At 40.3% G+C, this 57,671-nt stretch carries 59 protein-coding genes and 1 pseudogene (1 of these 60 running past the window's edge); 50 read left to right on the top strand and 10 right to left on the bottom strand.

All coding sequences use genetic code 11. From position 1 onward, the window contains the following. The 21 genes from A33I_RS07170 to A33I_RS07080 form a co-directional block, all read left to right on the top strand. Nucleotides 1-638, top strand: the 3' portion of a protein-coding gene (locus A33I_RS07170) for a GNAT family N-acetyltransferase (RefSeq protein ID WP_022627814.1). Its footprint begins 151 nt before the window's first position; 638 of the gene's 789 nt are visible here — the last part of the coding sequence; its start codon lies off the left edge, out of view; it ends in the stop codon at nt 636-638. Between the two features lie 23 nt (nt 639-661). Further along, on the top strand, nt 662-811 hold the full coding sequence (locus tag A33I_RS21270) for an N-acetyltransferase (RefSeq protein WP_022627813.1): 150 nt from the start codon (nt 662-664) through the stop codon (nt 809-811). Nucleotides 812-823: 12 nt separating this feature from the next. Then, the gene (locus A33I_RS07165) at nt 824-1,033 is read left to right on the top strand and encodes a hypothetical protein (RefSeq protein WP_022627812.1); all 210 of its coding nucleotides are present in this window, start codon (nt 824-826) and stop codon (nt 1,031-1,033) included. 19 nt (nt 1,034-1,052) lie between these two features. After that, nucleotides 1,053-1,808, top strand: coding sequence for an aminoglycoside phosphotransferase family protein (locus tag A33I_RS07160; RefSeq protein ID WP_022627811.1), 756 nt, complete (start codon nt 1,053-1,055; stop codon nt 1,806-1,808). A 186-nt stretch (nt 1,809-1,994) separates the two neighbouring features. Further along, on the top strand, nt 1,995-2,672 hold the full coding sequence (locus A33I_RS07155; protein ID WP_022627810.1) for a VOC family protein: 678 nt from the start codon (nt 1,995-1,997) through the stop codon (nt 2,670-2,672). Nucleotides 2,673-2,709: 37 nt separating this feature from the next. Further along, on the top strand, nt 2,710-3,363 hold the full coding sequence (locus tag A33I_RS07150; protein WP_022627809.1) for a hypothetical protein: 654 nt from the start codon (nt 2,710-2,712) through the stop codon (nt 3,361-3,363). Between the two features lie 46 nt (nt 3,364-3,409). Then, the gene (locus A33I_RS07145; RefSeq protein WP_022627808.1) at nt 3,410-4,117 is read left to right on the top strand and encodes an HAD family hydrolase; all 708 of its coding nucleotides are present in this window, start codon (nt 3,410-3,412) and stop codon (nt 4,115-4,117) included. After that, on the top strand, nt 4,098-4,799 hold the full coding sequence (locus A33I_RS07140; RefSeq protein ID WP_022627807.1) for an HAD family hydrolase: 702 nt from the start codon (nt 4,098-4,100) through the stop codon (nt 4,797-4,799). Before A33I_RS07145 ends, A33I_RS07140 begins: the two co-directional genes overlap by 20 nt. Before the next feature lie 34 nt (nt 4,800-4,833). Continuing rightward, nucleotides 4,834-6,036, top strand: a complete 1,203-nt coding sequence (locus A33I_RS07135; protein WP_022627806.1) for an erythromycin esterase family protein — start codon at nt 4,834-4,836, stop codon at nt 6,034-6,036. A gap of 63 nt (nt 6,037-6,099) precedes the next feature. Beyond that, the gene (locus A33I_RS07130; RefSeq protein WP_022627805.1) at nt 6,100-6,288 is read left to right on the top strand and encodes a PspC domain-containing protein; all 189 of its coding nucleotides are present in this window, start codon (nt 6,100-6,102) and stop codon (nt 6,286-6,288) included. A gap of 201 nt (nt 6,289-6,489) precedes the next feature. Continuing rightward, nucleotides 6,490-7,017, top strand: coding sequence for a GNAT family N-acetyltransferase (locus A33I_RS07125; protein WP_022627804.1), 528 nt, complete (start codon nt 6,490-6,492; stop codon nt 7,015-7,017). Then, nucleotides 7,014-7,505, top strand: coding sequence for a GNAT family N-acetyltransferase (locus A33I_RS07120; protein ID WP_022627803.1), 492 nt, complete (start codon nt 7,014-7,016; stop codon nt 7,503-7,505). The genes A33I_RS07125 and A33I_RS07120 overlap by 4 nt, the downstream gene beginning before the upstream one ends. 37 nt (nt 7,506-7,542) lie before the next feature. Next, the gene (locus A33I_RS07115; RefSeq protein WP_022627802.1) at nt 7,543-8,076 is read left to right on the top strand and encodes a GNAT family N-acetyltransferase; all 534 of its coding nucleotides are present in this window, start codon (nt 7,543-7,545) and stop codon (nt 8,074-8,076) included. 15 nt (nt 8,077-8,091) lie between these two features. Beyond that, the gene (locus A33I_RS21080) at nt 8,092-8,250 is read left to right on the top strand and encodes a hypothetical protein (protein ID WP_022627801.1); all 159 of its coding nucleotides are present in this window, start codon (nt 8,092-8,094) and stop codon (nt 8,248-8,250) included. A 22-nt stretch (nt 8,251-8,272) separates the two neighbouring features. Continuing rightward, entirely contained in the window at nt 8,273-9,139 is an 867-nt protein-coding gene (locus tag A33I_RS07110) for a LysR family transcriptional regulator (RefSeq protein WP_022627800.1), read from the top strand. A gap of 104 nt (nt 9,140-9,243) precedes the next feature. Beyond that, nucleotides 9,244-10,176, top strand: coding sequence for an AEC family transporter (locus tag A33I_RS07105; protein ID WP_022627799.1), 933 nt, complete (start codon nt 9,244-9,246; stop codon nt 10,174-10,176). A 101-nt stretch (nt 10,177-10,277) separates the two neighbouring features. Then, nucleotides 10,278-11,627 carry an amidohydrolase family protein gene (locus A33I_RS07100; RefSeq protein WP_022627798.1) on the top strand — a complete coding sequence of 450 codons (1,350 nt, stop codon included), beginning with the start codon at nt 10,278-10,280 and terminating at the stop codon, nt 11,625-11,627. A gap of 89 nt (nt 11,628-11,716) precedes the next feature. Beyond that, on the top strand, nt 11,717-12,001 hold the full coding sequence (locus tag A33I_RS07095) for a hypothetical protein (RefSeq protein WP_022627797.1): 285 nt from the start codon (nt 11,717-11,719) through the stop codon (nt 11,999-12,001). 39 nt (nt 12,002-12,040) lie between these two features. Continuing rightward, complete coding sequence (locus A33I_RS07090; protein ID WP_022627796.1) at nt 12,041-12,511, top strand: DinB family protein; 471 nt, start codon at nt 12,041-12,043, stop codon at nt 12,509-12,511. Then, a complete protein-coding gene (locus A33I_RS07085) occupies nt 12,498-13,013 on the top strand; it encodes a GNAT family N-acetyltransferase (RefSeq protein WP_022627795.1) in 516 nt (171 codons plus the stop codon). The genes A33I_RS07090 and A33I_RS07085 overlap by 14 nt, the downstream gene beginning before the upstream one ends. Nucleotides 13,014-13,051: 38 nt before the next feature. Then, nucleotides 13,052-13,507, top strand: coding sequence for a GNAT family N-acetyltransferase (locus tag A33I_RS07080; protein ID WP_022627794.1), 456 nt, complete (start codon nt 13,052-13,054; stop codon nt 13,505-13,507). A 61-nt stretch (nt 13,508-13,568) separates the two neighbouring features. Here the strand turns inward: A33I_RS07080 and A33I_RS07075 are convergent, their stop codons facing one another. Further along, nucleotides 13,569-13,943, bottom strand: coding sequence for a hypothetical protein (locus A33I_RS07075; protein WP_022627793.1), 375 nt, complete (start codon nt 13,941-13,943; stop codon nt 13,569-13,571). 87 nt (nt 13,944-14,030) lie between these two features. Next, nucleotides 14,031-14,351, bottom strand: a complete 321-nt coding sequence (locus A33I_RS07070) for a YolD-like family protein (protein WP_022627792.1) — start codon at nt 14,349-14,351, stop codon at nt 14,031-14,033. 491 nt (nt 14,352-14,842) lie between these two features. Between A33I_RS07070 and A33I_RS07065 the strand changes: the two genes are divergently transcribed. The 7 genes from A33I_RS07065 to A33I_RS07035 all read left to right on the top strand — a co-directional run bounded on the left by A33I_RS07065 (nt 14,843) and on the right by A33I_RS07035 (nt 23,525). Continuing rightward, complete coding sequence (locus tag A33I_RS07065) at nt 14,843-16,303, top strand: SulP family inorganic anion transporter (RefSeq protein ID WP_022627791.1); 1,461 nt, start codon at nt 14,843-14,845, stop codon at nt 16,301-16,303. A gap of 71 nt (nt 16,304-16,374) precedes the next feature. Beyond that, a complete protein-coding gene (locus tag A33I_RS07060) occupies nt 16,375-16,791 on the top strand; it encodes a universal stress protein (protein ID WP_022627790.1) in 417 nt (138 codons plus the stop codon). Nucleotides 16,792-17,116: 325 nt separating this feature from the next. Beyond that, entirely contained in the window at nt 17,117-18,394 is a 1,278-nt protein-coding gene (locus A33I_RS07055; protein ID WP_022627789.1) for a Y-family DNA polymerase, read from the top strand. Nucleotides 18,395-18,542: 148 nt separating this feature from the next. After that, nucleotides 18,543-20,141, top strand: coding sequence for a DcuS/MalK family sensor histidine kinase (gene dcuS / locus A33I_RS07050; protein ID WP_022627788.1), 1,599 nt, complete (start codon nt 18,543-18,545; stop codon nt 20,139-20,141). Continuing rightward, on the top strand, nt 20,134-20,841 hold the full coding sequence (locus tag A33I_RS07045; protein ID WP_022627787.1) for a response regulator: 708 nt from the start codon (nt 20,134-20,136) through the stop codon (nt 20,839-20,841). Before dcuS ends, A33I_RS07045 begins: the two co-directional genes overlap by 8 nt. Before the next feature lie 130 nt (nt 20,842-20,971). Then, nucleotides 20,972-22,162: an NAD(P)-dependent malic enzyme gene (locus A33I_RS07040; protein ID WP_022627786.1), complete on the top strand. Its 1,191-nt coding sequence runs from the start codon at nt 20,972-20,974 to the stop codon at nt 22,160-22,162. Nucleotides 22,163-22,193: 31 nt separating this feature from the next. Beyond that, the gene (locus A33I_RS07035) at nt 22,194-23,525 is read left to right on the top strand and encodes a 2-hydroxycarboxylate transporter family protein (RefSeq protein WP_022627785.1); all 1,332 of its coding nucleotides are present in this window, start codon (nt 22,194-22,196) and stop codon (nt 23,523-23,525) included. Nucleotides 23,526-23,595: 70 nt separating this feature from the next. On the opposite strand, the gene A33I_RS07030 is transcribed toward A33I_RS07035, so the two are convergent. Further along, a complete protein-coding gene (locus A33I_RS07030; RefSeq protein ID WP_022627784.1) occupies nt 23,596-24,543 on the bottom strand; it encodes an arsenic resistance protein in 948 nt (315 codons plus the stop codon). Between the two features lie 177 nt (nt 24,544-24,720). Here A33I_RS07030 and A33I_RS07025 point away from each other — a divergent pair, with 177 nt between their 5' ends. Continuing rightward, entirely contained in the window at nt 24,721-25,473 is a 753-nt protein-coding gene (locus A33I_RS07025; protein WP_022627783.1) for an SDR family NAD(P)-dependent oxidoreductase, read from the top strand. A 326-nt stretch (nt 25,474-25,799) separates the two neighbouring features. Continuing rightward, the gene (locus A33I_RS07020; protein WP_022627782.1) at nt 25,800-27,302 is read left to right on the top strand and encodes a glycine betaine uptake BCCT transporter; all 1,503 of its coding nucleotides are present in this window, start codon (nt 25,800-25,802) and stop codon (nt 27,300-27,302) included. Nucleotides 27,303-27,353: 51 nt separating this feature from the next. On the opposite strand, the gene A33I_RS07015 is transcribed toward A33I_RS07020, so the two are convergent. The 6 genes from A33I_RS07015 to A33I_RS06990 all read right to left on the bottom strand — a co-directional run bounded on the left by A33I_RS07015 (nt 27,354) and on the right by A33I_RS06990 (nt 35,185). Further along, a complete protein-coding gene (locus A33I_RS07015) occupies nt 27,354-29,120 on the bottom strand; it encodes an ATP-binding protein (protein ID WP_022627781.1) in 1,767 nt (588 codons plus the stop codon). Nucleotides 29,121-29,443: 323 nt separating this feature from the next. After that, complete coding sequence (locus A33I_RS07010; RefSeq protein ID WP_022627780.1) at nt 29,444-31,201, bottom strand: ATP-binding protein; 1,758 nt, start codon at nt 31,199-31,201, stop codon at nt 29,444-29,446. Between the two features lie 147 nt (nt 31,202-31,348). Further along, nucleotides 31,349-32,356 (bottom strand): FecCD family ABC transporter permease, encoded by a 1,008-nt coding sequence (locus A33I_RS07005; protein WP_022627779.1) that lies wholly within the window; start codon nt 32,354-32,356, stop codon nt 31,349-31,351. Further along, nucleotides 32,353-33,363, bottom strand: a complete 1,011-nt coding sequence (locus A33I_RS07000) for a FecCD family ABC transporter permease (RefSeq protein WP_022627778.1) — start codon at nt 33,361-33,363, stop codon at nt 32,353-32,355. The genes A33I_RS07005 and A33I_RS07000 overlap by 4 nt, the downstream gene beginning before the upstream one ends. Nucleotides 33,364-33,453: 90 nt before the next feature. Continuing rightward, entirely contained in the window at nt 33,454-34,389 is a 936-nt protein-coding gene (locus A33I_RS06995) for an iron-hydroxamate ABC transporter substrate-binding protein (protein ID WP_022627777.1), read from the bottom strand. Further along, nucleotides 34,337-35,185: an ABC transporter ATP-binding protein gene (locus A33I_RS06990; protein ID WP_022627776.1), complete on the bottom strand. Its 849-nt coding sequence runs from the start codon at nt 35,183-35,185 to the stop codon at nt 34,337-34,339. Before A33I_RS06990 ends, A33I_RS06995 begins: the two co-directional genes overlap by 53 nt. Nucleotides 35,186-35,403: 218 nt before the next feature. Between A33I_RS06990 and A33I_RS06985 the strand changes: the two genes are divergently transcribed. From A33I_RS06985 to A33I_RS06925, 15 genes and pseudogenes are all read left to right on the top strand, one after another. Further along, a complete protein-coding gene (locus A33I_RS06985; protein ID WP_012959014.1) occupies nt 35,404-35,682 on the top strand; it encodes a metal-sensitive transcriptional regulator in 279 nt (92 codons plus the stop codon). 127 nt (nt 35,683-35,809) lie between these two features. Further along, the gene (copZ, locus tag A33I_RS06980; protein WP_022627775.1) at nt 35,810-36,016 is read left to right on the top strand and encodes a copper chaperone CopZ; all 207 of its coding nucleotides are present in this window, start codon (nt 35,810-35,812) and stop codon (nt 36,014-36,016) included. Nucleotides 36,017-36,153: 137 nt separating this feature from the next. Continuing rightward, complete coding sequence (locus A33I_RS06975; protein WP_051320821.1) at nt 36,154-38,535, top strand: heavy metal translocating P-type ATPase; 2,382 nt, start codon at nt 36,154-36,156, stop codon at nt 38,533-38,535. Nucleotides 38,536-38,550: 15 nt separating this feature from the next. After that, complete coding sequence (locus tag A33I_RS20815; RefSeq protein WP_012959011.1) at nt 38,551-38,709, top strand: hypothetical protein; 159 nt, start codon at nt 38,551-38,553, stop codon at nt 38,707-38,709. A 344-nt stretch (nt 38,710-39,053) separates the two neighbouring features. Next, nucleotides 39,054-39,773, top strand: a complete 720-nt coding sequence (locus A33I_RS06970; protein WP_022627773.1) for a FadR/GntR family transcriptional regulator — start codon at nt 39,054-39,056, stop codon at nt 39,771-39,773. 170 nt (nt 39,774-39,943) lie between these two features. Further along, the gene (locus tag A33I_RS06965) at nt 39,944-40,957 is read left to right on the top strand and encodes a mannonate dehydratase (protein ID WP_022627772.1); all 1,014 of its coding nucleotides are present in this window, start codon (nt 39,944-39,946) and stop codon (nt 40,955-40,957) included. A gap of 28 nt (nt 40,958-40,985) precedes the next feature. Beyond that, nucleotides 40,986-41,486, top strand: a complete 501-nt coding sequence (locus A33I_RS06960; protein ID WP_022627771.1) for a tripartite tricarboxylate transporter TctB family protein — start codon at nt 40,986-40,988, stop codon at nt 41,484-41,486. 27 nt (nt 41,487-41,513) lie between these two features. Then, complete coding sequence (locus tag A33I_RS06955; RefSeq protein ID WP_420796754.1) at nt 41,514-43,010, top strand: tripartite tricarboxylate transporter permease; 1,497 nt, start codon at nt 41,514-41,516, stop codon at nt 43,008-43,010. Nucleotides 43,011-43,067: 57 nt separating this feature from the next. Then, complete coding sequence (locus tag A33I_RS06950; protein WP_235806174.1) at nt 43,068-44,096, top strand: tripartite tricarboxylate transporter substrate binding protein; 1,029 nt, start codon at nt 43,068-43,070, stop codon at nt 44,094-44,096. A gap of 91 nt (nt 44,097-44,187) precedes the next feature. Continuing rightward, nucleotides 44,188-45,126: a 5-dehydro-4-deoxyglucarate dehydratase gene (gene kdgD / locus A33I_RS06945; protein ID WP_022627768.1), complete on the top strand. Its 939-nt coding sequence runs from the start codon at nt 44,188-44,190 to the stop codon at nt 45,124-45,126. Nucleotides 45,127-45,158: 32 nt separating this feature from the next. Beyond that, nucleotides 45,159-46,622 (top strand): alpha-ketoglutaric semialdehyde dehydrogenase GucD, encoded by a 1,464-nt coding sequence (gene gucD / locus A33I_RS06940; protein WP_022627767.1) that lies wholly within the window; start codon nt 45,159-45,161, stop codon nt 46,620-46,622. A 91-nt stretch (nt 46,623-46,713) separates the two neighbouring features. Next, nucleotides 46,714-48,077 (top strand): annotated as a pseudogene (gudD, locus tag A33I_RS06935) (glucarate dehydratase). Between the two features lie 83 nt (nt 48,078-48,160). Then, nucleotides 48,161-48,313, top strand: coding sequence for a hypothetical protein (locus A33I_RS20810; protein WP_161808676.1), 153 nt, complete (start codon nt 48,161-48,163; stop codon nt 48,311-48,313). Between the two features lie 32 nt (nt 48,314-48,345). Then, nucleotides 48,346-49,872: a galactarate dehydratase gene (garD, locus tag A33I_RS06930; RefSeq protein WP_022627766.1), complete on the top strand. Its 1,527-nt coding sequence runs from the start codon at nt 48,346-48,348 to the stop codon at nt 49,870-49,872. Nucleotides 49,873-49,998: 126 nt separating this feature from the next. Then, complete coding sequence (locus tag A33I_RS06925; RefSeq protein WP_152976451.1) at nt 49,999-51,243, top strand: hypothetical protein; 1,245 nt, start codon at nt 49,999-50,001, stop codon at nt 51,241-51,243. A gap of 62 nt (nt 51,244-51,305) precedes the next feature. On the opposite strand, the gene A33I_RS21505 is transcribed toward A33I_RS06925, so the two are convergent. Next, complete coding sequence (locus tag A33I_RS21505; RefSeq protein WP_152976454.1) at nt 51,306-51,434, bottom strand: hypothetical protein; 129 nt, start codon at nt 51,432-51,434, stop codon at nt 51,306-51,308. Between the two features lie 196 nt (nt 51,435-51,630). Between A33I_RS21505 and A33I_RS06920 the strand changes: the two genes are divergently transcribed. From A33I_RS06920 to A33I_RS06900, 5 genes are all read left to right on the top strand, one after another. After that, on the top strand, nt 51,631-52,311 hold the full coding sequence (locus A33I_RS06920; RefSeq protein WP_022627764.1) for an AIM24 family protein: 681 nt from the start codon (nt 51,631-51,633) through the stop codon (nt 52,309-52,311). A 348-nt stretch (nt 52,312-52,659) separates the two neighbouring features. Next, nucleotides 52,660-54,003: a GH1 family beta-glucosidase gene (locus tag A33I_RS06915; protein ID WP_022627763.1), complete on the top strand. Its 1,344-nt coding sequence runs from the start codon at nt 52,660-52,662 to the stop codon at nt 54,001-54,003. 180 nt (nt 54,004-54,183) lie between these two features. Then, complete coding sequence (locus A33I_RS06910) at nt 54,184-55,500, top strand: ABC transporter substrate-binding protein (RefSeq protein ID WP_022627762.1); 1,317 nt, start codon at nt 54,184-54,186, stop codon at nt 55,498-55,500. Nucleotides 55,501-55,720: 220 nt separating this feature from the next. Beyond that, the gene (locus A33I_RS06905) at nt 55,721-56,638 is read left to right on the top strand and encodes a carbohydrate ABC transporter permease (protein WP_022627761.1); all 918 of its coding nucleotides are present in this window, start codon (nt 55,721-55,723) and stop codon (nt 56,636-56,638) included. A gap of 11 nt (nt 56,639-56,649) precedes the next feature. Next, entirely contained in the window at nt 56,650-57,501 is an 852-nt protein-coding gene (locus A33I_RS06900; protein ID WP_022627760.1) for a carbohydrate ABC transporter permease, read from the top strand. Nucleotides 57,502-57,671 lie beyond the last annotated feature (170 nt).

The raw sequence follows: 57,671 nt of genomic DNA, 5'->3' as shown, positions 1-57,671 counted from the left end.
CTGTTTTAGGCTACATAAGTAACTTCCCATTCCCTGCTTTTTCATTTTACTGTGTTAATGTAAACGAAGTCTATGTACCAGAACTGATGACTTTTACTAGAGAGGTCACAGAGTTAGATCATAAGATAATCTGTGGAACCATCCTTGGTACAAAGGAACTTGAACTCTTTGAAGCTCATAATCTCCTTAAAAATCCACCACAGACTTTTCTGTCAATGAAACATGTAGACGAGTCTAACCTATTGGACTCTACTATAAGTAAACGTGTGATTGAAGAGGAATTCCAAAATATAACTAGGTTTTTACATGAGGGAGGAATGAAATTCTTTATGAGCGAGGAATTAATTCGCTGTCCTTTTTATGGTGTGAAAGAAGAAAATCAATTTATTGCAGCCGGGGGATTTCATTTCTATGACCGATCATATGTCGAGCTCGGAAATATTTATACGCATCCAGAGTACAGAGGCAGAGGTCTAGGCAAGAAGCTGACAAGTGAGTTAACGCATCTAGGTATAGAGTTAACCTCTGATATTTATCTAGGTGTGTTGGGAGATAATCTTCCAGCTATCCGGTTATATAAAGATTTAGGCTATGAGACGGCTGCACAGGTATCCATTGTTGATTTTAGCTTAGCTTAATATGTTTAAGAGGATGACACTAATTGCTCGAATCTAAAAGATGTATCATACGAGCTTTTCAATTCCGAGGCTCGGGCTATGGTACATCATTATTAGAAGAAATAGAGACCATAGCTGTTGAAAAAAATTGTGACTTTATTAAGGTTGAAAAAAGATTTGAAGAAGCAGCGTAAGGAGTAGATAAAGTGAAGACTAGTTACTTTCGTCCTCTGATCTTGTTCTCATTACTTATTAGTGCGATGACCATGGCACTTTATGCATTTAGAAACTACAGTAATCAAGAATTAGCTTTTGCTGTATTCTTTGTCGTGCTAGCCTTATTCTTCTTAACCCTAGTGATCCTCGGGGTGTTACTTAACCGTAAGAATTCGGGCATGGAAAGAAGGAATCGTTGAGAAATAGAGGAGGATTTAAGTGATATTAGGTACACCGATTGCAAGTGGTAATACAGCAAAGATCTATCTGATAGATGGAAGGATCATAAAGATTTTCAAGGATTACTTGCCTCCTACAGAAGCAGGTTATGAAGCAAATAAGCAAAGGCATGCTTACGAGGCGGGGCTCTTTGTACCTGAAGTGTTTGATGTTACCCGGATTAATGAGAAGCAAGCCATTGTGATGGAGTATATAAAAGGTAAAACAATGGGTGAGCTGCTAATGGAGAATATAGAGCATGCAGAAGACTATATCAACCTTTCGATAGATGTCCAACAGAGGATACATAGTGTGAATACGGTTACTCTTGAGTCAATGAAAGCGAAATTAACTAGGCAAATAAAAGCAGCGAATCAATTACATCAGAAAAAAAGATCTTATCTGCTTCAAAAACTATTAATGGTGAAATATGAAGAGAAACTATGTCACGGAGATTTTCATTTATTTAACTTAATAGTCACAGAGGATGATCGTGTTTCAATCATTGATTGGGTAGATGCAAGTTCTGGAGACATTTTGGCTGACGTTTGCAGAACCTACTTATTATACCAACCTCTCTATGAAGGATTAGCGGAATTGTACCTGCAGCTGTATTGTCAAAAAAGCGGGTTTGCTAAGGAGGATATATTAAGATGGATTCCGATTCTTGCCGCTGCAAGGCTGTCTGAAAATGTCTCAGCTGCAGAAGCTGAATGGCTAATAAAGTGCATTGAATATCATATTAATCTAGAGTAAAGCGCTGTTTTAAAGTGGAAACAACGCTTTAGTTCACCTTACGCAGTAAACTTTCTACATCTAAAGTTGTAGAGAATTTACAACCTTCCGACGTGTTTAGTCACCACAAAAGAATATATGCTGTAACAAGAGGGCTTAATTAAAAAAAATAGCCAAACTTTATACAATGCAATGGAGGCAGACTAAATGAAATTCACTAATCTTACATTAATGACAAACAATCTAGGGGAGTTAAAACAATTCTACTCAGAAGTACTTGAACTTCCATTACTAAATGAAGATCGAACTAGCTTTGTTATACAAATAGGCACTAGTGCAGTTACGTTTAAGCAAGCTGATCCTAAGGAAAACCCTGTTTATCACTTTGCTGTAAATATTCCCTCAAACACATTTCAAGAAGCAAAGTCTTGGCTGAAATCAAAAGTAGAATTAAATTACGAGAATGGAGCCGATGAGGTGTTTTTTGAGAGCTGGAATGCTCAAGCACTCTATTTCGAAGATCCATCGGGTAACATTGTAGAATTCATTGCCAGGCATGATTTAGAAAATGAAGTGGATCATCCCTTCTCGATTGAGGACTTTCTTTATGTCAGTGAGATCGGAATTGTTGTTGATGAGGTTGTACCGTTTGTAAGGAAGCTGAATGAAATTGGTATCCCGAATTGGAAAGAGGACAGCGAGGCTTTAACACCAACAGGGGATGAGCACGGCCTGTTTATTATCGTTAAAGAAGGCAGGCGCTGGTTTTTCACCGATAAAGAAGCACATTTCTTTCCCTTGGAAGTGAGTGTAGAAGGGATGGGCAGGTTCTTTTTTAGAAAAGAACAAGGTAAAGTTATGATTGAGAACGAAGAGGAAGAGTAATTCAACTTTCTTACACTAGTAATAAGGGGGAATGGACTTGCAAAATAGGATTGAAGTCTTTGAGCGGCAGTCTCGTGAATTTAACCCTTCTTTTCATTTTGAATTACGAATTAAAGAGATGGAGAAGACATCCAGTTACGGTATGCAGCTTGCTTCTAAATGGAGAGAGTTATTAAATAGATCAAAGTTGAACGAGGTATATCCGGTTGTTCATCCGATTGGCAAGGAAACATTTTCTCTCTATGCAGACTATCCATCAGGTATTTTTGAGTATGCTTTAGATATTGACCTGGCGACTTCCTTAATTAAAGAAAAAGGCATGTCGCCAATAAAAGTCTCGCCGAAAAATATAATTGATGCTGTTGATCCAGGTAATATCAATAGAGATCCAGCTAAAATAAAACCAAATCATAAAAATCCAGTAATGATCATTCAAAGTTATTATCTCACTAACAATAAGTATTATTGTATCAATGGAAACCACCGGATCTTTGAAGCGTATCGTAATGGTGAAAGAGAAATAGAGGTTTATCTATTTAAAGACTTGGAGTTCCTTCCGTTCTTTTATGATGAGCTCAGCAAAGCCACTTATTTTTTAGAAATGGATGCTGCCCGTGTCCTCAACAACCAACAACATATACAGCAAAGTGAATTAGAACAATATCCTTCTAATTTCAACTTCTCTCGATAGTAAATAATGGTAAGATATAGGTGTGAATTTTAAATAGGAGGTACCTATGAATCCGTATAAAATTGTTTTATTCGATTTAGATGGCACACTGTCAGACCCTAAAGCAGGAATTACTAAATCCGTTCAGTATGCTTTAGAGAAAATGAATAAAGCTGTTCCCGATGAAGAAGAGCTTAAACCTTTTATTGGTCCCCCTCTACATGTTTCATTTTCGGAATATTGCGGTTTTAACGAGTGGCAAACTCAAATGGCAATTGATTATTACAGGGAACGATTTAAGAGAGCGGGGATGTATGAGAATGAGTTGTATGCAGATGTTCCTCACTTATTACATACTTTAAATGATCAGCGGATTAAATTGATAGTGGCCACTTCTAAGCCAACCGTTTTTGCAGAAAAGATCCTTAAATATTTTGCAATTGATCACTATTTTGAACTCATTGTAGGAAGTCAATTAGATGGTTCAAGATCTTCAAAAGCAGAAATTATTCAGTTTATACTGAATTGCTATCCTGATTGTGAGCTAGACGACTTTGTGATGATTGGTGATAGGGAGCATGATTTGATTGGAGCAAATCAAATCGGTATTGACTCGATTGCTGTGACATATGGCTATGGATCCTTTGAAGAGTTAACGGCGTGTCATCCTATGTATCTAGCGGAAAGTGTTGAGGAGGTTAAAGAAATTCTAGTGGGAAGGCCACTTAAGCAAAAGCGAAAGGGGGATATGCTAGATGAAAGCTGTCCTTTTTGATTTAGATGGAACCTTATTAAATAGAGATGCCTCTGTGCATGCATTTATAGAAAATCAATATGATAGGCTTAATAACGGCCTTAAACATATCCCGAAAGAGACGTATTGTTCTAGGTTTATTGAATTAGATAAGCGGGGGTATGTTTGGAAAGACAAGGTCTATCAGCAGCTTCTCACTGAATTTGATTTGTCAACTTTACAGTGGGAGAACATGCTAGAAGATTATATCAGTGAATTTAAACATCACTGCGTTCCTTTCAATGGGTTGAAAGAAATGCTTAAAGAGCTGAAATCTATGAAGCTTCTAGTAGGAATGATCACGAATGGTTACGGACAGTTCCAAATGGATAACATTGAAGCTCTAGGTATAAAAGAGTTCTTTGATGTTATTTTAGTGTCTGAATGGGAAGGGATGAAGAAGCCGAATCAGGAGATCTTTCACCGTGCACTAGAGAGACTGAATGTAGCTTCTGCTGAAAGTATTTTTGTAGGCGATCATCCGGATAATGATGTCTATGCAGCGCAGCAAGCTGGAATGAAAGCGATTTGGAAAGTAGACAGTGGGTGGGACCAAGTTGATGCGGACTTTATTGTGGAGAACCTATTAGAAATTCCAACAATCATTGAATTGTTAAGAAAAGATACTGCCCCCGCACAAAGCATTGTTCCAAACAAATGGTAGAATGATTAAAGGGTCTTGCAAAGGGGGAATATAGATGAGTTTTATCAGTCAACGAACGAGAAACAGCTGGCGCGAACAAGTGAAGAAAGCTGCTTTTGAAATCAATTCTAGCGATGACTTTTCTTGTATTGATCGCTTTATAAAAGATAAACGAATCATCCTCCTTGGTGAAAATTTGCACGGAATAGGAAATTATTTTACCACAAAAACAGAGTTAATCCGTTACCTGCATCAACATCACGGGTTTAACGTTGTCGTACTTGAAAGCGGACTTCTTGAAGCCACTCTTTGCAAGGAATTCTTAACAAATCTCTCCCCTGATAAGCAAATCCAGGAAAGCTTATTAGATATTTACCATAATGAAGAGATGAAGCCATTGTTTCAAGACGAATGGGCTCAGTCACTCATTCTCAGCGGAATGGATCCCCAGCCTACGTACCCTTTAGTCTCAGAATACATGGTTGAATGGGTGAAATGTCATGTAGATGATGAATTATATCAATCAATGAAAATCGCTGAAGAACAATACTTTGAATTTCAAGACGAACTTTTATTTAAGGTCACCAGGTCGTTAAAAGGGAAGATGAAAGAAAGCATTCAAGGTTATGAAGACATACTAAATTTACTAGCGATCAAACAAACTAGAGAAACAACTCCTGAAATACAAAAGATGCTTTTACTTATTGAGCGGGGAATACAGAATAGGCTGCAGTGGTTACAAGTGAACTTAAAAGGGTATTTTGCCTCCGGTGTGCAAAGAGGGTTACATATGTTTCAAAATCTAGAGTGGCTGATGAATCATTATTATAAAGGGGAGAAGATGATTGTTTGGGCTCATAATTTTCATATAAGAAAAAAACGCCCAATGATCGCAAAAGCATTAGGAATTAAATCAGTCGGGTATTGGCTGCAAAAGAAGTACCCTGAAGATATATATACTGTTGGGTTGTATGCAGGGAGCGGAACCTTTGCCACACAATTGCGGGTAAATTTAAACATACATATGAAGAAAAAACAGTATCATTTAGAATCGCTTCTTTATGAGGCCTCAGAGAATGATGTATTTCTCCCTCTAAGTGAAAACGATGATCAACTATGGTTGAGGAAAAGATGGCGATTATTAGAGTTAGGATTTTCAGGACTATCTCCTATGATTGTTCAACCGCCAAAGCATTATGATGCTATTATGTTTATCCGAGAAGCATCTCCTCCTGCTTATTTAAAACGGAGTGAATGAACTTGAGGTATGAAAAAGTATTTTGTAAGTCAGGATGATTATAATAAATCGAGGAGGATGAAGATGGGTAAAAAAACACTGATGAAATCAACATATGATCGAGCAATATCAGGAGTATGCGGAGGTATTGCAGAATATCTAGGGATCTCTTCTTTTGTTGTAAGAGTTATATTCATCTTCTTGCCTGCTAATTTGCTAGTTTACATTATTCTCGCAATTGCTTTGCCCGAGGCACCTGAATCTTTGTATTAAGTAAAGCATTTTGTGATGGGACCCTATTTATGCAATAAGTGTTTGATGGTGATAGCAAGATTAGAGTTTTCCGGTTCATCTAATAGTGAAGAATGAGGCGGCTTGCTGACCTTATGCTTCACTTTTTGCTTCATCTTGTACTAAATATAAAGGGAGAATATGGTATGCTTTTTAAGGCGGCAATGATAGGGGGGAGTAAAAGTGCTCACACTTGAAACAGAAAGACTTACAATAAGGCCTTTCACTAAAGAAGATATTCCGGCTCTCCATACGATCTTCTCTGATCCTGAAACAATGCAGCATTACCCAGCACCATTCAGTTATGAAAAAACGAAAAGCTGGGTGGAGAAAAATCTTCAACGTTATCAAAAGGACGGTCATGGCTTATGGGCAGTATGCTTTAGGGAAACGGGTGAAGTCATCGGTGATTGCGGATTGGTTACCCAACAAGTCGAGGGAAAAAAGGAAATAGAGCTTGGCTATCATATCAACAAAAAGCATTGGTCAAAAGGGTATGCTACTGAAGCGGCCGTCGCATGCAGAGATTATGGGTTTCAGCAATTAAAGGTTGATCGACTAATCAGCTTGATTGTTCCTAAAAACAAGCCGTCTATTCGAGTGGCAGAGAAAATAGGTTTTGGGAGAGAAAAAGAAGTATTAATTTTTTATAAATATCACTACATTTATGCGGGTTTTAGACAACATGAATCGAAAGGTGATACGTCATGATCATAGATAAAATGAATCCGGACGATTGGACCGAAGTTAAAGGTATATATTGTGAGGGGATTGCTGATGGAAATGCCACCTTTCAAACTGAGGCGCCATCGTGGGTGGAGTGGGATAGAAGTCATGACAATGAATGCCGGTTAGTGGCAAGAATAGACGGCGAGCTTAAAGGTTGGGCTGCACTAAGCCCGGTATCGAACCGCCGTGTCTACGCAGGTGTGGCAGAAGTTAGTGTGTATGTTAGTCACAAGTGGAGCGGAAAAGGTCTTGGAAGCTTATTACTTAGCGCATTAGTGAACCTTAGTGAAAATAGAGATATCTGGACCCTTCAATCAGGCATTTTTCCTGAGAATACAGCAAGCCTTTTCATACATAAGAAGTGTGGGTTTAGAGAAGTTGGCAAACGCGAGCGGATTGGTAAGATGAACGGTGTGTGGCGGGATACCATTTTGTTAGAGAGAAGAAGTCAGCTTGTTGGAATTGATTAAAAACTCAGCGCTATAAGTGATAAGAGGAGGTGTATATATGAAAGGAGATTTAATTTGTCTTAGAAGACTTGGAAAGCGAGATCTTCATAGCTTTTACCAGGCGATAGAAAATAAGGAAATTAGATATATGACAGGGACCAAAAAGCAATTTACATATGAAGATGTCGTTCAATTCTATGAGAAAGCGGCAGATGACTCTACGAGACATGATTTTGCGATCTGCCTTCTTAATAATCAGTGTATCGGGGATTTAGCCATTTTGGAAATAGATGAAGGTAATAAAAAGGCCGCCTTCAGGATTGCACTTCATGACCCGAAGCACTTTAATAAAGGATACGGGACGGAGGCGGTTCAATTAGCGTTAGACTATGCCTTTCATAAGCTGAACTTAAACCGTCTACAACTAGAAGTATATTCCCATAATAAAAGAGGACTGAAAGCATACGAAAAAGCAGGGTTCAAAGTAGAAGGGATTCTGCGTGACGCCCTGTTTATAGACGGAAAATACTCAGATGAAATCATTATGGGAGTTCTGAAAAGAGAGTACATAAAGAAAACTAAAGATAAATAGAGGGATGTTAGAAAGATGAATCATTGGTGGTATAGTTTTTATTTTATTGTATTAGGGGTCGTTGCTTTTTTCACGGGGGAAATTGTGACGTTCGTTATGCTTGGCTTTATTCTGCTGAGCTTAAACAACATCAATAACACGTTAAAGAAGATTTACCATAGTAAAAAAGAGTAGTTTACTGCACGGAGGAATACATATGGATGAACGGGACTGGCTCATTTTAAAAGAACTTTTTGCAAAGAAAAATATTACAAGAACTGCTCAAAATCTCTATATTTCGCAACCAACCTTAACGAAGAGAATTCAACAAATGGAAAAAGAATATGATGTTTCTATTATTAATCGAGGGGCAAGAGGAGTGGAATTCACGCCACAAGGTGAGTACTTGGCAAAATGTGCAGAAGAGATGATCGCTCGTTTTCAAAGCATTAAAGAAACAGTCTTAAATATGGAAGACGAGGTAATCGGGACACTGCGATTAGCGGTTTCTAATTATATTGCGACACATAAACTTCCTCACATGTTAAAGCTATTTCAAGAACATTTTCCAAACGTAAACTATAAGGTTACGACGGGATGGAGCCAAGAAGTGTTTAATCAAGTGTATCACCGGGATGTCCAGATTGGGATCGTCCGCGGTGAGTATGAGTGGCCGGAATCCAAGCTTCTACTATTTGAAGAAAACATTTGCATTGTCTCAAAAGAGGAAATAAATCTTGAGAATTTGCCGTCATATCCAAGAATTGATTATGAAACGGATACTCTTCTTTTGCAGATAATCGATAACTGGTGGAGCAGGTCGTATTCGCATCCTCCGCTCATTGGAATGGAAGTTGACAAAGGAGTCACATGCAAGGAAATGGTGATTAATGGCTTAGGGTACGGAATTCTTCCTAGCACGTTAATAGAAGAGGAAGAAGATTTGTTCCGTGTGAATTTAACGGATAAAAACGGCGCGCCTATCGTGCGGAAGACGTGGATGTTGTTTCATGAAGAGACTTTAAAACTTAAATCAGTCGCCGAATTCGTCCGTTTTATGAAACGAATTGATTTTAATGAATAAGTATTCCTGCATGTCATTCCTTTTTTGAATACCTCTCAATAGATAAATTGAATTTTACACTCCCTCCTTTCAGCTATAAGCTAGCTTAAGAGGAGGGGTGTGTAATGGATGTTTTTTTCGCCATACTTATTCAGGTAATGGTGCCGATCTTTTCATTAATAGCGATCGGTGCGTACCTGCATCGGAAATTCACTTTAGATATGAAGACGTTATCTAAATTAAATACGTACCTGCTCATTCCGGCGGTTTGCTTTGTGAATGTATATAAAAGTGAAATGGGTGGCGAGGCGCTTTCTCTTATTCTTCTGTTTCTCGTCATTCAAAATAGCATTCTCATTATTATAAGTGCAGCCGTTGCAAAAGCAGCAGGTTTCGATCATCGCTTAACGTCTACCTTTAAAAACAGTGTAGTGTTGAGCAATAATGGGAATTTTGGCCTTCCGATCAGTCAGGTCGTTTTTGCGCAGCACCCAATCGGCGTAACCGTTCAAGTAATCGTCTTGCTATTTCAGAATATCCTTACGTTTACCTATGGATTATTCAATGCTGTGTCAGCTGAGAAAAAAGGGCTTCAATCTCTTAGTTTTCTTCTAAAGAACCCCGTCATCTATGCTTTATTGCTCGCTGTATGTTTAAAAGTATTTTCTATTGCGATACCTAGCTTTCTCTTCACACCCATTGAAAATATAGCTGATGCTTTTCTCGCGATGGCACTTGTTACCCTTGGAGCACAAAGTGCTTTTATTAAATTGTACAGATTCCAAAAACCATTACTCATGAGTTTAGCAGGCCGGCTTCTCTTATCACCATGTATTGGACTTCTCGTTATTTTTCTTCTAAATCTTGATGGAATCATTGCTCAAGCATTGTTTATCGCAAGTGCGTTTCCAACGTCTAGAAACAGCTCGATCTTTGCGCTGGAGTACAATAATTACCCTGAGTACGCAGCCCAAACTGTACTTATCTCGACAATATTCAGTATGGTCACAGTTACAATCGTCGTTTATACGGCTAGGATTTTATTTCCTCTTTATTAGTTCCCTTATAATTGAGCGAATGATTAGATTATTCCGATTTGTGAATGCTAGAATAGAAGAGTTGAGAGAGATTTCCACTTTAGCAGAAAGGGTGAAGATCGATGAGAAAGCTATTTAAGGGCGGAATGGTACTGACGTTAGATAAGAAAATAGGAAACTTTGAGGCGGCTGATGTTCTCGTTGAAGGATCTACTATTGTTGAGGTAAGACCTAATATAGAAGCAGGAGACTGTGAAGTAATTGATGCATCGGACATGATCGTGATGCCAGGGTTGGTGGATTCACACCGGCACACATGGGAGTCGCTTATCCGTAATATAGGAGCAGATTGGTCGTTGCAAACGTATTTGAGTAAAATTTATTACGGCGGCCTTGGATCCATGCGCAGACCTGAAGATGATTATATAGCAAACCGGCTTGGTGCTCTTGAAGCATTAGAAGCAGGGGTCACCACCTTGCTTGATTGGACGATGATCATCTCACCTGACCATACAGAAGAAATGATTAGAGGATTGAAAGACTCTGGAATTAGAGCGGTCTTTGCTCATGGCAGCCCGGGGGAGACGGAATATTGGAATGCTGACAGTACCATTGATAATGCGGAGGATGCTCGCAGGATAAAGGCACGCCATTTCTCTTCACGGGATCAGCTGTTAACAATGGGTCTCGCGATTCGCGGCCCTGAGTTTAGTTCTTGGGAAACTAGTGTAAAAGAAATTCAATTAGCAAGAGAGCTGGATGCCGTATGCAGCATGCATCTTGGTTTCGGTACATGGGGATCAACAGCTCGCTCAATTGAAAAGTTAAATGAGGAGAACTTATTAGGAAAAGATTTAAACTTTGTCCATGCTAATGCGATCAGCCCTGAAGAGGTGAAGCTATTAGCAGAAAAAGGCGGCAGCATTTCCGTAACACCTGAAATTGAGATGATGATGGGACATGGGTATCCCGCTGTAGGGTTATCGCTAGAAAATGGTGTAAAACCAGCACTCGGAGTCGATGTCGTCACCTCAACAGGCGGGGATATGTTTGCACAAATGAAGTTTGCCCTTCAAGCAGAGCGAGCGAGATATAATCAAATTCAACTAGAAAAAAGGATTATGCCAGGTCCCGAGCTGAATCTATCAGCAGAAACGATCTTAGAATGTGCGACCATTGAAGGTGCTAAAGCTCTTATGCTAGAAGATAAAATCGGCACCTTAGCTCCAGGCAAACAAGCGGACCTAATCATGATTCGTACGAGTGACTTAAATATCTACCCTGTGAATGATCCTGTCGGCACTGTCGTACAAACGGCAAATACAGCCAATGTCGATTCTGTCTATGTGGCAGGAGAAGCTGTTAAGAAAGACGGGAAACTATTGAATGTTGATCTAGCCAGCTTGAAAAAACAAGCGGTTGAAGCAAGAGATTATATGTTAGAGGAATACCGCGAGCAGGTGAATCAGTAAATATAACTGAAGCTTGCTTTCTAGAGCTGCTTAAATGCAGCTCTTTTTTAAAGGATAAAAGCAGCTAGGGTAAAGGAGAGTGCCGCCCTATGAAAACAACGATAAGTTTTAATAAATGGATACCTCTTACTCTATTAATGATTAATCTTTTTTTATTTCTATTGTTAATGGAAGAATTAATTGATGCAACAGAACCAAATTACGGATCATGGTCATTTTTGATGCCTGTATTTGGCTGGATTTCTTTTTATTACATCAGAATAACGAGCAAAGGGAAGGCTCATGTTTCATTGAAAATCATGCAGGGCTTAAATTTATTTTTTATCATCTTTCCATTGATCATTGTTGTGTGGATCATCATATTAATGGTTTAACAGTGGGTAAAGACGAGCAATAATGGATGAGGTGAAGTGATGCGATCTTTTTTTGAGTACAACTGGCAGGTGAGAGACGATTGGCTCGAATGGTGTGAACAGATTTCAACGAAAGAGCTGCTAAAGCCGCGCACTGGCGGACCAGGCAGTATACTATATACACTGTTTCATGTTATTGAGGTAGAATACAGCTGGATTAAAGCCATTAGAGGCAAAGAGGATGAAGTTATTCCTTTTGAACAATACGATACGCTGGAACAATTGAAAAAGCTTTCTAATGACTGTCGTGCTGAAATTATGAAGTTTATAGAAAAAGGATTATTTGGAAACAAAAATGAGAGTGTATATGTATCCTGGGAAAATCAATCTTATACTAAAGATGAGATCCTTCACCACCTCATTGCTCATGAAATTCACCATATAGGACAATTATCAGTCTGGGCAAGGGAACTTGAATTTAAGCCTGTTTCAGCTCATTTTATAGGGAGAACTGAACATGGAAGATCATAATATTTATATTCGAAAAATGACTCAAGAGGATTTCTCAATCATGGCAAAGTGGCTAAGTACGAATGAGGTTTTAGAATACTATGGTGATGTCAATGCTCCTTTTTCATTTGAGCAAGTAAAGCAAAAGTACGAACCGCGTGTGCAGGGAGAAGTGAATGTACCTCCTTTTATCGTCGAGTGGCAAGGCACGCCGATTGGCTTTATGCAGTATTACAAGCTTGCTGAAGAAAAATATAATGAATTTGGATACGGCCATAGCCTCAAGGTATATGGCATGGATCAATTTATTGGCGAGCCTGCTTTGTTTAATAAAGGGATAGGCACTATAATGGTTTCCTCTTTTGTCAGGAAGATAGTAAAGGATACGGGAGCGGACACGGTGATTGTCGATCCAGCGATATCGAATGTTAGAGCGGTAAAGTGTTATGAAAAATGTGGGTATAGGAAAGTGAAGCAGATCAATGAGGGAAGAGAGTGGTTGATGGAAGTGAAATGTAATTAGTAACTTCCTATTGATTTAGTTGAGGAGGGAGGATTGAAATGGACATTTATTTTAGACTAGCAAAAGAAGATGATTTGGATTCGATTGTTTATATGCTTGCTGACGATGTATTGGGCAGCAAACGAGAAAAGTATGAACAACCACTCCTAGAAAATTACATAAAAGCCTTCCATTCAATCAACACTGATCCAAATAATGAGTTAATCGTAGCCTGCAAAGAGGAGACTGTCGTAGGTGTGCAACAACTAACGTTTACACCTTATTTAACGCATCAAGGAGGATGGAGGGCAACGGTAGAAGGTGTGAGAACAGCCGCATCCGTACGGGGGAAAGGGGTTGGCAGCGAGCTAATTAAATGGGCAATCGATCGAGCAAAACAACGAGGCTGTCATGTGATACAACTGACAACAGATAAAAAAAGACCTGATGCCCTGCGCTTTTATGAACGGTTAGGATTTAAAGCCACGCATGAGGGATTAAAATTGGAACTGTAATGTTTATAAAAAAGTGCGATTCCCTGGATCCAGAATCGCACTTTTTTATGTCAGTGTACGTTTAATTCACATTTTCGAGAACAAAACTGTCTGTCTGGCCGTCCCATTCAATCGTAAATTCAATGCGGTCATCACGGGTGGTTACCGCACAGCCGCTGCAACTGTTCCCATCGCTTGATAGAGAGCCATTTTCGTTTAATTCCCACCCGTTACCTGAGATACTACCTATCTCAAAATCTACTGGAGTCACAGGAGGATCTTCACCTAAATATCGAATACTAAATTCAGTCTGTTCACTATTCTCCTCATAAATATGAGCCGTGTAGGTTGCCTCCCACTGATCGCTTTGCCCGTTAAACTTCACCGTATCCTGACCGCAAGCAGTGAGAACAAGAAATAGCATAAATAATATACCAATTCCAATAGCCTTTTTCATCCGCATCCCCCACAATAAATGGTATTTTATATGATATAGGTTCATTTTAGCATAATATTCCAGTTCTCAGTTAGGCTTTAAATATAATTACTCGATTTTAAGGATGTTTATTTTTTCTACCCGTTTCCTACCTCCACCAGCTTCGATTATTTCAATTACTTTCCTAGACGAAGTAGGCTTCTTCACAAACCCCTCAACCACATGCGCTTCATGCTGCTGCCAATAAGTAACTTTTGCTGGCTGCTGCAGGGCGATTTTTTCTTCTATTATGTACATCAGTTCTTCCATTGCTTGCGGATCAAGTTCTGGTTTTTGCGGGAGATTGCGTTTTTCCCGTTCTGTGCGGATCATCTCCATATGTTCTGGTATCGCCAGCTGTGTCCATTTAATCATACCTCGATATTGCATAATGCATCACTTCCTTCTTTTGTGAGAATGTATGTTCGTATTTTGTGTTTAGTATACCCGGAAAGTGACGCAATGAAAAGAGGAGTGAGTACAATTCATGATACTAGAGACGCAATAATTCCTTGAATAGGTGCAATAAAAGCCAACTGACGCAATAGCAGCTTGAACCCACGCAATAATGCCAAACACCCGCGCAATCAGCTATTCAATAAGCACAATTAAGTAGAAGACTGACGCAATTGAATGACTGTTACCCCGCATATACCTGAGAGTCATCATAAGTTATTATTTCGCTTCGATATTTCAAATTAGAGAAATGAGGCGTAAATACGTGTAATTCGAAGAAAATACCTACTTTTACCCGCTTACACTGCGTTTCAGGTTTATGTAACTTTGTGGTATGATTCTTTCTGTTGAAAACGGACCTTGGCTTTCGTGAGAGTCGAAAGTCGCAAAAACAGTTTAACAATTTAATAGAAAGAGGTGCTAAATTGAATATCGAATCAATTAAGCAAGAATGGTTTAGTAATGTACGGGGAGATGTGCTCGCAGGACTCGTTGTCGCTCTAGCATTAATCCCAGAGGCAATTGCCTTTTCTATCATTGCCGGTGTTGACCCAATGGTAGGGCTTTATGCATCTTTTTGTATTGCTGTAGTGATCGCTTTTGTAGGTGGACGACCTGGCATGATCTCAGCTGCAACAGGGGCTATGGCGCTTGTTATGGTTACTCTTGTTGCAGATCACGGGCTGCAATATTTGCTAGCTGCTACCATCTTAACGGGGATCATTCAAATTATTTTTGGAGTATTCAAGCTTGCTAGATTTATGCGTTTTGTGCCTAGATCGGTCATGGTTGGTTTCGTAAACGCTCTAGCAATTCTCATTTTTATGGCTCAGCTTGACCAATTTGTAGACGCGACATGGGTAATGTATGCCTTAGTTGCTGCAACACTTGCGATTATTTATTTACTGCCGCGTGTAACAAAGGCTGTGCCATCAGCTTTAGCAGCGATTGTAGCGATTACTGCTATTGTTATTTTTATGAACATCGATGTTCGTACAGTAGGAGATATGGGTGCGCTTCAGCAAGCACTGCCAATGTTTTTGATTCCGCAAATTCCGTTGAATCTTGAAACATTAATGATTATCCTTCCATATTCATTAGCATTAGCGATTGTTGGTCTCCTTGAATCATTACTGACTGCTAATATTGTTGATGATATGACAGACACAGATAGTGATAAAAATAAGGAAAGCCGTGGACAAGGAATTGCGAACATCGTGTCTGGTTTCTTCGGCGGTATGGCTGGTTGTGCCATGATCGGTCAATCGGTTATCAACGTAAAATCAGGCGGACGAGGGCGTTTATCGGCCCTTGTTGCGGGTGTAGTCCTTATGTTCTTGATCTTAGTATTAGGTGGTCTTGTTGTTCAAATTCCGATGGCTGCATTAGTCGGGGTTATGTTTATGGTATCAATCAGTACATTTGACTGGGGCTCAATCCGTCACATTAATAAACTGCCACGAACAGATGCGGTTGTTATGGTTGTTACGGTGGCAACAGTTGTTATTACGCATAACTTAGCAATTGGTGTATTTGCAGGTGTCCTGTTAAGTGCGATTTTCTTTGCTGCAAAAATTTCAAAAGTAGATGTCGAAGGAATTAGAGGACAGACGAGTGCTAAGAAGATCTACCGAATAAGAGGACAAATTTTCTTCGCTTCTGTAACAGATTTAATTAATAAATTTGATTACAAAGAAGATATAAAGGAAGTTGTTCTTGACTTGTCAGAAGCTCATTTATGGGATGATTCAGCAATTGGGGCGTTTGACAAGATTGAATCAAAATTTGAACAAAATGGTATTAAAGTAAGCTACGCTGGCCTTAACAGCGAAAGCGAACAGTTAAAAGAACGTATCGGAGGCTTATCTAAAGCATCTGGACATTAATCATCTACAAAGAGAGGTTGATTGTAAGAGATTGCAATCAACCTTTTAATAAATAAAAAAGGGGAATGAACATGTATCGCCATATACTATTAGCTGCAGACGGTTCAGAGCACTCATTTAGAGCTGCGAAAGAGGCAAGAACATTAGTAGATCCGAAAAAGGGAAAAGTTGACATTGTCTATGTTGTAAGCGGTTCATCTTCTAGACAAGACGTGTTGCATCATGCGAGTAAAGAAGAAATGGACTATGCAAGGAAAGAGAAAGTTAGAGGAATTGCAGAGCTTTTTGAAGACGAAGGCATCTCGTGCACGATCCACGTTTTACGCGGAGAGCCCGGCCCGACAATCGTTGATTTTGCCAATAAAGGTGAATATGGGTGCTTAGTCATTGGCAGCCGTGGGTTAAATAACCTTCAGACGATGGTGCTTGGAAGCGTCAGCCATAAAGTGGCGAAGCGAGTAGAATGTCCGGTCATGATTGTGAAGTAAATAAGTGTGAGAAAGGCTGGTACTAAGTGTAGTATCAGTTTTTTTGGTGTGGAGCTCATTATGTGAAGCTCGATAAAGGGAACTGACGCAATTAAGCCTGACATTGACGCAATTGGCAGCTGCATCCTTACAATTATTCTTCCAACCGACGCAATTAATGCTCCGACAGAGGCAATTAATCCCAACATCCGCGAAATCAGCCGCCGGATCCACGCTATTCCCGTTCACACTGACGCAATCGCCCCCCTCCTGCCAATATTTTTATGTTTATAAGAACGTTTGTTCGTGTATAATAAGCTTAAATAGAGAAAAAGGGGGAAGTAGGATGTTCAATTATGAAGCATTCCCTAAGCAGTCTTATTTATGCTGTGACCTAAAGAGTTTTTATGCGAGTGTGTCGGCTGTGAAGCTTGGTCTGCACCCGTTTGTAACAAAGCTTGCTGTCGTTGGAGATACAAAACGTAACGGAAGTGTGGTGCTTGCGGCGACACCTAAATTAAAAGAAATGGGCATTAAAACTGGTTCGAGGCTGTTTGAGATTCCAAAAGATCCTGATATCGTCGTTGTGAACGCGGAAATGGAAGAGTTTTTAAAAATTTCGACCGAGATTACATTACATATGGAGCAATATGTTCCGCCAGAGGACATCTTTGTGTATTCGATTGATGAGGCGTTTATTAAACTTACCTCAAAGCGTCATCAAGGAAAGGAGAATCAGCGGGAGTTTGCACGTAGGCTGCAGCAGTCGATTAAATCATGTTTCGGATTAACGCTTGCTGTCGGCTCCTCTTCCTGCAATATGCTTTTATCTAAAGTTGCTTTAGACATCGAGGCTAAAAAGCAGGAGGATCATTTTGCCCACTGGGACTATGAGGACGTGCAAATGAAGCTGTGGAAGATTCAACCTGTATCAGATATGTGGGGAATTGGGCGCCGTTATGAGAAAACATTAATGAATATGGGGGTCCGCTCGGTCGCACAGCTTGCGAATTCCTCTCTTAAACGGCTTGAATTTAAATTCGGCAAAGTAATGGGGCAGCAGCTGTATCAGCATGCGTGGGGAATTGATGTCAGTGATATTCATAAGCCCGCAAAAATTAAATCGAAAAGCTATTCCGTCGGCCAAATTTTACTTAGAGATTATGTTGGCACAGAAGAAATTAAAACGGTTATTCTTGAAATGTGTGAGGAGGTCGTACGCCGTGCAAGAAAGAAGAGAGCGGCAGGGCGAACGATCAGCCTTGGTCTAGGTTATAGTAAAAACGAAGGTGGGGGAGGGTTTTCCCGGCAGCTGACAGTTGACGAACCAACAAACAGCACGCTCGATATTTATAACGCCTGTTTAAAGCTCATGAACAAACATTATCACGGGGAGACGGTCAGGCAGGTGTATGTCGCCCTTTCAAAAGTTCAGCCAGATACCGAACGCCAGCTATCACTTTTTGTTGACGAAGAAGAAGTGACTCGAAAACGGGAGCTTGGTTATGTGATGGATTCCATTCGAGAAAAGTACGGGGCAACTGCTATCCTTCGTGCAAGCTCGTATACAAAAGGCGGGACAACGAGACATAGGAGCGGCTTGATCGCCGGGCATAAGAAGTAAGTGAGAAACTCTCGGGATCTTCTGTTATCCGGGAGTTTTTTAGCTTAAATTACTTTAACGAGTTAGAAACTTTCTCAAGTTGAATCTTTCTAAAAAAAGAAACAACCGTTACAATATCAACTAATGATGTTTTGAGAGAAGGGTTTGTATGTTGATGAGAAAAGTAAAGCTTCGTACCGTGATTCTGCTGCTTGTATGTATGGTCGTTTTATTATCTTTGTTTATCACAGACCTCTTAGTCTCAAGGTCGATTAATGAGAACAGCATGAGTTATGAAGAAGAGAAGGCTCTTACGACAGCTAGGATTGTTGCTGATTCAGATATTGTGATAAGCGGGTTAGAAAACCAAGAAGCAGATGCCATACAAGTATATGCCAATCGTGTACGAAGCTCTGCTGAGGTGCTGTTTGTGGTCGTGTTAGATATGAGCGGTATCCGTTATTCCCATCCAAATGAGGAAATGGTCGGCCAACCGTTTGAAGGCGGTGATGAGAAAGAGGTCTTTTTAAATCAAGAGTATAGTTCAATCTCTGAAGGAACTCTAACTACTTCACTTCGGTCCTTTACACCCGTTTTGAATAATGATGGGGAACAAATTGGGGCTGTAGTCGTTGGGATCTCGCTTGAGTATATTAAACAGATGATCAACCAGAACCACAGGAATATTCTGCTAGGATCGCTGTTTGGCTTGCTGGCTGGGGTTCTCGGGGCTTTTTTTATGGCGAGATACATAAAGAAAACATTATACGGCCTTGAACCTAAACAGATTGCAAGCATTTTAGGAGAGCGGAATGCGATGCTTGAATCCGTCCATGAAGGGATTATTGCAGTAGATGAAGAGGGGAAAATAACGCTCGTTAATAAATCTGCTCGTAAGTTGTTAAAGCGTGCCGGACTAACTGAAGATCCGATCGGAGTTGATATTGCTTCATTCCTGCCTATGACAGGACTAGAACGAGTACTCAAGACAGGCAGGGCAGAGCTAGGAGATGAGCTTGTTATTAATGAAATGTCCTTCATTGTAAATCGTTCGCCGCTTATCGTCGATGATAAAGTGATTGGAGCGATCTCGACATTACGCGATAAAACAGAAGTCAAAGAGCTCGCGCAGCAATTAACTGGTGTAAAGCAGTATGTCGAAGCTCTTCGCTCACAATCCCATGAGGTGAAAAATAACCTGCATGTGATCCTAGGAATGCTTCGGATTGGGGCGTATGATCAATTAAAGGAGTTTATCCTGAAATTAGTCGATCACAAAAGTCATGAAATCAGCCAAGTGCAACACGTGCGAGACCCAGTCTTATCAGGTTTTCTATTAGGTAAATTAAGCTATGCGAAAGAATGCGGTGTAACCCTGACCATAAAAAGTCAGACACCTATTCATAAATCACCTGATCAAGAAATGGTGCATGAGATGATTACAATCCTCGGAAATGTGATCAATAATGCGATTGAAGCTGTTGCTGAATCACCGTTTAAAAAAGTAGAAATGACTCTTGCTGTAAAAAGGGGCAAATTGCACATAGAGGTAAAGGATACAGGTCCGGGCATTAAGACTGAACAATTGAAAGAAATATTTACTAAAGGCTACTCTACAAAAGGAGAAGGGCGCGGATACGGTTTAGCAAATGTGAAAGAGAGCATTGATCAGCTTTCTGGCCATTTGACAATCGATACAGTGGTAGATGCAGGAACGACGATAATGATTGATATACCATATGATGCAGAGGAGAATGACCGTGATTAACGTACTTATTTTAGATGATGATCCAATGGTTGCATCGTTTAATAAACAATATGTAGAAGAAATAAAAGGGTTTCAACTGGCAGGTTTGGCAAAATCCTTCGATGAGGCAAAGCATCTGTTAGAGGAAAACGATGTACAATTGCTCTTACTAGACATTTATATGCCTGGTAAAAATGGCCTTGAATTGCTGCAATATATTCGTAAAGAGACGGCTTATAATGTGGATGTAATTCTAGTCACAGCTGCTGACGATGTAGACAGCATTCAAACGGCGCTCAGGTACGGGGCAGTTGATTACATTATTAAGCCGTTTGAATTTGAACGGTTTAATAAAGCATTAACAACCTATCGTGAAAAGCACAGTCTGCTCACGGCCCAGCAGTCATTAAAGCAAGAAGAATTAGATGCAAGCATTCTTCACCAACATGAGAAAAAGAATATGACGCTGCCAAAAGGCCTTACTCCGAATACGCTTCAGGTGATAGCAGCAGCCATTGTCGATAAAGAAAATGAACCCTTTACAACGGATGAAATAGCAGAAACTGTACAAATCTCGCGTGTTTCTGTCAGAAAATACATTAAGTATTTAAAAGAGATTGGAGCCCTGGCCGAGAGAATGACGTACGGAGCGATCGGAAGACCTTTTTATGTGTACGTCAATAGAAATTTAACGAAATCGTCTTTTCAAGATTTAGTATAAGCAGCCGTTATGGCTGCTTTTTTTAATTACAAAAGGTTACTTATCTTTCATAAACTATTCGATTTGATGTGATGAGTATAGACTTAGTTTCAAGATTATTGAAACCGATTACACCAAGGGGGAAAACATGATGACTGAAAGCAATCTTCGTGAGAGAGCCATTCAATTACATAGAGAACATAACGGTAAAATTGAAATGGTGAGCAAAATAGATATTAAAACGGAGTCTGATCTTAGCCTTGTCTACACGCCTGGAGTAGGAGATGTATGCAAGGAAATTGAGAAAAATCCTGAACAGCTTAACACCTTAACTTCAAGAGGAAATTCAGTAGCCGTTGTGACTGATGGAACTGCTGTCTTGGGTCTTGGTGATATCGGACCTGGAGCAGCGATGCCTGTAATGGAAGGCAAGTGTATGCTGTTTAAAAAGTTTGCAGATCTTAATGCTTTCCCTATTTGTTTGGATACAAAATACGTTGATGAAATTGTGGCAATTGTGAAAGCGCTGCAACCGACATTTGCCGGAATTAATTTAGAAGATATCTCAGCTCCGCGCTGTTTTGAAATTGAAAAGCGGTTGATAGAGGAGCTCGACATTCCTGTTTTTCATGACGATCAACACGGAACAGCGATTGTCGTATTAGCAGGGTTATTGAACAGTTTAAAAGTGGTTGACAAGCATATGAGCCAGGTTAAAGTGGTCATTAACGGCGCAGGGGCAGCAGGCATCTCGATTGCTAAATTGCTGCTTGAAGCAGGCTTTCGTGATCTGACTCTTGTCAGCTTAGAAGGAATCGTTCAAAAAGATGAAGCGTGGCTTAATCCTAGTCAAAAAGAGATGGCAGCTGTCACTAATAAACAGAATCGTAAAGGCCGCTTGAAGGATGCGATCGTTGATGCGGATGTCTTTATCGGTGTGTCTGGACCTGCTGCATTAAAAGCAGAAGAGGTCAAACTGATGGCAGCTGATCCGATCGTGTTTGCTATGGCAAATCCAATCCCAGAAATATATCCTGAAGATGCGCTTTCTGCAGGGGCAAAAGTGATCGGCACCGGCCGTTCAGATTATCCGAATCAAATTAATAATCTCCTCGCATTCCCAGGAATTTTCAGAGGGGCGATTGATTCAGGAGCAACAGACATTACTATTGAGATGAAAATTGCTGCAGCCTATGCGATCGCGAACGTTATACCAGAAAGAGAACTTGCGCCTGATTACGTCATCCCGCATGCACTTAATCAGCAAGTCGCTGAGGTTGTTGCGAAATCAGTAGCAGATGAAGCATTAAAAACAAGGAAGCAAGCAGTGAAAACGAGCTAGAGCATAGATAGAGTAGAGAGGAGTGCAGGAGATGGGAGAATCAGCAAAGAAACTTCACACAGAAGAATTAACTGCAAACGAACTAAAAGTGTATGATAGGAAAAGAAAAGACCAACTCAAAATTATGGGCCTGCCGCTAGTTTGGTTTGCTGTTTTTTTAACGATTACACTAGTGACACTTTATACAGGAAACCTGCCAACAGGAATGATTGGAAGTCTTCTAGTAATGGTGGTTTTAGGAGAAGCGCTTGGCTGGATCGGTGACCGTCTGCCAATTATTAAGTCTTATTTAGGCGGGGGAGCGATTGTGGCGATTTTTGGGTCGGCATATATGGTGTATGCTGGTCTTCTTCCTGAAAGTGTGATTACAGGCGTCGATGAATTTATGACAACAGGCGGATTTCTTGATTTCTATATTGCTGCGTTAATTACAGGAAGTATCCTAGGAATGAATTCAAAAGTGCTAGTCAAAATTGGCGTACGTTATTTTGTACCGATTTTTGGAGCAGTCATCGGTGCAATGGTTATTGCCGGGATTGTCGGTTTCTTAATTGGTTTTTCCGTCCAAGATGCTGTGTTAGTTATCGCTCTGCCAATCTTAGGCGGCGGCATGGGGGCGGGGGCGATCCCAATGGCGCAGGTGTATTCTGAGTTTTTAGGGAATCCTCCGAGCTATTATATTTCCATTCTCGTGCCGGCACTCGCACTCGGAAATGTCTTTGCAATCGTTTTTGCGAGTCTGTTAAACTCGCTTGGCAATAAAATGCCGTCTTTATCAGGAAATGGTCAGTTGATTCCAGGGTTTAAAATTGAAGAGAAACAGTCAAGCTTTGATATTTCTAAAATGGGTATCGGACTTCTAGCTGCTCTTTTATTCTTTGCATTAGGACATCTGTTAGGAGCATTTATTCCGCTTCATCCATATGCGTTAATGATTATGTTAGTCGCGTTAGTGAAAATACTTGATCTTATTCCTGAAACAGTCGTTGAAGGAGCAAGCCAGTGGTATCAATTTGTCGCAAAAACATGGACGCTTGCTTTATTATTCGGAATTGGGGTAGCCTTCACCGATCTTGATTCAGTCTTAGCAGCACTAAGCTTGCAGTATATTTTACTTGTTGCGGGAGTAGTATTTGGAGCCGTAATGGGAGCAGCATTACTTGGGCGTTTAGTTGGATTCTATCCAATTGAGTCTGCAATCTCAGCTGGTTTATGTATGGCCAATATGGGCGGTACAGGAGACGTTGCCGTTTTATCTGCTGCTAAACGCATGCAGTTAATGCCTTTTGCACAAATTGCATCAAGACTTGGCGGGGCGCTTATCCTTCTTTTAGCCGGATTGATTATACCGCTGCTCGTTTAAGTTTATACAAAAAAGGAGACATCTTCGCTTCAAGCAAGAAGCGAGGGTGTCTTTTTAGTGCTTTAAAAAGCTAATTTCGAGCTGAAGGCCGCAACAACACTTGTGAGATCCCTGCTAGAATAGGCAGCTCAATCAGCGGGCCGATCACAAGTATCAGCGCAATGAAAGGCTCATCAGGGAAGGCTGTCATCGCAATCGCCAAAGCAATCGGAGAATTTCTAGCGAGTGTCGTCAAACTTAAGCTCACGCAATCGCTGTATGAAAACTTAAGGAGCTCGCCGGCTTTTTGAGAGATAAATAAATTTACAATAAAGAAGAGGAGGATCGGTAAGAAAATGATCCATAGCAATTCTAAGCTCTGAAGCAGCAATTGTCCTTGTGCAGCAAACATCGCCATAATTGCGAGACTCAACAAGAGGATAGGCAAGGGACTTAGCTTTTCTAGTATCGCTTCTTGGAGTCCTTTACGCCTGCTTAATATAAGATTTGTTACCACAGCCAGCATAAGAGGAAGCAGCAACACTACTAGCACACTTTCTATTAAAAAGCTAAGCTCAACAACACCAGACGACCCAGCAAACAGTATTAAATAGATAGGCAGCAGCACAACTTGAAGCACCAAGTTTAACGGCAGGATCGCAGCTGAGAGGGCCACATTTCCTCTTGCAATGCCTGTGAAAATTAAATACCAATCTGTGCACGGTGTCACCATCAGCATGATGAAACCAATATAGAGCGCCGGATGATCACTTAAGAAAACCATGGCTAGTAACCAAGCAAAAACAGGTGTCCAGACAAAATTCAGCAAGAGTGAGGTTGAGGTGAATTTGATGTTTTTGAACGCTTTTTTCAATTGATCAAGCGGTATTTGCAAAAAGGTGATGTAGAGCATAGCTAATAAAAAAGGAACAATAAGACTCTCAGCATGAATACGTATCAGATCGACTTGACCTAGGCTTAATCCAAGGATAACCGCCGCTAAAATAATGATGGAATATAATTTTTCAATAATACTCATTCAACATGACAACTCATTTCAAGATGAAGTAGTGTTCATTTTACCATATTCAGACTTTATCAAGTCAGGGGAAAAATTCTTTACGTCGATGATATTTATTATCCAAACAGGGTATTGTATAGTAGTAGGAAAAATGTGGTCCAATTTTGTACATAGTAAATGACAGGAGGAATGTTTGTGAGTAAAGTAGCGGTTATTACTGGGGGCGGCAGCGGATTGGGGCAGTCTTGTGCAATTCGTTTAGCTGAAGAAGGGGTAAATATTGCAGTTGTCGATGTAAGTGATGAAGGTGGTAATCAAACAGTTGAAGCGGTTAAAGAACTCGGCCAGGATGCGATTTTTATTAAAGCAGATGTCTCAAAAGCAGAAGATGTGAAAAGATATGTAGATGAGACGATAGAGTATTTTGGCACGATTGATTACTTTTTCAACAATGCTGGAATTTCAGGCAGCGGAGCGTATTTTCTTGAGACTGATATTAAGGAAATTGAACAGATTGTTGGGATTAACTTGCTCGGTGCTTTGTACGGCATTCGATATGTCGCAGAAGTGATGCTGAAAAATGGAGGCGGCTCAATTGTTAATACCGCTTCAAGTGCTGGCGTAATTGGTCAGGATACGGTTGTCACCTATTCAGCAACAAAGCATGGGATCGTCGGCTTAACGAAGAGTCTGGTCGCAGAGTATGCAAAAGACGGGCTCAGGGTAAATGCAATTGCTCCAGGTCCTACTGAAACGCCTATGGTGAAGTCTTATTTTGAAGCGAACCCGAAAATGAAAGCAAGTGCAGAAAGCGGTATCCCGCAAAAACGACTTGGAACGCCAGAAGAAGTAGCGGAACTTGTCACATTTTTGCTGACGTCAAAAGCAGAGTATATCAACGGTGAAGTCATCAGAATTGATGGAGGCTTTACGAATACTAAATTTTAATGCCTTAAAGCAGTCTATGTCACGAGGGTATGGACTGCTTTTTTCATTAAAACTAGAATATTGTAAGCGTCACCAATGTAAACTCTTCCAAAAAATCCTAAAATTATTGAGGAAACATAAGGATTTGTTACGAATCTAGCGGAATAGTTAAGATCTCCATCCTAATACTAGATTGCTATAGTATATCACTGCATATCACGATTTATCCATACGAACGGCGTTTTAAATCAACATCAAGTATGTGGTTAAATAGTAAAGTGTTTTCATTGAAGATAGGGGAAAAAATAATTGAATAGGAAGTGTTGACTATTAAAGACGACAGGATAGTGTTTAAGATTTCAGTTGGAATTGCCGCCATTTTTGTTTTAATCGGTGCGTTAATTCCAGAACAGTTAGGTGAGGCAATGAATATCGCTCAAGCCTTTGTGCTTGAATCATTTGGTTGGTTTTATCAGCTTGTTGCGACGTTCTTCCTGCTGTTTGCAGCATTTATGATTTTTAGTAAGTATGGAAAGATCAAATTAGGAGCGCCTGATTCTAAACCTGAATACAGCCGTCCTACTTGGTTTGCAATGCTGTTTTCAGCAGGGATGGGAATAGGGCTGTTATTTTACGGAGTATCAGAACCAATTGCTCACTTCTCTGCACCTCCGATGGGAGAAGGAAGCACAGAAGCTTCCGCTGTTATGGGTATGCGTTATACGTGGCTGCATTGGGGCCTTCACGCTTGGGCAATCTATGCTGTTGTTGCCATGGCGCTGGCTTATCAAAAGTTTAGAAAAGGCGCACCAGGATTAATGAGTGCAACCCTGTATCCCGTATTAGGTGATAAAGTGAAAGGGCCAATTGGTCATGCGGTTGATATTGCTGCTGTATTCGCCACATTATTTGGTGTAGCGGCATCGCTTGGACTCGGATCACAGCAAATTAATGCTGGGCTTGAATATCTATTTGGAGTACCTAATACATTCGGCATTCAAATGCTGATTATGGGGATTATCACTGTGCTCTTTATTGTTTCAGCCAATACAGGGATCTCTAAAGGAATTAAATACTTAAGTAATGCGAATATGTCGATCGCAGTCGTGCTATTTTTTGCGATGCTTATTTTAGGACCAACATTATTTTTACTGAACATGTTTACAACGAGTCTTGGAAGCTACATGCAGAATTTAATGCAAATGGGCTTACGTTTATCTCCATTTGATGAAAATGAAGCAGCTTGGACTCAAGGCTGGACCGTCTTTTACTGGGCATGGTGGATTTCATGGGCGCCGTTTGTCGGTATGTTTATTGCCAGAGTCTCAAAAGGAAGAACGATTAGAGAATTTACTGTAGCCGTTATTTTGGTTCCATCACTAGTATGTGCAATGTGGTTTACCGTTTTTGGCGGGACAGGAATGTTTTTAGAGTTGACACAGGGACTCGCTGTATCTAGTCAGTCTCTTGAGACAGCATTATTCTATGTTTACCAGCAGCTGCCTTTAGGTGCTTTGTTATCATTCTTAACAATTGCACTAATTACCACATTCTTTGTAACATCAGCTGATTCGGCAACGTTTGTTCTTGGCATGATGACTACAGGCGGAAAGCTTAACCCATCGAATAAAGTAAAAGTCATGTGGGGGATTATTTTAGTTGCTGCAACATGTGTGCTGATGGTGTCAGGAGGCTTGCAAGGACTGCAGACAGCGATTATCGTTAGTGCCTTGCCGCTAACTTTTATTGTTCTATTGATGACGTACGGACTAGTCAAAGCACTGAATCAAGAATTAAAGGATTTAGGTGCGAATCCACCGGTTGAATTGAAGAAGAAGAAAGTGAGTTAATAACTTAAAAGGCTTATCCACAATTGGATAAGCCTTTTTTGTATAGAACGGTTAAATAGAGTGCTCACTCAAAAGCACTGGATCAACAGGAATAGACGGCTGCGGACTTTTCATAAGCGGAAAGGTAATGGTGAACGTTGTACCAACGCCTTCTCTACTTTCAATCTTCCTTGTCCCATTATGATTATCGATAATCTTGTCGCAAATAAGCAGTCCCAGGCCCGTGCCTTTTTCTTTTGTAGTAAAAAAAGGCTCAGATATTCTTGCTAAAGCGTCATTAGAAATACCGCAGCCTTCATCTCTTACACTGATCTCCACAAACTGGCCGCGCTTTTTAACGGTTATATAAATATGGCCATTGGATGTCGCTTCTATGGCATTTTTTATAAGATTCACAAATACCTGTTTGATCTTCGTTTCTTCACAAGTAATGAGCAATTCTTCTTCATATTGATAGGACGTAATGATATCATTTCCTTTTATAATCGCTTGCGTTTCAAGAAGCGTTTTCACTTCCTCAATAATTCTCGAAATAGAATGAACTTTGAAGACATCGGTATGAGGTTTGGATAAAATTAAAAATTCATTTGCGATTTGTTCGATCCTATCTAGTTCATCATCAATAATCGTGTAATAGCTTTCTTTTCCCATACCATGCTTGATCAATTTATAAAACCCTTTAATAGAAGTAAGCGGATTTTTAATTTCATGGGCTATTCCTGCAGCTAATTGACCTGCAATGTTTAACTTTTCTGCACGAATCATTTTCTGTTCTAGCAGCTTGTATGGAGTGAGGTCTATTAACACATGCAATGCTGCATCGCCGCCCTTGTACCATGTTCGTATCGATTTAAGCTTAAAGGTTTTGATACTGCCATTTTCAAGTTTTAACTCGACTTCTTTTAGATCATATTCTTGATTGGCATCCAACGTATCAATCCATTGTTTTCTAAGAGTATAATTTGTTAGATCAATAAAATGAAAGACGCTTTCCCCTTTGATCTCATCAAAGCTTGGCAGCTCAAGGTCTATGAGAGCTTTCTCATTCGCAAATACGACCTTATGTTCTTTCGTAATTAAGATGGAAATAGGAAGCTCTTGCAAAAGCTTCCAGTATTCAAATTTCTTTCTTGCTATTAGTTCATAGGCCTTACTTAATTTTTCATTATCTAGAATAAGTTGTTTATTTTCACGTTCGATATTAGCCATCCTGTCTTTATCTTGCTCGTTCATTAACTGCAAGTAGTCTCTCTGATAAAGCCCTGAGATCGTTATTTCATCATCAGTCATAAAATATTTATGCGTTTTAAGGAGTTCCGTTTGAATGTAAGCAGGGGTTATAAAGCCATTATATGCACAAACAGTCGTAAGCTCGTGCTCAGCAATAAATTGATCACATTGGATCTCGTAAGTTCTTAATTGTGAGAGAATGGAATTTTGACTTGGTAAAAGCACCTGACCCCAGATCATGATACGATGACCTTCTTCAAGTAGAGGGGAGATTAGAGTTAAGAGTCGAGTTGAATTCTGCTCGGCATTAAATAAATGCGAAGACAAGTAAAACTGCTTGCTTTCTTGGTGAAGGATTTTCTCTAATACATCATTAGGGTACATCATGCGTAAATGGGAGATGATTTCCTCATAAAAGGACTCTTCCTCAACGAAGAGAACTTTATAGCGACGGTCTAATGCGTAACTAAGAAAGTCGAGAGCGTTTTTAATATACTTTTCGCGCTCAGAGAAGGTGTAGTAGACATGGATAGGTTCAGTACCATTTTTTTCATTTAATAAGGCTTGAATTGGAGTTGTCATTTCCATAGCGATTGTAGATCCACCCTTTCCTTTCTAGTTCTTTTCGACACGGTTCTTTCTTAACCTATTCCACATCGAGGTATCAAAGTCCTTTTGATGATGGTAAGAATTCACAAATGTGAATGTATGAAAACAGGCTATGAATATGATAAAGTACTTAAAGATTTTACATACTTATTAGTTGAATATAGTTTAATCTCTTTCATAGTAAAAAAACTTTTACTCAATATATACTCTGTATGATGTATTTCTATAGTAGTGTAATTTAAGTATACAAAAAAGTAACCTATAGGGAGACTTTTATAAGTGTCTAAACTATAGGTTACTTTTTAAAGGTGCAATGGCTGGGATTCAATTGAAGTGGGAGATAGGTCATTTGGAACACGCGGAAAACGGATGGTTACCTTAGTACCTGCTCCTTCCTGACTTTCTATGGTTCTAGTTCCGTTGTGAGTATCAATAATTTTATCGCAAATTAATAAACCTAAGCCAGTTCCTGTTTCTTTCGTTGTAAAGAAAGGTTCTCCCACTTTTTTTAAGATACTTTCTGAAATCCCGCAACCTTGATCTTGTATGCTGATTTCTACATTTTCGTCTCGTAGTTTGGTCGTTATAATTATGTGCCCGTTTGTTGTAGCTTCAATGGCATTCTTAATGAGGTTAACAAATACCTGTTTCATTTTTGTTTCTTCGCAATAAATGAAAAGCTCGTCACTTTTTTGAAAGGACGTAATAATCTCATTTCCTTTAAGAATGGCTTCTGTTTCTAGTAAAGTTTTCACTTCTTGAATGATTTTTGAAATCGAGTGAACTTCAAATACATTTGAATGAGGTTTAGATAAAGCTAAGAATTCATTAGCAATTTGTTCAATCCGATTAAGTTCATCATCAATTATTTTATAATAGAATTCTTTCCCCATATTAAGTTTAAACAATTTGTAGAAGCCTTTGATCGCAGTGAGGGGGTTTTTAATTTCATGGGCAATCCCTGCCGCCAGCTGCCCGGCAATATTTAATTTTTCTGAACGAATCATTTCTTTTTCTAACACTTTATATGGAGTTAAATCAATTAGAACATGTAAAATGGCTTCGCCGCCTTGATACCAAGTTCGCATCGACTTTAGTTCAAACGTTTTAACCTGCCCATTAGAAAGGATAAGTTCTACTTCTTTCAGTTGAAAATCTTGATTTGATTGAAGGCTTAGTATCCATTGCTCTTTAATAGAATGATCAATAAATTGAATGATCTCAAATACATTTACATCTTGAATAAATTCAAAGTTCGGGAGCTCTAAATCTATGAGAGCTTTTTCATTCGCATATACTATACAATCTGATTTGGTAATAAATGTAGCAATGGGTAACTCAGTTAATAGTTTGCGATATTCCTTTTTTTGTCTACTAAGCAGTTCATACGCGTTACTCAATTTTTCATTATCAATTGAGAGTTGCCTGTTCTGTTGTTCAATCATATGTATACGTTTCTTCTCTAACTCTTCTTCGACGTGATAATACCCCATCTTAAAGATACCTGATTTAGTAATTTCATCATCGGTCATAAAATATTTATGTGTTTTTAATAATTCTGTTTGAATATAGGCAGGGGTGTTAAACCCATTCATCGCACACACTGTTGATATTTGGTGCTCTGTAATAAATGGATCGCAATAATCTTTAAACTTTTTGAGTTGTTGAAGAATAGCTTTTTCATTTGCAAATTTTATATGACCCCACATCATGAGATGGTGCCCATCGCTTACTATGGGTTTCATTACATTTAATAGTTTTGAAGAGTGGTCCTCTCCTTTAAATACATTTGAGGCAAGATAAAATTCGCTGCTGTCATAAAAGGTAATATTTTTAAGCAAGTCATCAGAGTATACTAGTGATAATTGAGAAAGCAATTCTTGATAAAGAGAGTCATCTTCTATACATATAACTTTATAATCATGCTTTATTGCAAAACTTACAAATTGGAAAACATGATTTAAATATTTTTTACGCTCAGTGTAAGTGTAGTAGGCTTGGATGGAGTCCGTATGATCCTGATTTTGTAATAATGTATATAGAGAATCTGTTTTCTCCATCGTTCATACAACCCTTTCTTGGGATTAAGATTTAAAACAATCCCTGCTTTATAGATTCAAATATTGTATCTTAATTTTTACTATTCAACAAGGGTTGTCTCTCCATGAAATAACTAGGGCTATATTAGGTAAACGTATAAATATCTATTATTTTCTCATCAACAAATACATAAAATAAGGAGCACCGATTAACGCGACCATGATGCCTGTTGGGATCCCGTCCGGTTCGACAAGATTTCGTCCAACCGTATCAGCTAACACTAAGAGCCAGCCGCCAAGCAGGATTGCGACAGGAATGTAGAGCTGATTTCTTGGTCCAACCAACGCCTTTGCCATATGAGGAGCCATCAGACCGATAAAAGCAATCCCTCCGGTAACTGAAACAGCTGATGCAGCAAGAGCTACGGCTGTGATCAACAGTACAAATCGTTCACGCTCGACTCGAATACCCACTCCAATCGCAGCCGGCTCACCAAGCCCGAGAATGTTCAGTCGGTTTGCTTTATACAGCGTAAAAGGAATTAAAATAACAAGCCAAGGCAGTATCGCCCAAATAAATGGCCAATCGGCCCCCCACACATTTCCTGCCATCCACCGGGCAATAAAATCTACTTTAAATGGATCAACAGAAGAAAAGAGTAAAATCATCACACCTGATAAAGCCATCGAAAACCCTACACCCGTTAACACTAACCGCACAGGAGCAAGGCCTGTTGTACGATTATATGCGAATAAGTAGATCGCTATTGCTGTTATGAGCGCAGAGGCAAAGGCGATCAGAGGGAGCAAAAAGACAAAGCTGCCATTACTAACCGGGAAAAATAAATAAAAGACAGCTACTCCAACGCCGGCTCCAGAATTAATGCCGATAATACCCGGGTCAGCCAAATCATTTCGTGTAATGCCTTGTAAGATTGCGCCGGATAAAGCAAGGGCCATACCTGCAAGAAGAGTTACAATAATTCTAGGCAGCCTCACAGAAAATAAGATAAATTCCTCTTTAAATTCTCCCTGACCAAACAGAGTAGGGAGGATGCGGTTAAAAGAGAGGGAAGAGGGGCCTATGCTTGCTCCGATGGCCGCTGTAAGTATGATTAGAACCGTTAAGACAATTAAAATCATGCGCTGTTTTTTGATAATACTTGGATGGATCATAAAAATGCCTTCCCTTCTTTTCGAACAATAAAGAGAAAAAATGGAAGCCCAATGATTGCAACAATTGCAGCAACAGGGGTTTCATAAGGTGCACTGATTGTACGTCCAACAAGATCAGCAAGAAGCATAAAACCGGCACCAAATAAGACGGACATCGGCAATACATTGCGATAATCTGTTCCAACTACTGCCCGAACGATATGCGGGATCATGAGGCCGATAAACGCCATATTACCAACAAGTGCGACTGCAGCACCTGCGAGAATCACAATTACGATAAATAGCATGATTTTGACTTTGGTCGTATGCTGGCCAAGCCCCACAGCCACTTCTTCACTTAGGCTGAGAATTGTCAGCTGCTTAGACAGAAGGACCGCAATTAAAATTCCCCCAAATATAAAGGGCGTAACTATTTCAAGCTGTCCCCAAGACGTACCGATCAACCCGCCTGCCGTCCACATTGAGACGTCTTTAGAAATCTTAAAATATATCCCGATCCCTTCAGCGATGGCTGTTAAAAAAGCAGTTACGGCAGCCCCGGCTAAAACGATCCGAAAAGGGGAGAAGCCGCCGCGGCGGGAGGCTCCTATGCCAAGGACCATAAGAGTTCCGACAGCTGCACCAATAAAACAGGCAATCATCATGCCGAAATAATTAGCGGCAGGGATAAAGGCGATTGTAATAGCGAGCGCAACATTCGCACCTGCTGTAATTCCTAAAAGGCCGGGATCAGCTAATGGGTTTCTCGTTAACCCTTGAATAATCGCACCTGAAACCGCAAGAGCAGCTCCAACAGCCATTGCACCAAATGCACGTGGGAAGCGGATTTCACGAAGCATCGACAGCTTCTCACCAGAATCACTTGTAAACATAGCCGCCCGCACATCCTGAATCGTCACATCAGCTGCGCCGAACAAGACGGAGCTTATAAAAATGGCGATAAATACTGCTGCAGTTACAAGAAATGCTGCGTATTTAGATTTAATTAATCGTTTAGTATGTACCATCAGATCTCAACTCTTCTTTTGAAATAATAGAATAAAATAAGAGGAGGAATCCGCTTTAGATTCCTCCCCAATCAATCATTGAAACAACCATTAATTACTGCTTAAAAAGCTTTCAGTGAAAAAGTCTAATTGGAAGTCTAGTGTAATTGGGTCATTAAAATAAAATTCAGATGCATTTGCTGTAAATACACGATCATTTGCAACAGCTGGGATGTTTTTGTATGTTTCTGTTTCTTGATATGCCGTATCTACACCATCTGAGCTGACGATCATATAATCACCAGCATATTCTGGCAATACTTCAACAGAAAGAGCATAGTAGCCTTCGTTTTGAGCCATTTCTTGAACTTTCTCAGGCATCTCAAGCTTCATTTCTTGATAAAGAATTTCCGTGCCGCGGCCCCAGTTATCGCCGAATACATATAATTGTTTATCAAAATTTTCTATAACTGTAACCGTCGCGTCTTCGCCGATTTTTTCCTTCACTTCTTCGCCTGCTTTATGTGCACGTTCTTTGAAGTCATCCACCCAAGCTTGTGCCTCTTCTTCTTTATTTAACAGCTTGCCAATTTCAACATGCTGCGTTAAGTAATCAACCTCTCCGTAAGTAAACGTAACAGTTGGAGCAATTTCACCCAGTTTGTCTAGGTTATTGTTTGTTGGTGCTGCAATAATCAGGTCAGGGTCAAGCTCAATAATTTGCTCTAAGCTTTCATCGGTCACTTCTGCTGCCTCGCCAATATATTCCTCGTAGCGTGGGTTCATTTTCGCCCAAGAATCGACCCCGACAATAGGGACATCAAGAGCCATGACGCTTCCTGCATTAAATGAAGATAAGACAACGACACGCTGTGGATCAGCTGGAACTTCAATCGGACCGTTTTCAGATTCGTAAGTAATTGTATCTGTTTCTTCAGTATTTGTATCTTCTTCAGATGAAGAAGCAGAGTCTTCTGAAGTGCTGCCGCAAGCGCTAAGAACTAGCACTAAGAGCATAAGAAATGGAATGAGCAGTTGTTTTTTCATGGTGGTTTTCTCCTTTAAGTAAATTGTAAGTAATACACATTGGTTTGTTCGTATTCGGATCACGTCCGATGACGGCATCAATTCCAAAGACTTGCTTGAGTACATCATTTTTGATGACATCTTCACTCGTACCAGATTGAATAATGTCGCCGTCTTTTAGCGCGATGATATGGTCAGCGAATCGTGCAGCTTGATTCAGATCATGAAGCACCATCACAATCGTACGACCTTCTTGTTCATTAAGCCTTTGTAAAAGCTCAAGCACTTCAAGCTGATGTGCCATATCCAGATAGGTGGTTGGTTCATCAAGAAAGATAATCTCAGTCTCTTGTGCCAGAGCCATCGCGATCCAGACCCGCTGGCGCTGCCCGCCTGATAAGGCATCTACCGAACGATATTTATACTCCATCGTTCCTGTCACACTAAGAGCCCAGTCAATGACTTCGATATCTTTTTTGTTTAAACGGCCAAATCCTTTTTGATAAGGGAAGCGCCCGTAGGAAACAAGTTCTCCAACCGTTAATCCGCTTGCACTCTCAGGAGTTTGCGGCAAGGTCGCCATTTGCTTGGCAAGAGCCTTCGTATCCTTCGTGAAAATACTCTCGCCGTCTAGTATGACGTTGCCAGATTGCGAGGAAATCACACGCGTAATCGCTTTAAGCAGCGTCGACTTTCCGCAGCCATTGGGACCAATAATTGTTGTGATTTTGCCATCCGGTATGTTTATACTCAAATTCTTTACAATGACATTCTCACCATATCCGATACGTAAATCTTCTGTATAAAGACGAGTCATTTTATGTAGCCTCCAATCCCTCCATCTAACTGAAAACAATTATCACTATCATTTATGATTACACTATAAGTCTAGAATTTCTAAGTGTCAATGAATTTTTTTGTGAGTAATTAGACGATTCTTCTTATATTAATAAGCAACAGAGGAGGATGTATTAGAAAATTAAAATAGACTATGTTAGGATAGTCTTACGGGGTATACGTATAAGGAGGATGGTTATGGAAGCAAAAAAAACAGTCCAGCCGAATAAACAGCAAATGCTAAACCGATTGAAACGAATAGAAGGACAAGTTAGAGGAATCCATAATATGATTGAAAATGATCGCTATTGTGTAGATGTCTTGACTCAAATTTCAGCTATCCAAGCGGCTATAAATAAAGTATCTTTAGGACTTGTCGAGGACCATACTCGTCATTGTGTAGCAAATGCTATTAAAAATGATAACGGTGAAAAGGCAATTGATGAACTAATGGATGTAATGAAGAAAATGCTCTAATAAGTCTTCATCCTAGATGTGAAAAAAGCAATTAATACATTACTTTTTATTTATCCCTTGAATACTATACCCCAGTATAGTATATTGAGGTTGAAGTGGTTAAAAACGATCTCTTGGAGGGTTCAAAATGGTACAAGAAACACTCACAGTAAAAGGAATGTCTTGCGGGCATTGTGTAAGTTCAGTAGAAGGAAGTGTTGGCGAATTATCAGGAGTTGAATCTGTAAAGGTTGTCCTTGATAAAGGTCAAGTGGAAGTATCTTATAACGAAAACGAATTAAACCTTGGAAAGATCAAGGAAGTAATCGAAGACCAAGGATATGATGTAGTATAATAAGCATCCCTATTTAGGAAAATGTCGTGCTTACTTGTGAAGCACGATATTTTTTCAAAAAAATATACCTATACTAGGTATAAGGTTAGGTGGGATTTACATTGGAACAAAAAGAAGTTTCCTTAACTATATCTGGCATGACATGTGCAGCCTGTGCCAATAAAATAGAAAAAGGGTTATCTAGAGTCGAAGGGGTAAAAGAAGCTAACGTAAACTTTGCCCTTGAGAAAACAACAATTAAGTATGACCCTTCTGTCGTTGATAAGAAAGAGTTCGAAGCAAAAATCGAGAAACTAGGGTATCAGGTCATTCATGACAAGACAGAATTTGATATATCAGGAATGACATGTGCGGCTTGTGCAAATCGGATTGAGAAAAGAATGAATAAACTAGAGGGCGTTTCATCTGCCAATGTTAACTTTGCATTAGAAACTCTTTCCGTTGAATATGATAACCGGGCTATTAAGCCAAATGACATGATAGTAACAATTAAAAAATTAGGATTCACACTCATTCCCAAGCAAGATGCAAGGGAGACAGTCGACCATAAAGAAAAAGAAATTGACAGGCAATACGGGAAGTTTATCTTCTCGGCCATTCTAACATTACCGCTCTTATGGACGATGGTTACTCATTTTGAAATGACGGCGTTTTTGTATATGCCAGGTATGTTCATGAATCCATGGGTGCAATTAGCACTCGCAACACCCGTTCAATTTATTGTAGGTGCTCAATTTTATAAGGGTGCTTACCAAGCTCTAAAAAACAAAAGTGCCAATATGGATGTGCTAGTGGCGCTTGGAACGAGTGCAGCATATTTTTACAGTATCTATTTAGGATGGGAATGGTTGGCAGCTGGAAGTCAAGGGATGCCTGAGCTTTACTTTGAAGCAGCTGCAGTGATCATTACTTTAATTGTGCTAGGAAAGCTGTTTGAAGTTCGCGCCAAAGGCCGTACAAGCCAAGCCATTCAAAAATTGCTTGGTCTTCAAGCCAAAACAGCACGAGTCATCCGGAACGAAGAAGAAGTGGAAATTCCTGCAGAAGAAGTCATTGTTGGAGATGTAGTTATCATCAAGCCAGGTGAAAAAGTTCCAGTTGATGGAGAGTTGATCGAAGGCAGATCAGCCATAGATGAATCAATGATTACAGGAGAGAGTATTCCGGTTGATAAGAGTATAGGAGATTCTGTGATCGGTGCCACCATTAATAAGAACGGATCGATTAAAGTAAAGGCGACAAAAGTCGGTAGAGATACCGCTCTATCACAAATCGTAAAAGTCGTTGAAGAAGCACAAGGATCTAAAGCTGACATCCAGCGTTTAGTGGATAAAGTGTCAGGAATTTTTGTTCCAGTCGTAGTAGCTATTGCCATTGCTACATTTCTTATTTGGTATTTTATTGTTGCGCCTGGAGACTTACGTCAAGCATTGATTCCGATGATTTCCATTTTAGTTATTGCCTGCCCTTGCGCACTAGGCCTAGCAACTCCAACTTCTATAATGGCGGGATCAGGTCGTGCAGCTGAGATGGGACTATTATTTAAAGGCGGCGAACACTTAGAAAATACACAGAACATCCAAACCGTCGTCTTAGATAAAACGGGGACCGTCACAAAGGGACAGCCGGAATTAACGGATGTAGAAATTGCAGAGGGCTTCACTGAAGAAGACGTTTTATATTATGTCGGTTCTGCCGAAAAACATTCAGAGCACCCTTTAGCTCAGGCAATGGTCAAAGGAATTAATGAAAAAGGGATCAGTCTAAATGACTCAACGGACTTTGAAGCAATTCCAGGCTATGGAATACGTGCGATTGTCGATAATAAAGAGGTTCTAGCTGGGACTAGAAATTTAATGAAACAACATTCTGTCCCTATGAAGAACGCAAATGCTTTAATGGAAGAACTAGAAAACCAAGGGAAGACGGCGATGCTAATAGCTGTGGAAGGGCAATTTGCAGGGATTATCGCGGTTGCTGATACGGTAAAAGAATCCTCAAAAGAAGCAATCCAAAGAATGCATGATTTGGGGCTTGAAGTGATTATGCTTACCGGTGACAATGAGCGTACCGCCAAGGCTATTGCCAGCCAAGTTGGGATCACGCATGTCATAGCGGAAGTCATTCCAGAGCAAAAAAGTTCTAAGGTTAAGAAGCTGCAAGAGCAAGGGAAGAAAGTAGCGATGGTTGGCGACGGGATTAATGACGCGCCTGCCCTTGCAGTTGCTGACATTGGAATGGCCATTGGAACAGGGACAGATGTTGCGATTGAAGCGGCAGACATCACACTTATGCGAGGCGACTTAAATAGTGTAGCAGATGCGATTCATATGAGCCGCAAGACGATGAAAAATATTAAGCAAAACTTATTCTTTGCTTTTATTTACAACACATCGGCCATCCCAATTGCTGCAGTCGGCCTGTTAGCCCCGTGGGTTGCAGGTGCTGCAATGGCGTTTAGTTCCGTATCGGTTGTATTAAATGCTCTACGTTTACAGAAAGTGAAGTTTACAAAATAAAAGGAGGCTCCTTTTATGTACAATAAAAGAAATTGGGCGTTAGCAGGATTTGTGTATGTCGCGCTCGTAATGGTTGCATATGGTGCAATTACTGGAGAAGATCCATTTGAGCGAGGAGATTTCCATGATCATCACCCTCAATCGGAGACTGAACATGGAGAACATTCTTCCTAACTCTTAAATGAGATGGTGGCGGGGTAAACGAAGTCACTACGTCCTTAACTGTTTTGTATTAAGAAACGAGAGAATGATTAAAAAAGCTGTGGTCTGCTTTTCAGTAGATCCAGCTTTTTTTAATAAAGCTCTTGGTCTAAACACAAACAAGGCGGAGGCATAGGCATAGGGTAAATTCCACTGTAATAAAGGTAGTACGTTTTTGAGGATAGGGTATACGGGACAGCAGCACATCAAAATTCAAATAAATTAATTTATATCGCTAATATTTATTAAACGCTTTCAATTTCTAGTTATTTGTCTTACAATTAAAATACATCTTTAGAATAAGGGGGGATTTTCCAGTGGAAGAAAATAAAGAAGTTGATATTAAATCGCTTAGTCGGAAATCATTATCGAAACAAGTGATTGATGAAATCATAAATTTACTTATGACAGGTCAGTTGAAGCCAGGTGATAAAATCCCATCTGAAATGGAGTTAATGGAAATATGTGATGTGAGCAGGCCCGTTATCCGTGAAGCCTTAACATCACTTGAAGTGATGGGAATTGTGAATCGCAAAACGCGCCATGGGACATTTTTTTCAGAAAAGATAGGGAGTAAACCATTTTCCATGATGCTCGCCCTCTCAGCAGGTGATGTGGTTTCGATCATTGAAACACGTATTGCTTTGGAATTGGGGCTCGTAACTCTTGCAGCTGAAAAAATTACGGACGGGGAGCTAGCCAAATTAAAAGATTCTATAGATGATATGAAAAAGCTGCCAACTGATGATTCATCTGAGATTGATATGCGTTTTCATAAATTAATTGCCCATAGTGCAAGAAACCCGCTATTTGAAGGGATGATTGATGCTCTGCAGAAATCTCACATGAAAGTGTTAGAACAGATCCCTATTGAGGATCGTGATTTGAATGCTACATTAAACTATCATCAAGACATCTATGATGCACTTGAAAAAAGAGATCCGATCGAAGCATACAGTGCGATGTATCGTCATTTAGACTTTGTAAGAAAGAAAGCATTACGAGCGTTAAAGAAAAAGATGGAAGAAGCCAAATAATGGTTACCTTTTAATCATTATTTGGCAAATTTTAAAATCTATATTTTTTGAAAATTCAATATTGACTTATAAATTCATTTGTCTTACAATTAAAACAACAAACAAATAGCTGAATCGAATATCATTCAAAACTATGTAAGCGTATTCTTATCTGAATGGAGATGACCAATATGATGAAAGTATCGGTTACTACGACTAAATTTGATTTAACAGACGCAGAATTGAGACAAATGTGCCAGCTTGGTGTTGATTGTGTGGACTTTGGTACAGGTTCTTCTTTTCCTGGAGTGAAAGAACAAGGTTTTCCTGATTTAGATGCGGTACTTAAGATGAAAAAACGGGTTCGCTCATTCGGTTTAGATGCAAACAGAGTGACGCTTCCGGATCTCTCCGAGCGCTTTATGAATGAAGACGATGAAAGTGAGCTGGAGCTTGAAAATTCCGTTAAAGCTATAAAAGTTTTCGGTGAGGCCGGTATTAAGATTGTCAGACAGCGATTTGCAGGAGATACATACAATTATATGACAAAAAGCTATCAAGCCAGGCAGCGAGGCGGTGCCATTGCTAGAGGAGAAAGCTTAGGCTTTCAAAAAGAACCTTATGTAACACCAACTTTAGAAGAGCATGAAAAATGGTGGTCACGTTTTAGAGCGGCCTACGCTGACCTGGTGCCAGCTTGTGAAGACTACGATGTGAATTTAGGGATGCACCCATCGGATTCGCCTAATCATGATACTCCCTTCGGTGGACTTGGATACCGCAGGATCATGGATGAATTCCCAAGCAAAAATGTAGGCTATATCTATTGCGTAGGTACGAGGGCAGAAGAAGGTGGGAGCCCTCTTGTATTGAATGAAATTAATCAATACGGCAGAAAAGACCGCATCTTTCTAGTTCATTTTCGAAATGTGCGTGGTTCCTTGCCTACAGCAGGAGCATTTGAAGAAGCTCTCTTAGATGATGGTGATATGAATATGTATAAGATTTTATTAGAACTTAGAAAAGTTGGATACAATGGCTGCTTAAACCCAGACCACGTACCAATGATGGAAGGAGATAACCCAGACCTTGACGGGAATTGGGCTCATTCGAATATTGGCTGGAGTTATGGAAGTGTCGGCTTTGCGTATTCGATTGGATATATTAAAGCATTGTTAGCAGCTTTAGTAGAATTTGAAGGGTAGCATAATAGAGTGAGAGGGGGAGGATGCGATGATCCAACGAAATCAAGATGCTTTTGCAAGCGTTTTCTTATTAGCGGTTTCAGTGCTAATGTTTATCGCCACATACAATATTCAACAAATGACTGTTTCAGCGATAGGAGCAGATTTTGCTCCAAGATTAGTAGCTGGAGGGTTATTTATCCTTAGCTTTATCATGCTTATTACCTCGATAAGAAAACAAAAAAATCCTGCTGCCCAAGCAGAGGAAGAGAGTGATGAGGATACTGAGGCTGATCAGAGCGTGCCAATAAGTAAAAAGTCGGTTTTACTAACAATTGGATTATTAATTGGGTATGTTGCGCTCATTCCAATCATTGGATTTTTGCTTATGACAGTCGTCTACTTATTTTTACAGATGTATATATTGGCTGAAAAATCACAAAGAAGAATCGTACTATTTTTAGTGATCTCTGTCATTTCATCTGGTGTTATCTATTATTGTTTCAAGAACATTTTTTACTTAAGACTTCCAGCAGGGATTTTAGGATAAGGGGGTGAGAAGGTGTTTGATCTTTTCATGCAAGGCTTTTCTGAAGTCATGACTTTATCAACGATATTATTAATCTTACTTGGAACGGCAGTAGGATTAGTATTTGGCTCTATACCAGGCTTAACAGCAACGATGGCCATCGCGATCGTTCTTCCGATGACGTTTGGGATGAGTCCAATGGAAGGCATGGCTATATTGATGGGTTTGTATATAGGGGGGATTTCAGGCGGGCTCATTCCTGCTATCCTACTTAAACTGCCAGGCACACCATCTTCAATCGCAACGACATTTGATGGATATCCGATGGCTAGAAAAGGAGAAGCGGGTAAAGCGTTTGGGTATGCAATTCTCTTCTCATTTTTAGGTGGTTTATTAAGTATTATCATTTTAATGCTCTTATCACCGCCGCTAGCAACGATTGCATTGAAATTTGGACCTTACGAATATTTTGCCATTACGATATTTGCATTAACGATGATTTCTAGTCTTGCAGGTAATTCACTTGTCAAAGGGCTGATCGCCGGATTATTAGGAATTGCACTAGCGATGGTCGGATCTGCACCAATTGATGCGTTTCCTAGGTTCACGTTCGGTTATAGTGCCCTCGATGCCGGCTTTAATATCTTGCCAGTGCTGATTGGACTGTTTGCTGTAGCAGAGATTATCAAAGCGTCCGAACGGAAAATTTCAAAAGGGAAGTCCGTTGATTACAAAATGAAAGGCTTCGGTTTTTCGGTTAAAGATTTCTTTAAGCAGGGTTGGAATGGGCTAAGGTCAAGTTTTATAGGAACAGGGATAGGGATTCTGCCCGGTATTGGCGGTGGAACAGCTAATATAATTGCTTATGTAACAGCGAAAAACCGTTCTAAAAATCCAGAGGAATTTGGGAAGGGCACCCCTGATGGTGTTGTTGCATCAGAGTCAGCTAATAATGCTGCAGTCGGCGGAGCGCTTGTACCGTTAATTGCTCTAGGGATACCAGGAGATACGGTTACAGCCCTTTTACTAGGCGGGTTAGTCATTCATGGCCTCACTCCAGGACCGCTGTTATTTCAAAATAACGGGGATGTAGTGTATGGGATCTTCATCGCTTTAATTATTGCTAATATTGCGATGGTTGCTTTTCTCTATTATGGAATGAGGTTCTTTACGAAAATCCTAAGTATACCTAAATACATTTTGTTACCGATCATTCTCGTTTTATGTGTAGTAGGGGCCATTGGCGTAAACAACAGAATGTTCGATGCTGCGGCATTGTTATTCTTTGGGATCCTTGGTTATTTACTCATTAAATATAAATTTCCGATTGCACCGATCATTCTTGGATTTATCCTTGGACCGCTTGTTGAAACGAATTTGCGTCGTGGCTTAATGTATTCTCAAGGAGATTTTATTCCATTTCTTACTCAGCCGATCGCAGCAGTCTTTCTGATCCTCGCTGTTTTATCCATTGTATTTAAGTTAAGAGATACGTACAAAAAGAAAAAACTAGATGAGGCTGGCGGAATTAATACAGGAATCTAATTAAGATTTTAATAGAGTAACTCTATTAAGATAGATAAGAACAATTGGGGAGGTTGTATGATGAAAGGTTATATGAAAAAGCTTGTACTTATGTTCGCTGTTTTATTTCTAAGTGCTGTGATCGTAGGCTGTTCTAGTGAGGGTGGATCTGGTGAGGCAAGTGAATCATCAGGAAACGGAGAGCAGGGAAGTAGTTCGGAAGCCGCTGCGTCTAACTATCCAACAGGTCCAATCACCGTTGTCGTTCCTGCCGGTGCTGGCGGCGACACAGATATTAACGCTAGAACATTTGCTAAATATTTGGAGCAAGAACTTGGGCAGCCAGTTGTCATTTCAAATGTGACAGGGGCAGGTGGAACAGTTGGAGCTCGTGAAGTGCTAGATTCTGCTGCAGATGGACAAACAGTCTTGTTCTTCCACAATTCATTACTTCTAAACAAGATCTTGGGGTTGGTTGACTTTAGTTATGATGATTTTAAACTAGCTGGCATCCCGATCTTAGATGAAGGAAATACGTTCATGGTCAACAGTGATTCTCCATTTGAAGACTTACAGGACTTAGTAGATTATGCTCGTGAAAACCCAAATGAAGTGTCGATTGCAACTGAAGTTGGCGGTTTTACTCACTTGCAGCTGTTAGCACTTGAGCAAGACCAAGGCATTGAGCTGAATATTGTTGATGTGGGCGGCGCAGCCGATAAAATAGCTGCCTTGCTTGGAGGGCATATTGATATCGTTCCAACTTCATTAGGATTAGTTCAAGAGTACGTAGAGTCGGGTGATATGAGGACGCTTGGAATTATGGCAGCTGAAAGATCTGACTTAATGCCTGATGTACCTACTTTTGTTGAACAAGGTGTCGATAGCAGTTTCGAGAAGTTTTTCTTCTTCGGCTTCCCATCTGACACACCAGAAGAGGTAGTTGAAATCTTTACAAATGCAGTAGAGACTGTAGCTTCTAATGATGAGTACCGCGCAGAAGCTGAAAAATATTTAGTAGCACCAACTTATATGAGTCCAGAAGAGGCTGCAAGCTATATGCAGGAAACAGAAGCCTATTATGAGGAGCTGTATGCAGAAGAATAAACAGATTAATTATAGCTAGAATTAGGGCAAAAAATTTTGAGGTTATTTGTAAGACAATTAAATCATAAAACAAATAATAGGAGATGAAGAGATGAATTCTAGAAAAAAATTCCCTACAGGTATTCTTGGGTTCCCAACAGCCCCTTTCAATGAAAAAGGCACAATTGACGAGAAGGCCCTTGCAGTAAATATCGATTTTCTAATAAATGAAGGACTCAGCTCTATATTTATTGCTTGCGGTTCTGGTGAATTTCATGCGATCAGTCGAGCAGAATATCAGATGATGGTTGAGGTTGCGATTGAAACGACTGCTGGCAGAGTTCCTGTCTACACAGGTGTTGGCGGCAACATCACCGATGCAATTGAATTAGTTAAGCTGTCTGAGGATCTTGGGGCAGATGGATACTTAATTTTACCTCCATACCTTATTGACGGGGAGCAAGAAGGACTATATCAGTACTACAAAGCCATTGTCAAAGAAAGTGAGCTAGACGCGATTCTTTATAACCGTGACAATGCAATTGTTAATCTTGACACACTCCAACGTTTAGTTGATGAATTCCCTCAAATTGTAGGGTTAAAAGACGGTCTGGGTAATATGGAGTTGAATTTAGAGCTCGTTCAAACAATTGGTGACCGATTGGAATGGTTAAATGGAATGCCGTTTGCTGAGATTACAATGCCTGCTTATGCAAAAATCGGATTTAATTCTTACTCATCAGCGATGTCAAACTACATGCCACATATTTCACGCCTTTTCTTTGACGCACTTAAAGAAGGCAACGAGGATGTCGTCAATGATATTTATGTAAATGTATTACTGCCGATCAATTCAATTAGAAAAGCGAGAAAAGGATATGCTGTTTCATTGATTAAGGCTGGAATGAACATTCAGGGCTTCCCAGTAGAGAATTCAGTAAGACCGCCATGTATTGCTGTAGAAAGCGATCATTACGAAACACTAAGCAAAATTATTAAGAAAGCTTTAGAAAAATATCCTGCAGAACAAAAAGAAATCTCCAATCTATAAATCTATTTAAAAAAGAAGGAGGATTATATTTCATGACAGTTGAAACAAAAAATAAGACGTACTTAAATTTTGTAAATGGTGAATGGGTTGCATCAGTAAGCGGAGAAGTGAAAACGAACCTCAACCCAGCTAATACCGATGATGTTGTGGGTGCGATTCAAATGTCTACAAAAGAAGAACTCAATGATGCAGTAAAGGCCGCTAAACAAGCTCAGAAAGCTTGGAGAAAGCTCTCCGGAAATGAGCGAGGCGCGTACTTATTTAAGGCAGCAGACATTTTAGAAAACAAATTAGATGAAATCGCAGAATGTATGACTCGCGAGATGGGCAAAACCTTACCGGAAGCGAAAGGAGAAACCGCTCGTGGTGTGGCAATTCTCAGATATTATGCCGGGGAAGGTCTGCGCAGCGAAGGGGACGTTATTCCTTCTACAGACCCAAGTGCCCTCATGTTTACAAAAAGAGCTCCATTAGGTGTTGTTGGTGTGATTACACCGTGGAATTTTCCGGTCGCGATCCCATTATGGAAAATGGCCCCAGCCTTAATTTATGGCAATGCAGTCGTCATAAAGCCGGCTCAAGAGGCAGCTGTGACATGTGCAAAAGTAGTGGAATGTTTAGAAGAAGCAGGATTTCCTAAAGGAGTAGTGAACTTAGTTACAGGTTCTGGCTCTGTGATCGGCCAGGCATTAACAGATCATCCGGATGTGGCTGGGATTACGTTTACTGGATCAAATACAGTCGGAAAAGGTATCGGCCAAGGCTGTCTTGCTCGCGGAGCAAAGTACCAGCTTGAGATGGGCGGTAAAAATCCTGTGATCGTAGCAAAAGATGCAGATCTGAATCTAGCTGTTGAAGCAACGATCAGCGGGGCATTCCGTTCAACAGGCCAGAAATGTACCGCAACAAGCAGAGTCATAGTGGAAGCTGACGTGTATGAAAAATTTAAGGAGAAACTGCTCGCAAAAACAGCTGAAATTACAGTAGGTGATGGTCTTAGTGAGAATGTGTGGATGGGCCCTTCTGCAAGTGAAAATCAGTTAAATACGGTACTTCACTACATTGAAAAAGGAAAAGAAGAAGGAGCTGCACTCATTGCTGGTGGGGACAGATTAAAAGGGGAAGTATTTGATAAAGGTTATTTTGTAGAGCCTACCATTTTTGAAAATGTTTCACCTGATATGACGATTGCTCAAGAAGAAATTTTCGGACCTGTCATTGCCCTTATTCAAGTGAATCACTTAGAAGATGCGATTAAAGTGGCAAATGACGTGGAGTTTGGGTTAAGTGCCTCCATCTTTACAACAAATATCCAACAGATGCTTTCCTTTGTGGATGAGATGGAAGCGGGACTTGTCCGTGTGAATTCAGAAAGTGCTGGAGTTGAGCTGCAAGCTCCGTTTGGCGGAATGAAGCAATCAAGCTCGCACTCTCGTGAGCAAGGGCAGGCAGCGAAAGAGTTCTTCACTTCAATTAAAACTGTATTTGTTAAATAAAGGAGCGTGACCACTAGAATTAATCATTCTGGTGGTCGCGCTTGAATCAGTCTATCAATCTATTTATACACTCTATAAAGGTGGGATTAAGATGCATATTGAACAAGTTAAAGAAGAAAAAGCTACATCTACTCCGGTTGTAAGTGAGGTAAAGGTCATTCCTGTAGCAGGTCATGATAGTATGCTATTAAATTTAAGCGGAGCACACAGCCCGTTTTTCACTAGAAACATTGTCATATTAAAAGATAGCGCTGGCAATATTGGGGTGGGCGAAGTTCCTGGAGGAGAAGGCATTCGAAAAACAATTGAAGATGCAGCACCATTAATTGTTGGAAAATCGATAGCCACCTACAATTCCATTTTAAACGTCATTCGGCATCAATTTGCTGATCGTGATTCAGCCGGCCGCGGTCTGCAGACATTTGATTTGCGCATTACCATACATGCGATTACTGCTTTAGAGTCTGCATTTCTAGATTTACTCGGGAAACATTTAGGCGTGCCAGTAGCCGAATTGCTCGGAGAAGGGAAGCAGCGTGATCAAGTTGAAATGCTAGGTTACTTGTTTTATATAGGAGACCGAACGAAAACAGACCTGCCATACTTAAGTAATCTTGACAATAAGGATGAATGGATGCGTGTCTTCGTCACGAAGAAGCGATGACACCAGAGGCTATCGTTCGTTTAGCTGAAGCTGCTCATGAACGCTACGGGTTTAATGATTTTAAACTAAAGGGCGGAGTTTTATCTGGTGAAGAAGAAATGAAAGCAGTGACAGCCCTTGCCGAGCGTTTTCCAAAGGCAAGAATTACACTTGATCCAAACGGTGCCTGGTCTCTAGCTGAAGCGATTGAACTATGTCGTGATAAACATGATGTGCTCGCTTATGCAGAAGATCCATGTGGCGCAGAAAATGGCTATTCCGCCCGTGAGGTTATGGCAGAATTCAGACGGGCAACCGGGTTAAAAACAGCCACAAATATGATTGCTACGGACTGGAGACAGATGGGGCATTCTATTACTTTACAATCAGTCGATATTCCATTAGCCGACCCACATTTTTGGACGATGCAAGGCTCGGTACGTGTCGCTCAAATGTGCCACGATTGGGGCTTAACATGGGGCTCACACTCTAATAATCACTTTGATATTTCCCTTGCCATGTTTACACATGTTGCAGCTGCTGCACCTGGTGAGATCACGGCAATTGATACGCATTGGATTTGGCAAGATGGGCAGTATCTTACGAAAAACCCGTTCCAAATTAAAGATGGGAAAGTCGATGTTCCAAACGCTCCAGGTTTAGGGGTAGAGGTAGATTTTGATCAGATTGAAGAAGCGCATGAGCTTTATAAAAGAGAGGGTCTTGGGGTGCGTGATGATTCAATCGCGATGCAGTATTTGATCCCAGGTTGGAAGTTTGACAATAAACGCCCATGTCTCGTTCGAGAGTAGGAGGATGAGGCTGTGGGCTATAAAGTAGTGATTGCAAAAGGTGTTTCAGACGTCGGCGCTTCATATTTAATGGAAAAAGGGTATTGTTTAGCCTAGATAATGTGATAGTGACTCCTCACAGTGCAGCTCTAACAAAGGATGCCAAAGAAAGAATGGCGCTGCATGCTGCAATGGGGATCGATGAAGTGTTAACAGGTAAGAAGCCGAGCTGGCCAGTCAATCAACCTGCTTTTTGACTAAGATTTTGGAAATGAAAGGAGAGGTTCGGATGGATGTACATACAAAAGTAGATGACATCCCGCTTTATATTAAAGTACATGAGAATGATAACGTTGCGATTATTGTAAACTCAGGCGGCCTCAAACAGGGAACAGCCTTTACCTGTGGGTTAGAGTTGATTGAATTTGTTCCGCAAGGGCATAAAGTGGCTCTTTTTGACATCGAGCAAAATCAACCAATTATACGTTACGGGGAAATTATCGGCTATGCATTATCTTCTATTCCGACCGGAAGCTGGGTAAAGGAGTCATTAATAGACTTGCCTAAACCGCCCGATTTAGATCATTTGACGATAGCTTCGCGAAAAAACGAACCCCTTCCGCCTCTTGACGGTTACACGTTTGAAGGGTATCGAAATACAAATGGAACAGCAGGAATCAAAAATATATTGGGTATTACTACGAGCGTACAATGTGTAACGGGTGTCCTAGATTATGCAGTAGAGAAAATTAAAAAAGACATTCTGCCACAGTACCCAAATGTTCATGATGTTGTGGCCCTAAATCACGCTTATGGCTGCGGGGTAGCGATTGGTGCACCTGAAGCAAAAATACCAATCCGAACCATTCAACATATCGCCGTTCACCCTAATTTTGGTGGAGAAGTGTTAGTTGTAGGATTAGGGTGTGAGAAGCTTGTGCCGGATCAATTAAGCGGGCCATCAAATATTTTATCACTTCAACAGCAGCCGGGATTTGAGGCGATGGTGTCAGAAATTTGCCGTATGGCTGAAGTTAGGTTAGAAAAGCTAAATGAACGACGCAGAGAAACGATTCCTGTGAAAGATTTAGTCGTAGGTTTGCAGTGTGGTGGAAGTGATGCATTCTCAGGTGTAACAGCGAATCCGGCAATTGGATATGCAGCAGATTTACTTGTTCGGGCAGGTGCAACTGTGATGTTTTCTGAAGTGACAGAAGTCAGAGATGCTATTCATCTATTAACAGAAAGGGCAGTAAATGAAGAGGTAGGCCGCTCACTTATTCAAGAGATGAAGTGGTATGATGCCTATTTAGAAAAAGGCGAAGCGGACCGCAGTGCGAATCCATCTCCAGGTAATAAAAAAGGCGGGCTCTCAAATGTTGTGGAAAAATCGTTAGGATCTGTTGTGAAATCAGGCACAAGTCCCATTTCAGGGGTTATCCCGCCTGGAGAAAGAGCAACGGAAAAAGGACTGCTTTTTGCGGCCACTCCAGCAAGTGATTTTGTCTGCGGAACGTTGCAATTGGCTGCAGGTATGCACTTACAGGTGTTTGCAACAGGGAGAGGTACACCATATAACCTCTCAATGGCACCAGTGATTAAAGTGTCCACGCGAAATTCATTAATGGAAGAATGGAAGGACTTAATTGATATAAATGCCGGTACCATTGCAACTGGTGAAGCGACGATTGAAGAAGTAGGATGGGAATTATTTCATTTTATCCTTGATGTTGCAAGCGGCAGAAAACAAACATGGGCTGATCAGTGGGGAATTAGTAATGATCTAACACTATTTAATCCTGCGCCGATCACTTAATTGAACGCCATGTCTTTGTTTATTGGAAAGGGGAAGCTGCTGCGTAGTTATCTCATTCTATCAATGTGTTTTTTATTTCTTATACAATACTTCGCGGGGCTTACATGGTTAGGGTATGTGGTCGTTGTGATAGCTGTTTTAGCATTCATTACAAGTGCCTATTTTTCTCGAGGATTTCCAAGAATAATTGGTTTCATCATGATGGGTACAGGGATTGCGTTGGAATTTAGTAAAGGAGCTGGGTTTCACGGGGTGAGTGAGGGGGTTTTACTCATTTTGCCTCTTCTTTGCTTAGTAACACTCTCTCCTATGCTCTCAATGCCGCTCAAACTGAATGGATATTTCCAATCCGTAGAATCGTTCTTACAAAATCTGCTGCATCACCCGAGAAAACTGTTCTTTGGCATTACAAGTTCGTTATTTATTTTGAGTCCAATCTTAAATTTAGGGTCAATAAGAATAGTCAGTGAGTTTTTAGAGAGTCTAAAACTCCCATCAGAAATGTCAGCTAAAAGCTATTTAATTGGTTTTTCGTCGGCTCTAATGTGGTCTCCCTACTTTGCTTCTGTTTCTCTAATCTTATATTACTTAAATATGCCAGTGGGCCGCTATATTATTTATGGCATGGGGCTCTCTATTCTTTCACTCCTTATTGGCAATCTTTTATTTTATCTATGGAGTAGAAACCATACCGTTTCCGCAGAGGGATTTCCAGTGGTGCAATTAGATAAAACACATAAATGGCAGCTGCTGAAACTGATCTTATTTGTAATGATCCTTATGAGTTCGTCCTTAGCAATAGAGTATGTGACAAAGTGGTCGATGGTCATAATCGTGAGCATGATTTCTGTGATCCTTCCGCTAATGTGGGGAGTATTAACGAAAAGCTGGAGGAAACTCACTCCACTAATAAAGGGGTACCGTGATCAATCGGTCCCGATGTTAAACAATGAAATCATGCTGTTTATGAGTGCCGGCGTATTAGCTCACGCTCTTCAAGGAACCACTTTCGCAAATAAGATTAGTGAGCTGCTAATCGCAATAGCTGAACAATCATTTTTATTATTTGCGATGGCTATCATGGCTCTTGTCCTGCTTGTCACTTATATCGGCATTCATCAAATTGCCGTCATTGCTGCTCTTGCCATGCAGCTCAATGCAGATGAGTTAGGAATCAGCACGCTGTCACTGGCTATGCTTTTGTTGCTTACTTGGTCCATATCAGCTGCTCTAAGTCCTTTTTCAGGATTGAATTTAATGGTCAGCCGGTTAGTCGGCATGACAGGAGTACAGACAGGGCTGCGAACGAATGGTGTTCACCTGCTTGTACTGGCTATTTTAGGAATTAGTTTTGTGATGATGGTGAAATAAAGGTCTTTTATATGAGGTCTTGTTTAGGTGCTTTTCCCGGCAAATGTATCTTTTCACACCGTTTATGCGTGGATTGAGGTGCGAATTGCTCGGGTTCCACAGCTTATTGCGCCGGTTCCAGACGCTATTGCGTCAGTTCCAGACGCTATTGCGTCAGTTCCAGACGCTATTGCGTCAGTTCCAGACGCTATTGCGTCAGTCTGCTGTTATTGCGCCAATTGAGAGGATAATAGCGTCGGTGTCAGTCGCAATTGTATCTAGTCAAATAATAATTGCGTCAGTCTCAAGACACGCAGCACTCTAACTCACATCTCTTTACCACCTAAACCATATAATGGTAGAATCTTGGCATAGTGTGATAGATAATAAATAAGAGGTGAGGCAGGAGTGAGCGAATACTCGATCCAAGAATTTATTCAAAAGACGATGAACAAAGAGAAGCAATATGATACGTTTGGATTGGAAACGGACCGCATATTAAGAGTGGAGCTTGATGATTTAATATGGTCTAAAATGGGTTCAATGATTGCCTATGAAGGAGACATTCGCTTTGAGCGCGAAGGAATGCTTGAGCACGGGGCAAACCGGATGTTTAAAAAAGCCTTTACTAATGAAGGCAACGAGCTGATGAAAGCGAAAGGAAAAGGCATCCTTTATTTATCGGATCAGGGAAAAAAGATTACGATTTTAGATTTGCTTGGAGATAAAATCACTGTCAATGGAGACGATGTGTTAGCATTTGAGCCTTCGGTTGACTGGGATATTCATATGATGCGCAAGGTAGCAGGAATGATGAGCGGAGGGTTATTTAATATAGGTTTAGAGGGGCGAGGGAAAGTAGCGATTACAACCCACTACGAGCCGCTGACCTTACTAGTTGAACCTGGAAAGCCTGTATTTACAGACCCTAGTGCAACTGTCGCCTGGTCAGGTCATCTCGAACCGAAATTTAAGACCGATATGAACTATCGGACATTTTTAGGCAGAGGAAGCGGCGAGTCCATTCAAATGGCGTTTGAAGGAAATGGCTTTGTCATTGTTCAGCCATATTTTGAAGGGGCTAAATAAAAGAATTTTAGCGAGTCACCAAGTATTTTATCTCATTAATAGATATGGGTTGTTACAGCGACGCTGTCCAAAAAAGGGCGGCGTCTTATTTTAATTGTTCGAAAAAATTTAGGAAAGCGGTTTCGAAAAAAGTATTGCATACTAGAAAAAGAGAGTATATAATAACTTTACGAAAGGGCTTTCTTAAACAATTTTACATAAACGAGATCTCACACTGCTAGCAGGCAGGCGAAGATCCAAGATTACTTTTACGTTTTGTAGAATGTAGCAATTTATTTTTTTTTGCCAACTACGAAAGCGCTTTTACTAGACAGAATATTCAAAACGATATGGAGGGAGTTATCATACATGACTATTATCCAATTTCCTAAAGATATGAAATGGGGAGTCGCTACAGCATCCTATCAAATAGAGGGTGCCGCAAATGAAGGCGGCAGAGGAACATCGATTTGGGATACATTTTCAAAAACTCCAGGCAAAGTAGTAAACGGAGATAACGGAGATGTCGCTTGCGGCAGCTATCACAAGTATGAAGAAGACATTGAGATCATGGACGACCTTGGGGTTGATTTCTACCGTTTCTCAGTGGCCTGGCCTAGAATTTTTCCAGAGGGCACTGGAGAAGTAAACCAAGAGGGCTTAGATTATTATCATAACTTAGTAGACCGTCTGCTTGAGAAAGGTATCGAGCCGATGTGTACCCTTTATCACTGGGATCTTCCGCAAGCACTTCAAGATAAAGGCGGCTGGGATAACCGTGAAACGATTGAAGCCTTCTTGCAGTATGCAGAGTTAATGTTCAAAGAATTCGAAGGGAAAATTAAGCATTGGATTACGTTTAATGAACCTTGGTGTGTGTCATTCTTATCCAATTACGTAGGTGCTCATGCTCCTGGTAATAATGATTTGCAGCTAGCAATGAATGTGGCGCATCACCTGCTTGTGGCACACGGCAAAACAGTTATTCGCTTTAGAGAACTTGGTATAAAAGGACAGATTGGTTACGCTCCGAATGTTGAATGGAATGAGCCATACAGCAATAAACAAGAAGATATTGATGCATGTAAGCGAGTGAATGGCTATTTTATGGATTGGTTCTTTGACCCGGTATTCAAAGGAACGTACCCAGATTTCATGGTGAAATGGTTTGAAGAAAAGGGTGCGGTACTGCAAATTGAAGAAGGTGACATGGAGATCATCTCACAGCCGATCGATTTTCTAGGAATTAATTATTACTCTGGCGGGGTCGGACGTTACAAAGAAAATGAAGGGTTATTCGACCACGAAAAAGTCGATGCAGGCTACTTAAAAACAGATATTGGCTGGAACATCTACCCTGAAGGTTTCTATAAAGTGTTAACACATATTAATGAGAATTACGGAAATGTTCCGATCTATATCACGGAAAATGGTGCTTGCATTAATGATGGTGTGGAAAACGGTGAAGTGAAAGATGATCGCCGCACAGATTATTTGAAGCAGCATTTAGTAGCTTTGCAGCGCAGCATCGAATCTGGTGTGAACATTAAAGGATATCTTACTTGGTCTCTATTAGATAACTTTGAATGGGCAGAAGGCTATACAATGCGCTTTGGAATCGTTCACGTGAATTACAGAACGCTCGAACGTACGAAAAAAGACAGCTTTTACTGGTACAAACAAACGGTTGCGAATAATTTCTTTGAAGTGTAAATGATATATTTTTTTGAAATCAACTAAAGCGCTTTAGTAGCTATTCGAGCTTAATATTGTAGCCTTTTCCTTTATTACTTTTTACTTCATTAAGGGGGGTGAGGGGTAGAGAATTGTTGTAAAGTAAATAACATCACTGTTTCAGACAGAAAATAACTGGTATAAGGGGGAGCAATAAAAATGAAAAAATTCTTGAGATTAACAGCAACAACTGTATTAGCTCTATCCGTTCTAGCTGCTTGTGGAGGAAATGAAAACACGAACGGCGACGGCGGTGACACTGATAACGCAGGAGATGACACAACGTCAGAAACAATTGGCGATGGAGACATTGAGTTAGTTTTTTGGGAGTTCGGTAATACAGGCTACGATAAATTAATTGAAGAATATGTAGAAGAAACTCCAAATGTAACAATTAACCTACAAAACAGTGATATGAATGATTTACATGATAACTTATTTACATCGATCTCTGCTGGGACGGGCGCTCCTGACATTACAATGATCGAAGAAGCTCAAATCGAGAGATACCGTAATGCTGAACATGCGTTTACAAACCTATACGATCTTGGAGCAGAAGAAGTGTCTGAGAACTACCTTGATTGGGTTTGGCAAAATGGTGAAAATGCAGACGGCGACTTCCTGTTCGGACTGCCAACAGACATAGGACCAACTGTTATGTTCTACCGCACAGATGTCTTTGAAGAAGCTGGCTTTGATTCTTCACCAGAAGCTGTATCTGATTTAGTTGCAACGTGGGACGACTTTGAAAATGTAGCCAAAGAAATTCAAGAGAAAACAGGAAAGCAAATGGTTGATGGAGCGGAGCTTGTATACAATGCAAGGCGTGACCAAGCAACAGAGCAATACTTCAACACAGACGATGAGCTAATCGTTGAAGAGCATAACCAAATCAGCGATGCTTATAACTATGTAGCTAGTTTACTTGACCAAGATTTAATTGGAAATATTCCGCTGTGGACGCCTGAATGGTTCGCTGGAATGGATGAAGGAAGCTATGCAACAATGTTAGCTCCTGCTTGGATGCAAGGGGTTATTAAAGACAACAGCCCTGAAGAAGGCGTATGGTCTCTAACGACAATGCCTGAAGGTGCAGGAAACTGGGGCGGTTCTTACTTAACAGTTCCAGCTGAGAGTGAGCATCCGGAAGAAGCGTATAAATTCATTGAGTGGCTTACTGCTCCAGAACAGCAGCTAAAAGCATTCTTAGATTACGGTTTATTCCCATCAGCACCAGCAGTATATGAAATGCCTGAATTCTTAGAGTATGAAGATTCGTATTTCGGTGGTGCGCCAGTTGCTCAAATCTTCTCTGAAGCTGCAGAAGCAGTTGTACCTGTATACAAAGGCAGAAACTACTACCCAGTTGACGGCGAAGTGAAAGAAGCGATTGATAACGTAGCAGCAGGCAGCGATCCACAAGAAGAGTGGGAAGCAGCGCTAGTACGTATGGAGCGTATTCTTGACAGACAATAAGTAAGTGATTGGGGATGCCTGACTACACAGGCATTCCCTCTCACACACAATGAAATTGACAGTTATCTTTGCTTGTTGGACTAATATTACATCGTTTCGAGGCTGGCTTCTACACCTATAAATGAACATTCAAGTGACCATAGGGAATATAAGCCACTCTCGAAAACCAGCAAGCCATTCTAACAGCAGTCAAAATTATTTTGCAGGGAGGTACATACGATTGGAGACATCTAAAAAAGCCAAATGGCTGACAGAAAAACGACGTACCGCTTTATCAGCCTACTTATTTATTTCTCCTTTTTTCATTCTATTTGCTATCTTTGGGCTATTCCCAATGATATTCAGCTTCTATTTATCCTTCTTTAGGTGGGATGGATTAAATCCAATGACATTCAATGGATTTAAAAACTTTGAATTTATCTTTAATGATCCAGTGTTTTATTCTTCTATTAAAAACACGTTCATTATAGGGATCATGGGGACATTACCGCAGATTATCATTGCTATTTTAATAGCATTTGCCTTAAATTCTACTTTGATCCGTTTTCGTAACACCTTCAGAACGATGATTTTCCTGCCGTATATTACATCAATTGTAGCAGTAGCCATCATCTTCGGTGTTGTATTCAATAATCAACCGTTTGGATTTGCAAACTATATTTTAAGCTTCTTTGATGTAGGGCCTATTCGCTGGGATGCTGAATACTGGCCTGTAAAGATTGCCATTGCAACGATGGTATTCTGGAGATGGGTTGGTTATAACACGATTATTTTCTTAGCAGGGATGCAAAGTATTCCCAAAGAATTATATGAAGCAGCAAAAATGGACGGGGCTACATTGAGCCAGCAAATTCGTCTCATTACTCTTCCTATGCTTAAGCCGATTACGATGTTTGTTGTGTTCACAGCAACGATCGGAAGCTTTCAATTATTCACAGAACCATTAATTTTCTTAGGACGTAATTTACGTGAAGAAGGGATTACCATGGTTGCGTACTTATGGAGAGATGCGTTTGTTTACAACTCATTTGGAACCGCATCAGCTGCAGCAATCGTTTTATTCTTGATCATTATTACGTTAACTGCAATTAACCTATGGATTACAAACAGAATTGGCCGATCAAAAAAGATTAGTTAGGAGGGATTGGCATGGCAGCTAAAAAAGAAGTTGGAGAAGGGAAATTTTCACTAAATAAGGTTCTGGTTTATCTGTTCTTAATCACTGGATCTTTAGTTTCCCTGTTTCCCTTTTATTATATGTTCGTTATGGCAACACGATTAAACCGAGAAATCAATTCTGTACCGCCGCCATTTACACCAGGTACACATTTAGTTGAAAACTTTCAAAAAGTAACGAGTAATATTGATTTCTTCGGTGCGATGTGGAATTCATTCTTTGTTTCCACGACCATTACCATTGGGACATTATTCTTATGTTCCCTGGCTGGGTATACCTTTGCTAAATTAGAATTCAAAGGGAAAAACGTACTATTTGTAATGATTCTTGTTACGATGATGGTCCCGCCGCAGCTTGGGTTGATTCCACAATATTATATTATTACAACATTAGGCTGGTTAAATGACTTTAAAGCATTGATCATTCCTGGTTTAATAAATGCATTCGGTATTTTCTGGATGAGGCAGTATATTAAAGAAAGTGTACCGTTTGAAATGATTGAAGCAGCAAAAATTGATGGCTGCTCGAACTTCCAAATTTACTGGAATATTGTAGTGCCGATGACGCTTCCGGCGTTTGCAACATTAGGAATTATCGTATTCATGCATGTCTGGAACGACTTCTTATGGCCGCTCGTTGTTCTTCGCGACCCATCGATGCACACCTTGCAAGTAGCGCTTCGTGCATTAAATGATTCCAGACAGATGGATTATGGTATGATAATGTCTGGAACATTCTGGGCAACAGTACCACTATTAGTTGTCTTCCTGTTATTTAACAAATTATTTATTCAAAGTTTATCAGAAGGAGCAGTAAAGAGCTGATCACCATCAGCTCTTTGCGGTGTCTATTTAAGATAGTTTTAGTAAAAGTCCCGTAAAACATGGGCTATAGCATAGTCGCCACACCTGAATTATGCTTCGCTTTCCGCGGTGAGCTGCTGAGCTTCCTCGGGCTTTGGCCCTGCGGGATCTCAGCCCTGCTCTAGGCACCG

This window comes from Alkalihalophilus marmarensis DSM 21297 (assembly GCF_000474275.2).
Lineage (GTDB): Bacteria > Bacillota > Bacilli > Bacillales > Bacillaceae_D > Alkalihalophilus > Alkalihalophilus marmarensis.
Note: the sequence above shows the minus strand (reverse complement) of the source record. Positions and strands in the feature narration are given on the sequence as shown.

Bases quoted from the DNA above. Each gene is read 5' to 3' on its own strand.
- A33I_RS07155 (WP_022627810.1), top strand. From the start codon at position 1,995: ATGAAATTCACTAATCTTACATTAATGACAAACAATCTAGGGGAGTTA.
- A33I_RS07145 (WP_022627808.1), top strand. From the start codon at position 3,410: ATGAATCCGTATAAAATTGTTTTATTCGATTTAGATGGCACACTGTCA.
- A33I_RS07140 (WP_022627807.1), top strand. From the start codon at position 4,098: ATGAAAGCTGTCCTTTTTGATTTAGATGGAACCTTATTAAATAGAGAT.
- A33I_RS07135 (WP_022627806.1), top strand. From the start codon at position 4,834: ATGAGTTTTATCAGTCAACGAACGAGAAACAGCTGGCGCGAACAAGTG.
- A33I_RS07130 (WP_022627805.1), top strand. From the start codon at position 6,100: ATGGGTAAAAAAACACTGATGAAATCAACATATGATCGAGCAATATCA.
- A33I_RS07120 (WP_022627803.1), top strand. From the start codon at position 7,014: ATGATCATAGATAAAATGAATCCGGACGATTGGACCGAAGTTAAAGGT.
- A33I_RS07115 (WP_022627802.1), top strand. From the start codon at position 7,543: ATGAAAGGAGATTTAATTTGTCTTAGAAGACTTGGAAAGCGAGATCTT.
- A33I_RS21080 (WP_022627801.1), top strand. From the start codon at position 8,092: ATGAATCATTGGTGGTATAGTTTTTATTTTATTGTATTAGGGGTCGTT.
- A33I_RS07110 (WP_022627800.1), top strand. From the start codon at position 8,273: ATGGATGAACGGGACTGGCTCATTTTAAAAGAACTTTTTGCAAAGAAA.
- A33I_RS07105 (WP_022627799.1), top strand. From the start codon at position 9,244: ATGGATGTTTTTTTCGCCATACTTATTCAGGTAATGGTGCCGATCTTT.
- A33I_RS07100 (WP_022627798.1), top strand. From the start codon at position 10,278: ATGAGAAAGCTATTTAAGGGCGGAATGGTACTGACGTTAGATAAGAAA.
- A33I_RS07095 (WP_022627797.1), top strand. From the start codon at position 11,717: ATGAAAACAACGATAAGTTTTAATAAATGGATACCTCTTACTCTATTA.
- A33I_RS07090 (WP_022627796.1), top strand. From the start codon at position 12,041: ATGCGATCTTTTTTTGAGTACAACTGGCAGGTGAGAGACGATTGGCTC.
- A33I_RS07085 (WP_022627795.1), top strand. From the start codon at position 12,498: ATGGAAGATCATAATATTTATATTCGAAAAATGACTCAAGAGGATTTC.
- A33I_RS07080 (WP_022627794.1), top strand. From the start codon at position 13,052: ATGGACATTTATTTTAGACTAGCAAAAGAAGATGATTTGGATTCGATT.
- A33I_RS07075 (WP_022627793.1), bottom strand. From the start codon at position 13,943: ATGAAAAAGGCTATTGGAATTGGTATATTATTTATGCTATTTCTTGTT.
- A33I_RS07070 (WP_022627792.1), bottom strand. From the start codon at position 14,351: ATGCAATATCGAGGTATGATTAAATGGACACAGCTGGCGATACCAGAA.
- A33I_RS07060 (WP_022627790.1), top strand. From the start codon at position 16,375: ATGTATCGCCATATACTATTAGCTGCAGACGGTTCAGAGCACTCATTT.
- A33I_RS07055 (WP_022627789.1), top strand. From the start codon at position 17,117: ATGTTCAATTATGAAGCATTCCCTAAGCAGTCTTATTTATGCTGTGAC.
- dcuS (WP_022627788.1), top strand. From the start codon at position 18,543: ATGTTGATGAGAAAAGTAAAGCTTCGTACCGTGATTCTGCTGCTTGTA.
- A33I_RS07040 (WP_022627786.1), top strand. From the start codon at position 20,972: ATGACTGAAAGCAATCTTCGTGAGAGAGCCATTCAATTACATAGAGAA.
- A33I_RS07035 (WP_022627785.1), top strand. From the start codon at position 22,194: ATGGGAGAATCAGCAAAGAAACTTCACACAGAAGAATTAACTGCAAAC.
- A33I_RS07030 (WP_022627784.1), bottom strand. From the start codon at position 24,543: ATGAGTATTATTGAAAAATTATATTCCATCATTATTTTAGCGGCGGTT.
- A33I_RS07015 (WP_022627781.1), bottom strand. From the start codon at position 29,120: ATGGAAATGACAACTCCAATTCAAGCCTTATTAAATGAAAAAAATGGT.
- A33I_RS07010 (WP_022627780.1), bottom strand. From the start codon at position 31,201: ATGGAGAAAACAGATTCTCTATATACATTATTACAAAATCAGGATCAT.
- A33I_RS07005 (WP_022627779.1), bottom strand. From the start codon at position 32,356: ATGATCCATCCAAGTATTATCAAAAAACAGCGCATGATTTTAATTGTC.
- A33I_RS07000 (WP_022627778.1), bottom strand. From the start codon at position 33,363: ATGGTACATACTAAACGATTAATTAAATCTAAATACGCAGCATTTCTT.
- A33I_RS06995 (WP_022627777.1), bottom strand. From the start codon at position 34,389: ATGAAAAAACAACTGCTCATTCCATTTCTTATGCTCTTAGTGCTAGTT.
- A33I_RS06990 (WP_022627776.1), bottom strand. From the start codon at position 35,185: ATGACTCGTCTTTATACAGAAGATTTACGTATCGGATATGGTGAGAAT.
- A33I_RS06985 (WP_012959014.1), top strand. From the start codon at position 35,404: ATGGAAGCAAAAAAAACAGTCCAGCCGAATAAACAGCAAATGCTAAAC.
- copZ (WP_022627775.1), top strand. From the start codon at position 35,810: ATGGTACAAGAAACACTCACAGTAAAAGGAATGTCTTGCGGGCATTGT.
- A33I_RS06975 (WP_051320821.1), top strand. From the start codon at position 36,154: ATGACATGTGCAGCCTGTGCCAATAAAATAGAAAAAGGGTTATCTAGA.
- A33I_RS20815 (WP_012959011.1), top strand. From the start codon at position 38,551: ATGTACAATAAAAGAAATTGGGCGTTAGCAGGATTTGTGTATGTCGCG.
- A33I_RS06965 (WP_022627772.1), top strand. From the start codon at position 39,944: ATGATGAAAGTATCGGTTACTACGACTAAATTTGATTTAACAGACGCA.
- A33I_RS06960 (WP_022627771.1), top strand. From the start codon at position 40,986: ATGATCCAACGAAATCAAGATGCTTTTGCAAGCGTTTTCTTATTAGCG.
- A33I_RS06955 (WP_420796754.1), top strand. From the start codon at position 41,514: ATGCAAGGCTTTTCTGAAGTCATGACTTTATCAACGATATTATTAATC.
- A33I_RS06950 (WP_235806174.1), top strand. From the start codon at position 43,068: ATGATGAAAGGTTATATGAAAAAGCTTGTACTTATGTTCGCTGTTTTA.
- kdgD (WP_022627768.1), top strand. From the start codon at position 44,188: ATGAATTCTAGAAAAAAATTCCCTACAGGTATTCTTGGGTTCCCAACA.
- gucD (WP_022627767.1), top strand. From the start codon at position 45,159: ATGACAGTTGAAACAAAAAATAAGACGTACTTAAATTTTGTAAATGGT.
- garD (WP_022627766.1), top strand. From the start codon at position 48,346: ATGGATGTACATACAAAAGTAGATGACATCCCGCTTTATATTAAAGTA.
- A33I_RS06915 (WP_022627763.1), top strand. From the start codon at position 52,660: ATGACTATTATCCAATTTCCTAAAGATATGAAATGGGGAGTCGCTACA.
- A33I_RS06910 (WP_022627762.1), top strand. From the start codon at position 54,184: ATGAAAAAATTCTTGAGATTAACAGCAACAACTGTATTAGCTCTATCC.
- A33I_RS06900 (WP_022627760.1), top strand. From the start codon at position 56,650: ATGGCAGCTAAAAAAGAAGTTGGAGAAGGGAAATTTTCACTAAATAAG.